The 57,458-nt window shown below is 70.7% G+C and carries 49 protein-coding genes and 2 pseudogenes; 37 read left to right on the top strand and 14 right to left on the bottom strand.

Translation table 11 applies throughout. The features are described from left to right. A pseudogene (locus ACWDSL_RS17950) lies at positions 1-458 on the bottom strand (hypothetical protein); the annotation flags it as partial. Continuing rightward, positions 455-1,438: an aldo/keto reductase gene (locus ACWDSL_RS17945; RefSeq protein WP_450486382.1), complete on the bottom strand. Its 984-nt coding sequence runs from the start codon at positions 1,436-1,438 to the stop codon at positions 455-457. The pseudogene ACWDSL_RS17950 and the gene ACWDSL_RS17945, both read right to left, overlap by 4 nt. A 127-nt stretch (positions 1,439-1,565) precedes the next feature. Here ACWDSL_RS17945 and ACWDSL_RS17940 point away from each other — a divergent pair, with 127 nt between their 5' ends. Both ACWDSL_RS17940 and ACWDSL_RS17935 read left to right on the top strand, forming a co-directional pair. Continuing rightward, complete coding sequence (locus tag ACWDSL_RS17940) at positions 1,566-2,615, top strand: LLM class F420-dependent oxidoreductase (protein WP_450486380.1); 1,050 nt, start codon at positions 1,566-1,568, stop codon at positions 2,613-2,615. Between the two features lie 283 nt (positions 2,616-2,898). Continuing rightward, positions 2,899-3,687, top strand: coding sequence for a ferritin-like domain-containing protein (locus ACWDSL_RS17935; RefSeq protein ID WP_450486378.1), 789 nt, complete (start codon positions 2,899-2,901; stop codon positions 3,685-3,687). 10 nt (positions 3,688-3,697) lie between these two features. Here ACWDSL_RS17935 and corA read toward each other — a convergent pair whose 3' ends face one another. Beyond that, the gene (gene corA / locus ACWDSL_RS17930) at positions 3,698-4,687 is read right to left on the bottom strand and encodes a magnesium/cobalt transporter CorA (protein ID WP_450486376.1); all 990 of its coding nucleotides are present in this window, start codon (positions 4,685-4,687) and stop codon (positions 3,698-3,700) included. A gap of 83 nt (positions 4,688-4,770) precedes the next feature. Between corA and ACWDSL_RS17925 the strand changes: the two genes are divergently transcribed. The 4 genes from ACWDSL_RS17925 to mshC all read left to right on the top strand — a co-directional run bounded on the left by ACWDSL_RS17925 (position 4,771) and on the right by mshC (position 8,438). Further along, entirely contained in the window at positions 4,771-5,502 is a 732-nt protein-coding gene (locus ACWDSL_RS17925) for a histidine phosphatase family protein (RefSeq protein WP_450486374.1), read from the top strand. A gap of 140 nt (positions 5,503-5,642) precedes the next feature. Further along, positions 5,643-6,230, top strand: a complete 588-nt coding sequence (locus ACWDSL_RS17920; RefSeq protein ID WP_450486372.1) for a DUF3090 domain-containing protein — start codon at positions 5,643-5,645, stop codon at positions 6,228-6,230. After that, the gene (locus ACWDSL_RS17915) at positions 6,197-7,075 is read left to right on the top strand and encodes an SCO1664 family protein (protein ID WP_450486370.1); all 879 of its coding nucleotides are present in this window, start codon (positions 6,197-6,199) and stop codon (positions 7,073-7,075) included. Before ACWDSL_RS17920 ends, ACWDSL_RS17915 begins: the two co-directional genes overlap by 34 nt. 133 nt (positions 7,076-7,208) lie before the next feature. Continuing rightward, positions 7,209-8,438: a cysteine--1-D-myo-inosityl 2-amino-2-deoxy-alpha-D-glucopyranoside ligase gene (gene mshC, locus ACWDSL_RS17910; RefSeq protein ID WP_450486368.1), complete on the top strand. Its 1,230-nt coding sequence runs from the start codon at positions 7,209-7,211 to the stop codon at positions 8,436-8,438. A 238-nt stretch (positions 8,439-8,676) separates the two neighbouring features. Here the strand turns inward: mshC and ACWDSL_RS17905 are convergent, their stop codons facing one another. Next, complete coding sequence (locus tag ACWDSL_RS17905; protein ID WP_450486367.1) at positions 8,677-9,825, bottom strand: PAC2 family protein; 1,149 nt, start codon at positions 9,823-9,825, stop codon at positions 8,677-8,679. Between the two features lie 326 nt (positions 9,826-10,151). Here ACWDSL_RS17905 and ACWDSL_RS17900 point away from each other — a divergent pair, with 326 nt between their 5' ends. The 7 genes from ACWDSL_RS17900 to ACWDSL_RS17870 all read left to right on the top strand — a co-directional run bounded on the left by ACWDSL_RS17900 (position 10,152) and on the right by ACWDSL_RS17870 (position 18,057). Then, complete coding sequence (locus ACWDSL_RS17900; protein ID WP_450486386.1) at positions 10,152-11,519, top strand: enolase C-terminal domain-like protein; 1,368 nt, start codon at positions 10,152-10,154, stop codon at positions 11,517-11,519. After that, a complete protein-coding gene (locus tag ACWDSL_RS17895) occupies positions 11,516-12,301 on the top strand; it encodes an SDR family NAD(P)-dependent oxidoreductase (RefSeq protein ID WP_450486365.1) in 786 nt (261 codons plus the stop codon). The genes ACWDSL_RS17900 and ACWDSL_RS17895 overlap by 4 nt, the downstream gene beginning before the upstream one ends. Before the next feature lie 83 nt (positions 12,302-12,384). Further along, positions 12,385-13,419 carry a sugar ABC transporter substrate-binding protein gene (locus ACWDSL_RS17890; protein WP_450486363.1) on the top strand — a complete coding sequence of 345 codons (1,035 nt, stop codon included), beginning with the start codon at positions 12,385-12,387 and terminating at the stop codon, positions 13,417-13,419. Between the two features lie 2 nt (positions 13,420-13,421). Beyond that, complete coding sequence (locus tag ACWDSL_RS17885) at positions 13,422-15,071, top strand: sugar ABC transporter ATP-binding protein (RefSeq protein ID WP_450486361.1); 1,650 nt, start codon at positions 13,422-13,424, stop codon at positions 15,069-15,071. Then, positions 15,068-16,123 (top strand): ABC transporter permease, encoded by a 1,056-nt coding sequence (locus tag ACWDSL_RS17880; RefSeq protein WP_450486359.1) that lies wholly within the window; start codon positions 15,068-15,070, stop codon positions 16,121-16,123. The genes ACWDSL_RS17885 and ACWDSL_RS17880 overlap by 4 nt, the downstream gene beginning before the upstream one ends. 19 nt (positions 16,124-16,142) lie before the next feature. After that, positions 16,143-17,144, top strand: a complete 1,002-nt coding sequence (locus tag ACWDSL_RS17875) for an aldo/keto reductase (protein ID WP_450486357.1) — start codon at positions 16,143-16,145, stop codon at positions 17,142-17,144. Between the two features lie 64 nt (positions 17,145-17,208). Continuing rightward, positions 17,209-18,057 carry an amidohydrolase family protein gene (locus tag ACWDSL_RS17870; RefSeq protein WP_450486355.1) on the top strand — a complete coding sequence of 283 codons (849 nt, stop codon included), beginning with the start codon at positions 17,209-17,211 and terminating at the stop codon, positions 18,055-18,057. Between the two features lie 78 nt (positions 18,058-18,135). On the opposite strand, the gene ACWDSL_RS17865 is transcribed toward ACWDSL_RS17870, so the two are convergent. The 6 genes from ACWDSL_RS17865 to ACWDSL_RS17840 all read right to left on the bottom strand — a co-directional run bounded on the left by ACWDSL_RS17865 (position 18,136) and on the right by ACWDSL_RS17840 (position 24,849). After that, entirely contained in the window at positions 18,136-18,807 is a 672-nt protein-coding gene (locus ACWDSL_RS17865; RefSeq protein ID WP_014181029.1) for a FadR/GntR family transcriptional regulator, read from the bottom strand. Positions 18,808-18,977: 170 nt separating this feature from the next. Further along, positions 18,978-19,448, bottom strand: coding sequence for a hypothetical protein (locus tag ACWDSL_RS17860; protein WP_450486353.1), 471 nt, complete (start codon positions 19,446-19,448; stop codon positions 18,978-18,980). Positions 19,449-19,835: 387 nt separating this feature from the next. Continuing rightward, the gene (locus ACWDSL_RS17855) at positions 19,836-21,449 is read right to left on the bottom strand and encodes an FAD-dependent oxidoreductase (RefSeq protein ID WP_450486351.1); all 1,614 of its coding nucleotides are present in this window, start codon (positions 21,447-21,449) and stop codon (positions 19,836-19,838) included. A 3-nt stretch (positions 21,450-21,452) separates the two neighbouring features. Continuing rightward, the gene (glpK, locus tag ACWDSL_RS17850) at positions 21,453-22,979 is read right to left on the bottom strand and encodes a glycerol kinase GlpK (protein WP_450486349.1); all 1,527 of its coding nucleotides are present in this window, start codon (positions 22,977-22,979) and stop codon (positions 21,453-21,455) included. A gap of 48 nt (positions 22,980-23,027) precedes the next feature. Next, entirely contained in the window at positions 23,028-23,822 is a 795-nt protein-coding gene (locus ACWDSL_RS17845; RefSeq protein WP_450486347.1) for an MIP/aquaporin family protein, read from the bottom strand. Positions 23,823-24,084: 262 nt separating this feature from the next. Continuing rightward, positions 24,085-24,849 (bottom strand): IclR family transcriptional regulator, encoded by a 765-nt coding sequence (locus tag ACWDSL_RS17840; protein ID WP_450486345.1) that lies wholly within the window; start codon positions 24,847-24,849, stop codon positions 24,085-24,087. 261 nt (positions 24,850-25,110) lie between these two features. Between ACWDSL_RS17840 and metH the strand changes: the two genes are divergently transcribed. The 3 genes from metH to ACWDSL_RS17825 all read left to right on the top strand — a co-directional run bounded on the left by metH (position 25,111) and on the right by ACWDSL_RS17825 (position 31,504). Beyond that, positions 25,111-28,653, top strand: coding sequence for a methionine synthase (gene metH / locus ACWDSL_RS17835; protein ID WP_450486343.1), 3,543 nt, complete (start codon positions 25,111-25,113; stop codon positions 28,651-28,653). Positions 28,654-28,856: 203 nt separating this feature from the next. Continuing rightward, positions 28,857-29,558 carry an HAD family hydrolase gene (locus tag ACWDSL_RS17830; RefSeq protein ID WP_385626591.1) on the top strand — a complete coding sequence of 234 codons (702 nt, stop codon included), beginning with the start codon at positions 28,857-28,859 and terminating at the stop codon, positions 29,556-29,558. 341 nt (positions 29,559-29,899) lie between these two features. Continuing rightward, positions 29,900-31,504: an ABC transporter substrate-binding protein gene (locus tag ACWDSL_RS17825; protein WP_450486340.1), complete on the top strand. Its 1,605-nt coding sequence runs from the start codon at positions 29,900-29,902 to the stop codon at positions 31,502-31,504. 177 nt (positions 31,505-31,681) lie between these two features. On the opposite strand, the gene ACWDSL_RS17820 is transcribed toward ACWDSL_RS17825, so the two are convergent. Together ACWDSL_RS17820 and ACWDSL_RS17815 are read right to left on the bottom strand one after the other, a co-directional pair. Beyond that, positions 31,682-32,353 carry a response regulator gene (locus ACWDSL_RS17820; protein WP_014181038.1) on the bottom strand — a complete coding sequence of 224 codons (672 nt, stop codon included), beginning with the start codon at positions 32,351-32,353 and terminating at the stop codon, positions 31,682-31,684. Positions 32,354-32,374: 21 nt separating this feature from the next. Next, the gene (locus tag ACWDSL_RS17815) at positions 32,375-33,301 is read right to left on the bottom strand and encodes a RecB family exonuclease (protein WP_450486338.1); all 927 of its coding nucleotides are present in this window, start codon (positions 33,299-33,301) and stop codon (positions 32,375-32,377) included. A gap of 69 nt (positions 33,302-33,370) precedes the next feature. On the opposite strand from ACWDSL_RS17815, the gene ACWDSL_RS17810 reads away from it, so the two are divergent. The 3 genes from ACWDSL_RS17810 to ACWDSL_RS17800 all read left to right on the top strand — a co-directional run bounded on the left by ACWDSL_RS17810 (position 33,371) and on the right by ACWDSL_RS17800 (position 36,499). Beyond that, positions 33,371-34,672, top strand: a complete 1,302-nt coding sequence (locus ACWDSL_RS17810) for a site-2 protease family protein (protein ID WP_370656707.1) — start codon at positions 33,371-33,373, stop codon at positions 34,670-34,672. Between the two features lie 83 nt (positions 34,673-34,755). Then, positions 34,756-35,697, top strand: coding sequence for a tRNA (adenine-N1)-methyltransferase (locus ACWDSL_RS17805; protein WP_450486336.1), 942 nt, complete (start codon positions 34,756-34,758; stop codon positions 35,695-35,697). A gap of 154 nt (positions 35,698-35,851) precedes the next feature. Next, positions 35,852-36,499 carry a hypothetical protein gene (locus ACWDSL_RS17800; RefSeq protein WP_450486334.1) on the top strand — a complete coding sequence of 216 codons (648 nt, stop codon included), beginning with the start codon at positions 35,852-35,854 and terminating at the stop codon, positions 36,497-36,499. 19 nt (positions 36,500-36,518) lie between these two features. Here ACWDSL_RS17800 and ACWDSL_RS17795 read toward each other — a convergent pair whose 3' ends face one another. Next, positions 36,519-36,809, bottom strand: coding sequence for a ferredoxin (locus ACWDSL_RS17795; protein ID WP_450486384.1), 291 nt, complete (start codon positions 36,807-36,809; stop codon positions 36,519-36,521). A gap of 255 nt (positions 36,810-37,064) precedes the next feature. Between ACWDSL_RS17795 and arc the strand changes: the two genes are divergently transcribed. The 6 genes from arc to prcA all read left to right on the top strand — a co-directional run bounded on the left by arc (position 37,065) and on the right by prcA (position 43,254). Further along, a complete protein-coding gene (arc, locus tag ACWDSL_RS17790; RefSeq protein WP_450486332.1) occupies positions 37,065-38,831 on the top strand; it encodes a proteasome ATPase in 1,767 nt (588 codons plus the stop codon). A gap of 289 nt (positions 38,832-39,120) precedes the next feature. Beyond that, complete coding sequence (gene dop, locus ACWDSL_RS17785; RefSeq protein ID WP_358645440.1) at positions 39,121-40,632, top strand: depupylase/deamidase Dop; 1,512 nt, start codon at positions 39,121-39,123, stop codon at positions 40,630-40,632. A gap of 136 nt (positions 40,633-40,768) precedes the next feature. Further along, a complete protein-coding gene (locus ACWDSL_RS17780; protein WP_014181047.1) occupies positions 40,769-40,987 on the top strand; it encodes a ubiquitin-like protein Pup in 219 nt (72 codons plus the stop codon). 192 nt (positions 40,988-41,179) lie between these two features. Continuing rightward, positions 41,180-41,623, top strand: a complete 444-nt coding sequence (locus tag ACWDSL_RS17775; RefSeq protein WP_450486329.1) for an endonuclease VII domain-containing protein — start codon at positions 41,180-41,182, stop codon at positions 41,621-41,623. After that, positions 41,575-42,420 carry a proteasome subunit beta gene (gene prcB, locus ACWDSL_RS17770; RefSeq protein ID WP_450486327.1) on the top strand — a complete coding sequence of 282 codons (846 nt, stop codon included), beginning with the start codon at positions 41,575-41,577 and terminating at the stop codon, positions 42,418-42,420. The genes ACWDSL_RS17775 and prcB overlap by 49 nt, the downstream gene beginning before the upstream one ends. A gap of 54 nt (positions 42,421-42,474) precedes the next feature. Next, the gene (gene prcA, locus ACWDSL_RS17765) at positions 42,475-43,254 is read left to right on the top strand and encodes a proteasome subunit alpha (RefSeq protein WP_450486325.1); all 780 of its coding nucleotides are present in this window, start codon (positions 42,475-42,477) and stop codon (positions 43,252-43,254) included. A 157-nt stretch (positions 43,255-43,411) separates the two neighbouring features. Here the strand turns inward: prcA and ACWDSL_RS17760 are convergent, their stop codons facing one another. Next, positions 43,412-44,389: a LacI family DNA-binding transcriptional regulator gene (locus ACWDSL_RS17760; protein ID WP_450486323.1), complete on the bottom strand. Its 978-nt coding sequence runs from the start codon at positions 44,387-44,389 to the stop codon at positions 43,412-43,414. Between the two features lie 774 nt (positions 44,390-45,163). Between ACWDSL_RS17760 and ACWDSL_RS17755 the strand changes: the two genes are divergently transcribed. From ACWDSL_RS17755 to ACWDSL_RS17700, 12 genes and pseudogenes are all read left to right on the top strand, one after another. Next, positions 45,164-46,459, top strand: coding sequence for an MFS transporter (locus ACWDSL_RS17755; protein ID WP_450486321.1), 1,296 nt, complete (start codon positions 45,164-45,166; stop codon positions 46,457-46,459). Between the two features lie 9 nt (positions 46,460-46,468). Further along, entirely contained in the window at positions 46,469-47,830 is a 1,362-nt protein-coding gene (gene pafA / locus ACWDSL_RS17750; protein WP_385626605.1) for a Pup--protein ligase, read from the top strand. Between the two features lie 120 nt (positions 47,831-47,950). Continuing rightward, positions 47,951-48,952, top strand: coding sequence for an FKBP-type peptidyl-prolyl cis-trans isomerase (locus tag ACWDSL_RS17745; protein WP_450486319.1), 1,002 nt, complete (start codon positions 47,951-47,953; stop codon positions 48,950-48,952). Positions 48,953-49,007: 55 nt separating this feature from the next. After that, positions 49,008-49,382 carry an FKBP-type peptidyl-prolyl cis-trans isomerase gene (locus ACWDSL_RS17740; protein WP_450486317.1) on the top strand — a complete coding sequence of 125 codons (375 nt, stop codon included), beginning with the start codon at positions 49,008-49,010 and terminating at the stop codon, positions 49,380-49,382. A gap of 152 nt (positions 49,383-49,534) precedes the next feature. Continuing rightward, positions 49,535-50,533: a helix-turn-helix transcriptional regulator gene (locus ACWDSL_RS17735; protein WP_450486315.1), complete on the top strand. Its 999-nt coding sequence runs from the start codon at positions 49,535-49,537 to the stop codon at positions 50,531-50,533. Positions 50,534-50,546: 13 nt separating this feature from the next. Beyond that, positions 50,547-51,506, top strand: a complete 960-nt coding sequence (locus ACWDSL_RS17730) for a helix-turn-helix transcriptional regulator (protein ID WP_450486313.1) — start codon at positions 50,547-50,549, stop codon at positions 51,504-51,506. After that, positions 51,496-51,762, top strand: coding sequence for a hypothetical protein (locus ACWDSL_RS17725; RefSeq protein WP_055414334.1), 267 nt, complete (start codon positions 51,496-51,498; stop codon positions 51,760-51,762). Before ACWDSL_RS17730 ends, ACWDSL_RS17725 begins: the two co-directional genes overlap by 11 nt. 10 nt (positions 51,763-51,772) lie before the next feature. After that, positions 51,773-51,970 (top strand): annotated as a pseudogene (locus ACWDSL_RS17720) (hypothetical protein); the annotation flags it as partial. 264 nt (positions 51,971-52,234) lie between these two features. Then, positions 52,235-52,537 (top strand): Sec-independent protein translocase subunit TatA, encoded by a 303-nt coding sequence (tatA, locus tag ACWDSL_RS17715; RefSeq protein WP_450486311.1) that lies wholly within the window; start codon positions 52,235-52,237, stop codon positions 52,535-52,537. Between the two features lie 122 nt (positions 52,538-52,659). Next, positions 52,660-53,568 carry a twin-arginine translocase subunit TatC gene (gene tatC / locus ACWDSL_RS17710; protein WP_450486309.1) on the top strand — a complete coding sequence of 303 codons (909 nt, stop codon included), beginning with the start codon at positions 52,660-52,662 and terminating at the stop codon, positions 53,566-53,568. Positions 53,569-53,630: 62 nt separating this feature from the next. Next, the gene (locus ACWDSL_RS17705) at positions 53,631-54,560 is read left to right on the top strand and encodes a diacylglycerol kinase (RefSeq protein WP_450486307.1); all 930 of its coding nucleotides are present in this window, start codon (positions 53,631-53,633) and stop codon (positions 54,558-54,560) included. A gap of 126 nt (positions 54,561-54,686) precedes the next feature. Further along, positions 54,687-57,458 (top strand): DEAD/DEAH box helicase (locus ACWDSL_RS17700; RefSeq protein WP_450486305.1); only part of this gene is annotated, 2,772 nt, incomplete at its 3' end.

The raw sequence follows: 57,458 nt of genomic DNA, 5'->3' as shown, positions 1-57,458 counted from the left end.
AGGCATCCGCCCGATCGTGGTCCTCCTCCGGCGGTGCCTGTTCCAGGATGATGTGGGCGTTGGTGGCCACCGGCTCCCTCGCCGCCCGCCGACGTCCGGTCGGCCGGGGCCCCGGCGCCCCCAGAAGAGGGTGCGTCCGCGCTGTCGCCCGGCGCCGCCGACCCGCTCCCCGAGCCGGAAGAGGCCGGGCCACCGGCCGCCGCGTCATCGCCCGCTGCCGACGGATCACCGGGGGCGAGCCCCGCGGCACCGCTTTCCGAAGGCCGGCCGGTCCGGTCCGCGGGGCTCACGGGCTCCCCGCTGTCGGCGCCGTCGCCGGTGTCCGTGTCGGCGCCGCCCTCAGCGCGCGGCGGGATGGCGGCGTCCGCGTCCGTATCCGTCCGCGCCGCGGGGGTGCTGGTGGTGGGCTCCTCCTGAGGTGCGGAGGCGGCCTCGCCGGCGAGGCGGTCGGTACTCACAGCGTGCTCCAGTCCTGATCGGGATAGCGGTGCACGGGCGCCGACACATCGTCGAGCGCCTGGCAGATTTCCTCCGGAAGACTAAGCGCCTCCACCGACAGGGCCGCCCTGAGCTGCTGCGCGTTCCGCGCGCCGACGATCGGCGCGGTGACGCCCGGGCGGTCGCGGACCCAGGCCAGCGCCACATGCAGCGGGGTGGTCGCCAGGCCGTCGGCCGCGGTGGAGATCGCCTCGACGATCCGGCTCGCCTCCTCGTCGAGATACGGGGCGACGAAGGCCGCCATCTGCTCGGAGGCGCCGCGCGAGTCGGCCGGGGTCGTGTGGCGGTACTTGCCGGTCAGCACCCCGCGGCCCAGCGGGGAGGAGGGCAGTATGCCCAGGCCCAGGTCCAGGGCGGCGGGCAGCACCTCCCGCTCGATTCCGCGCTGCAGCAGCGAATACTCCATCTGCGTGCTGGCGAGCCGGGTGTGCGTGCCGGACGAGGCGAGCTGCCAGGTGGCCGCCTTGGCGAGCTGCCAGCCGGAGAAGTTGGACACCCCCACATACCGCGCCCGCCCGCTGCTGACCGCGATGTCCAGCGCCTGAAGCGTCTCCTCGATCGGGGTGGCCGGATCGAAGGCGTGCACCTGCCACACATCGACATAGTCGGTGCCGAGCCGCGCGAGCGAGCCGTCGAGCGCGGCCAACAGATGGCCCCGCGAGCAGTCGAAGCGGCGGTCGGGGTCGGGGACGCTGCCCGCCTTGGTGGCGATCTGCAGATCGCGGCGCGGCACAAGGCCCTCCATCAGCCGGCCCAGAAGGTACTCGGCGCCGCCGTCCGCGTACACATCGGCGGTGTCCACGAGGGTCCCGCCCGCTTCCCAGAACGCCTTGAGCTGATCCGCGGCGTCGTGTTCTTCGGTGTCCCGCCCCCAGGTGAGCGTGCCGAGCCCGAGCCGGGATACGCGCAGGCCCGTGCGGCCGAGGTGCCTTAGCTCCATGAACGTTGAGATTACTGGCCGGAGATCAAACCGTGTCGGCCTGTGGATAACCCGGTCCTGACGTACCCGGACGCGGCGCGCTAGAGTCCGGGCAACAAGGACGTTACTGATCGGTAAGGGGTGCGGCATGAGGCTCGGAATCAATCTCGGCTACTGGGGCGCCGGGATGGACGCGGACAACCTCGCGGTCGCCCGGGAGGCCGACCGCCTCGGCTACGCGGTCTGCTGGGCCGCCGAGGCGTACGGCTCCGACGCCGCCACCGTGCTCAGCTGGGTGGCCGCACAGACCGAGCGCATCGACGTCGGGTCCGCCATCTTCCAGATCCCGGCCCGTACGCCCGCGATGACGGCGATGACCGCCGCGACCCTCGACTCGCTCTCCGGAGGCCGCTTCCGGCTCGGGCTCGGCGTCTCCGGGCCGCAGGTCTCCGAGGGCTGGTACGGCGTGCGGTTCGACAAGCCGCTGGCCCGCACCCGCGAGTATGTGGAGATCATCCGCAAGGCCATGTCGCGCGAGCGTCTGACGCACGAGGGCGAGAACTGGACCCTGCCGCTGCCCGGCGGCCCGGGCAAGCCCATCAAGCTCACCGTGCACCCGGTGCGCGAGCACATCCCGCTGTACATCGCGGCCATCGGCCCCAAGAACCTCGAGCAGACCGGTGAGATCGCCGACGGCGCGCTGCTCGTCTTCTTCTCGCCCGAGCACGCCGAGGCGACGACCCTGGGCGCGCTCCGCGCCGGCCGGGAGAAGGCGGGCAAGAGCATGGACGACTTCGACCTGGTGCCCACCGTCCCGATGGCGGTCGGCGAGGACATCGACGCCCTCGCCGATGTCTTCCGCCCCTACACCGCGCTGTACGTGGGCGGCATGGGCAGCGCGAAGCAGAACTTCTACAACAAACTGGCGCAGCGGATGGGGTACGAGAAGGAGGCCGCCGAGATCCAGGAGAAGTACCTGGCCGGCGACAAAGAGGGCGCGGCCGCGGCCATTCCGCGAGAGCTGATCGACTCCACCGCGCTGCTCGGCCCCGTCGAGCGCATCGCCGACCGTATGCAGGCGTACGCCGAGGCCGGGGTCACCACGCTGTCGCTGTCCCCCGCGGGCTTCAGCCTCGAAGAGCGGATCTCGGGGCTCCGTACGGGTGTCGAGGCGCTGGAGCGAGCGGGGCTGGCCTAGGAAGCAGCACCCCGGGCTAGGAAGCAGCCCCCCGGGCGTAGGAAGAGGCACCCCGGGCGTCCGGGAAGGCCTACGGCCGTGGTGGGGGCTCGGGGTGTCTTCCCCGCCACGGCCGTCACCCAGCACAACGCCTCGGCGTCCGCGCGGTTACGCGACCGCGCGGACGCCCGCGCGGTCCCTCGTCCGGCGGAGCCGGACGGCCCACCTGTTGCCGCCGCCGACGCAGGGCATTTGACTTCTTCTGCGCGGAAGTCGTGCGACGCCGGGCACGGAGGTGGCGGAGATGCTGTCGGCGAAAAGGCTGTTCCAGGAGATCATCGACAACGATGAATCCTTCCGGCTCTTCTGCTCCATCGCTGCCAGCGGCGAGGCCCAGGGCGGCTGGGAGAACGGAAGGATCGCCGCCCTGGTACCGGAGAGCCGGCGCGCCCTCGCCCCGAAGATCACCCGGCATGGCGCGGACGAGGACAAGCACGGCAGGATCTTCAACGCCCTGCTGCGCCGGCGCGGCCTCGAACCGGTCGAGGTCCCGCGCGAGACCGACTACACCATGCTGCTCGAAGCGCGAGGCATCGGCCTCGCCCACGACAAGCTGCGCCGCGACGAGCCGCTGACCGAGCACGACATCATCACCTACCTCGTCCACAGCCGGGTCACCGAGCAGCGGGCCTCTGCCCAGATGGCGATGTTGTGCCGGTACTTCGGGGACGATCCGCTCGTCGGCCGCGCGGTCAGGATGATCTCGAACGACGAGGACAACCACCTCGCCTATTGCCACGAGGAACTGCTGCGCCTTGCCGCCGCCGGGCACGGCCCGACCATCCAGCGGGCCCTCAAGGAGTGCGCACTCGTCGAAGCGCGGGTCCACCGCGATGTCAGCCTCGCCGTCATGGCCCATATGGGCCGCATCCTGGGCTGGTCGAGGGCCAGAGCCGGGCTGCTGGCGGCCGGCATCCACGCGCTGTATCTGTTCGAGTGGCTGGGCGGCTGGCGGCGCATGGTGACGCTGCGGATGCCGGAGCGGCGGGACGCACTCGGCGGGCGCGCGACGCCCGCTCCCGAATTCGCCTGACCCAGGCGCCTCACAGCCAGCCGCGTCGCCTGAAGAAGCGGTGCAGCCCGAAAACCACCCCGGCCATGAGCAGCAGCACCGCCGGATAGCCCCATGTCCACGACAGCTCGGGCATATGGTCGAAGTTCATGCCGTAGACCCCGGCGATCAGCGTGGGCACCGCGGCCATCGCTGCCCACGCCGAGATCTTCCGCATGTCGTCGTTCTGCCGCACGCCCATCTGCGCCAGATGCGCGGCCAGTATGTCCGACAGCAGCCGGTCCAGCCCCTCGACATGTTCGTTCACCCGGGTCAGATGGTCGCTGACATCACGGAAGAACGGCCGCGACCCCTCGTGGACGAACGACACCCCCGTCCCCGCGAGCCGTGCCATCGGCTCCGCCAGCGGCCCCGTGGCCCGCCGGAATTCGAGCACTTGGCGCTTGAAGCCGTAGATCCGGCCGGCCGTGTTCATCGCCGACCCGACCGGGCTGAACACCTCCGTCTCCAACTCGTCCAGGTCGAGACGGAGCGCGTCCGCGACATCCAGGTAGTGGTCCACGACCGCGTCGGACACCGCGTACATCACGGCCGTCGGTCCGTGCTGCAGCACCTCGGGCATCTTCTCCAGCCGCTCGCGCACCGCGCTCAGCGGATTGGCCTGGCCGTGCCGTACGGTCACCACGAAGGAGTCGCCGACGAACACCATCAGCTCGCCGGTGGTGACGGTGTCGGCCGTGTCGTCGTACTCGACCGGCTTCAGCACCAGGAACAGCGAGTCGTCGTAGACCTCGAGCTTGGGCCGCTGGTGGGCGCATAGCGCGTCCTCGACGGCCAGCGGGTGCAGCCCGAACTCGCTGGTGACCAGCTCGAACTCCTTCTCGGTCGGCTCGTGCAGGCCGATCCAGAGGAAGGAGTCACCCTCCGCTCGCGCCTGGTCGAGGGCGTCGGAGAAGTCGGCAGGCCCCTCGGTACGCCGCCCGTCTTGGTAGATGCCACAGTCCACGATCACGCGGGGCATTCTGCCCCGCTTGCGGCGAAAGCGCACGGGCGGTCTCCCGGGCGGGCCAGGGAGCGCTGTGCGGGGGCCGTAGGGTGGCAGCCATGCCCACGCTCATCCTCGTACGGCACGGCCGGTCCACCGCCAATACCGCAGGAGTCCTCGCGGGCTGGACGCCCGGCGTCGCACTCGACGAGCGCGGCACCGCCCAGGCCGCGGCTCTGCCCGGACGGCTCGCCGCGCTGCCGCTCGCCGCCGCCGTCACCAGCCCGCTGCAGCGCTGCCAGGAGACCCTGGCCCCGCTGCTCGCCGCCCGGCCGGAGGTGCCCCTGCACACCGACGAGCGGATCGGGGAGTGCCACTACGGCGACTGGTCCGGGCGCAAGCTGGCCGAGCTCGCCGACGAACCCCTGATGAGAGTCGTCCAGCAGCACCCGTCCGCCGCCGCGTTCCCGGGCGGCGAGTCCATGCGGTCGATGCAGGCGCGCGCGGTCGACGCGGTGCGCGACTGGAACGCCCGGATCGAGGAGGAGCACGGCGCCGACGCGGTGTATCTGATGTGCTCGCACGGCGACATCATCAAGGCGCTCGTCGCCGACGCCCTCGGCATGCATCTGGACCTCTTCCAGCGCATCTCGGTCGAGCCCTGTTCGGTCACCGCCGTCCGCTACACCCAGCTGCGCCCCTTCGTCGTGCGGCTGGGCGACACCGGCGACTTCGGCTCCCTCGCGCCCCTCGCGCCCCGTGAGGAGGGCGCGGACGAGGGCCCGGGCGAGAGCGCGGACGCGGGCCGGACCGGGGACGCGGAGGTGGGCGGCGGCGCGGGGGCACCGTGATCGCCGAGCGCAGTAGGGTGGTGCCGCGGAGCCGCCGGGCCGCGCACAGCCGTGGCCGGGCATACGTGCGTCCCAGCAGCCGACAGCCAAGACCCTGAAAACCACGTCGCAAACCACGCCGAACCAAATGGAGCAGGACGTTGTCCCGTCAGGTGTTCCTCTATGACCCGCCGGACCGTTTCGTCGCCGGCACGGTCGGGCTGCCCGGGCGCCGCACCTTTTTCCTGCAGGCGTCCGGGGGCGGCCGGACCACCAGCGTCGCGCTGGAGAAGACCCAGGTCGCCGCGCTCGCCGAGCGGATAGACGAGCTGCTGGACGAGGTGGTGCGGCGCACCGGTGGCAACGCCCCGGTGCCGGCCGTCGCGCCTCAGGAGCTCAGTGACACCGCGCCGCTGGAAGTCCCCGTGGAGGAGGAGTTCCGGGTCGGCACCATGGCGCTCGCCTGGGACGGCGAGGAACAGCGCATGATCGTGGAGGCGCAGGCCCTCGTCGAGCTGGAGGCCGAGTCCGAGGAAGACCTCGCGGAGGCCGAGGAGCGGCTGCTCCAGGACGAGGTCAACGGGCCGCCGATGCTTCGGGTGCGGCTCACCGGGCCTCAGGCGCGCGCGTTCGCCAAGCGCGCCCTGGAGGTCGTCAACGCCGGCCGGCCACCGTGCCCGCTGTGCAGTCTGCCGCTCGACCCGGAGGGACACGTATGTCCGCGCCAGAACGGATATCGCCGCGCGTGACGCCTCCGGAGCCCTCCGGGCCTTCGGGGCCCCCGGGGGCTCCCGAGCCGTCCGAGCTGTTGGCGCTGGGTGAGCTGACGGTGCGCGGCCGGGTCCGGGAGGCGTCCAACGCGGTGCTGTACTGCACCGTCGAGTACGAGGGCCACAGCGTCGCCTGCGTGTACAAGCCGGTGGCCGGGGAGCGCCCGCTGTGGGACTTCCCGGACGGCACGCTGGCCCAGCGCGAGGTCGCGGCGTACGAGCTCTCCGAGGCCACCGGCTGGGGCCTGGTGCCGCCGACGGTGCTGCGGGACGGGCCGTACGGGCAGGGCATGTGCCAGCTGTGGATCGAGGCGGCCGACGGCGAGGACGGCGACGGCGCGCCGGAACTGCTCGCGCTCGTGGACGGCGATGAGCCGGGCCCGGGGTGGAAGGCCGTCGCCTTCGCCGAGGTGGACGAGGGCCGCACCGCACTGCTGGTGCACGCCGACGACGAGCGGCTGCGCCGGCTGGCCGTCCTCGACGCCGTGATCAACAACGGCGACCGCAAAGGCGGCCATCTGCTGCCCACCGCCGACGGACAGATCTATGCGATTGATCACGGTGTGACCTTCAACGCGGACGACAAGCTGCGCACCTTGCTGTGGGGCTGGGCGGGCGAGCCGCTGTCCGACGAGGCGCTGACCGTACTGCGGCGGCTCGCGGACCGGCTGGCCGACGGCGATCCGCTCACCGCCCGGCTGGCCGAGCTGATCACCGAAGCCGAGATCGCGGCGCTGCGCGCCCGGATCGCGGCCCTGCTGCGGTCCGGGCGCCACCCCAAGCCCAGCGGACAGTGGCCCGCCATCCCCTGGCCCCCGGTCTGACGCGTCGTACCGGGCAGACGGCGTGGACACAGCAGACACAGCAGGTCACGGGCGATTCCGCAAGACCGCCTATCAAGCCAACTAGGCCCCATCCGGTTCGTATCCGGAAGCTGCGTCCGGTTACGCTCGACACATGTATGCCTGGCCCGCTTCCGAGGTGCCCGCCCTGCCTGGCAGAGGCCGCGACCTGAGGATCCACGACACCGCGACCGGGGGACCGCTCACCCTCGACCCCGGCCCCGTCGCCCGCATCTACGTCTGCGGGATCACCCCGTACGACGCCACCCACATGGGACATGCGGCGACCTACAACGCGTTTGACCTCGTACAACGCGTGTGGCTCGACACCAAGCGGCAGGTGCACTACGTCCAGAACGTCACCGATATCGACGACCCCCTACTTGAGCGCGCCGTGGCGAACGGCGACGACTGGACGGCCCTCGCGGAGCGCGAGACCACCCTGTTCCGCGAGGACATGACGGCGCTGCGGATGCTGCCGCCGCGCCACTACATCGGCGCCGTGGAGGCGATCCCGGGCATCGTGCCCCTCGTGGAGCGGCTGCGCGACGCGGGTGCCGCCTACGAGCTCGAGGGCGACATCTACTTCTCCGTCGAGTCGGACCCCTCCTTCGGCGGCGTATCCGGGCTCGACGCCGAGGCCATGCGGCTGCTGTCGGCCGAGCGCGGCGGCGACCCTGACCGCCCCGGCAAGAAGAACCCCCTGGACCCCATGCTGTGGCTGGCCGCCCGTCCGGGCGAGCCGAGTTGGGACGGCGCATCCCTGGGGCGCGGCCGCCCCGGCTGGCACATAGAGTGCGTGGCCATCGCGCTGGACCACCTCGGCATGGGCTTCGACATACAGGGCGGCGGCTCCGATCTCGCCTTCCCCCACCATGAGATGGGCGCCTCGCACGCCCAGGTGCTCACCGGGGAGCGGCCGTTCGCCAAGGCGTACGTCCACGCGGGCATGGTCGCCCTCGACGGCGAGAAGATGTCCAAGTCCAAGGGCAATCTCGTCTTCGTCTCCGCGCTGCGCCGCGACGGCGTGGACCCGGCGGCCATCCGCCTGGCGCTCCTCGCGCACCACTACCGCGAGGACTGGGAGTGGACCGCCGGCGTCCTCCAGGAGGCCCAGGAGCGCCTTGCCCGCTGGCGCGCCGCCGTCTCCCGCCCCGACGGCCCCCCGGCCGACGCCCTCCTGGACGAGATCCGCACCGCCCTCGCCAACGACCTCGACGCCCCGGCCGCGCTCGCCGCGGTCGACCGCTGGGCCTCGGCCCAGGCGTCCGAGGGCGGCACGGACGAGGGGGCGCCGGGTCTGGTGTCCCGCGCGGTGGACGCGCTGCTGGGCGTCGCGCTGTAGGAGAGCAACCTTGGGCCGTCGGCCCGGTGTCGCGCCCCGTACGGGCTGCGGGCACCGGGCCGACGGCCGTTGCTTGCCTTTTTGTACGCCCATGGCGCCATGCGGTGGCTACTGGGGTCCGGGGGAAGGCCCTTGGCGGCACCCGTAGCGGCATTGATCTGCGGCTCGGCCCGGAGGCTCGGCCTGAGCCTCCGGGTCCGGCCCGGGGCGGCCCGGCTCGGCCCGGGCCAGGGCGCGCTCAGTCGTCCTGGTCGCCGTCCGGGCGCTCGCTGCCGCCGCTCTGCTCGCCGCCGCTCTCGTCGCCTTCGCCGTTCTCGCCGTTCTCGTCCCGCTCCTCCGCCGTGTCGTCCTTCGCCGAAGGTCTCCGCGGCCGCGCGGAGCCGGAGCCGGTGCCCGAGCCCGAGCTGGTGCCGGCGCTGGGGCCGGCCCCAGCACCCGGGGCCGAGGAGTCGCGCAGATACGAGCCGGTGCCGCCTGCGCCGCCCTCGCGTCCGTCCGCGATCCCGCCGCCCGCATCCGTCGCATGGCCGCCCGGGCCCGGCTGGCCGTCCCGGCGCCGCAGATAGCGCTCGAATTCGCGGGCGATCGCCTCGCCCGAAGCCTCCGGCAGCTCCGCCGTGTCGCGGGCCTCCTCCAGGGACTGGACGTACTCCGCGACCTCGCTGTCCTCCGCGGCGAGTTGATCGACCCCAAGCTGCCAGGCGCGCGCGTCCTCCGTCAGCTCGCCGAGCGGGATGCGCACGCCGATCAGGTCCTCGAGGCGGTTGAGCAGGGCCAGGGTGGCCTTGGGGTTCGGCGGCTGCGAGACGTAGTGCGGCACGGCCGCCCACAGGCTGACCGCTGGGACTCCGGCGTGGGTGCACGCCTCCTGGAGGATGCCGACGATGCCCGTAGGCCCCTCGTAGCGCGACTCCTCCAGGTCGAGGCTGCGGGCCAGATCCGGGTCGGAGGTGACGCCGCTGACCGGCACCGGCCGGGTGTGCGGGGTGTCGCCGAGCAGCGCGCCGAGGACCACGACCATCTCGACGCCCAACTCATGGGCATAACCGAGGATCTCGTTGCAGAACGACCGCCAGCGCATGCTCGGTTCGATGCCGCGCACCAGCACCAGGTCGCGCGGCTTGTCGCCGCCGCCCGCGCGGACCACCGAGAGCCGGGTGGTCGGCCAGGTGACCTTGCGGATCCCGCCTTCGAGCGCCACGGTCGGCCGGTTGACCTGGAAGTCGTAGTAGTCCTCGGCGTCGAGCGCGGCGAAGACCTCGCCCTTCCATTCCCGATCCAGGTGCCCCACCGCGGTGGAGGCGGCGTCTCCGGCGTCGTTCCAGCCCTCGAAGGCACAGATCATGACCGGGTCGATCAGCTCGGGAACCCCCTCAAGCTCGATCACCCAGCGCCTCCTTCCGACCGGGGCGTACGGGTCCGTACCGCCTCCGGCTGCAGTTCCATTCGCATCGTCCCAAGCCTACGGCGTCCGGGGGTCCCCGCCGCAGCCCCCATGTGGGGGTGGGGAAGAGCAAGGGACAGAGGCGAGCCAGAGGGCGAGGCAGGGGGAGTAGCGGAGCGGCGAGCAGAGATTCATCCGATCTGTTCCCCGGCCGCTCTGAGGAAATTTCGTGCACCCCTCTGGACGGACGAGCCCATACGGCGCTATACATCGGATCACCGCGAAACGTCCGATGTTCTATCGCGCCGTACAGGGAGTCCCCATTGAGATTGCGCCCGACCGTCACCGAGATCGAGGTCCATGACGTCCGGTTTCCCACCTCGGAACAGCTTGACGGCTCGGACGCCATGAACCCCGACCCCGACTACTCGGCGGCGTACGTCGTGCTGCGCACGGACGCGACGGAGGGCGCGGAGGGGGACGCGGCCGACGAGACCGGTGGCGCCCCGGCCGAGGGGCACGGGTTCGTCTTCACGATCGGCCGTGGCAACGATGTCACCGCGGCCGCGATCCGCTCGCTGCGCCCCCATGTCGTGGGCCGCCCCGCCCCGCTGACCGCCGCCGACCTCGGCGCCCTCTACCGGGATCTGACACACGATTCGCAGCTGCGCTGGCTCGGCCCCGAGAAGGGCGTGATGCATATGGCGGCCGGCGCGGTGGTCAACGCCGCCTGGGACCTCGCCGCCCGGCAGGCGGGCAAGCCGCTGTGGCAGTTCCTCGCCGATATGCCGCCCGAAGACCTCGTCGAGCTGGTCGACTTCCGCTATCTCACCGACGCCCTCACCCCCGAGGAGGCGCTGGAGATCCTGCGCGCCGCCGAGCCGGGCCGCGCCGAGCGGGCCGCCCAGCTGCGCGAACGGGGCTATCCCGCCTACACCACCTCCCCGGGCTGGCTCGGCTACTCCGACGAGAAAATGATCAAGCTCGCGCAGGAGGCCGTCGCCGACGGCTTCGGACAGATCAAGCTCAAGGTCGGCGGCGACCTCGACGAGGACCTGCGGCGGATGCGGCTGGCCCGCGAGGCCGTCGGCCCCGAGGTGCGGATCGCGGCCGACGCCAACCAGCGCTGGGATGTGGCCGAGGCGCTGCGCTGGATGCGCGCCCTGGCGCCGTACGAGCCGCACTGGATCGAGGAGCCCACCAGCCCCGACGACGTCCTCGGGCACGCCGCCATCCGCAGCGGACAGCCCGTCAAGGTCGCCACCGGCGAACATGTCGCCAACCGCGTCGTGTTCAAGCAGCTGCTGCAGGCCGGCGCCGTGGACTTCGTACAGATCGACGCGGCGCGGGTGGCCGGCGTCAACGAGAACCTGGCGATCATGCTGCTCGCCGCCAAGTTCGGCGTGCCGGTCTGCCCGCACGCCGGCGGGGTGGGCCTGTGCGAACTCGTCCAGCATCTGGCCATGTTCGACTTCGTCGCGGTCTCGGGCAGCTGGGAGGACCGGGCCATCGAGTACGTCGACCACCTCCACGAGCACTTCGCCGACCCGGCCGTCGTCGAGGGCGGCCGCTATCTCGCCCCGGCCGCGCCCGGCTTCTCCGCCCGGATGCACCCCGAGTCCATCGCCGCCTACCGCTACCCGGACGGGCCCGAGTGGCAGGCCCGGAACGCCGCACAACAGGAGGGAACGTCGTGAACCAGGCCCACCCGACCGGCGACTTCGAGGGACTGGCCGCACTGGTCACCGGCGGCGCCTCCGGTATCGGCGCCGCGATCGCCACCCTGCTGCGCGACCGCGGCGCGCGGGTCGCGGTGCTCGACCGCGACCCGGCCGGCGCCCCCGCCGGCACCCTGGCGGTGAAGGCCGACGTCACTTCGGACGAGGCGATACGGAGCGGCGTCGCCGAGGCCGTGGCCGAGTTCGGGGCGCTGCACACCGTCGTGGGCAACGCCGGGATCGGCGCCATCGGCACAGTCGAGGACAACGCCGACGACGAGTGGCACCGGGTGCTGGACGTCAACGTCCTGGGCCTGGTCCGGACCGCCCGCGCCGCGCTGCCCCATCTGCGCGCCGCCGCGGCCGAGCGGCCCGGCAGCGTCTCCATCACCCACACCTGCTCGATCGCGGCGACCGCGGGGCTGCCGCAGCGCGCCGCCTACAGCGCCAGCAAGGGCGCGGTGCTCGCGCTGACCCTGGCCATGGCCGCCGACCACATACGCGAGGGCATCCGCGTCAACTGCGTCAACCCCGGCACCGTCGACACCCCCTGGGTCGGCCGGCTGCTCGGCCGGGCCGACGACCCGGCGGCCGAGCGCACCGCCCTGGAATCCCGTCAGCCGACCGGACGGCTGGTGGCCGCCGACGAGGTGGCGGCGGCCGTCGCGTATCTGGCCAGCCCCGCCGCCGCGGCCGTCACCGGCACCGCGCTGCCCGTCGACGGGGGGATGCAGGGCCTGCGCCTGCGCCCCGCCACCTGACGGACCCGGGGCGTACGCCCCCCAGCACGACCCCCACAGCACTGGAGCACAGAGCCGCACCATTCGATCAAGGACGGGACTCGATGACGAGACTCCGCACGACCGGCACCGTCGCCTGTGCCGTGCTGCTCGCCGCCGCCGCTCTCGCGGGCTGCAACCGCGAGAGCAACGGCGCCGGTGGTGGCAAGGTCGGCATCGACATGCCGCGCACCGACACGGACTTCTGGAACTCCTATCAGCAGTACCTCGAGAAGGGCATCGACGACGGCACGGTCAACGCGCTGCCGCTGTCCAACTCGCAGAACGACATCGCCAAGCTCGTCGCCAACGTCCAGGCCTTCACCGACCAGGGCGCCAAGGCGATCATCATGGCCCCCCAGGACACCGGCGCGATCTCCTCCACCCTGGACCATCTCAAGGAGAAGAAGATCCCCGTCGTCAGCGTGGACACCCGCCCGGACGCGGGCGAGGTCTACATGGTCGTACGGGCCGACAACCGAGCCTACGGCACCAACGCCTGCGAGTACCTGGGCAAGCAACTGGGCGGCAAGGGCCGGGTCGCCGAGCTGCAGGGCGACCTCAGCTCCATCAACGGCCGCGACCGCTCCGAGGCGTTTGCCTCCTGCATGAAGGAGAAGTTCCCGGGCATCACGGTGCACGAGCTGCCCACCGACTGGAAGGGCGACGTCGCCTCCGCCAAGCTGCAGAGCCTGCTGGCCCAGCACAAGGATCTCGACGGCATCTATATGCAGGCCGGCGGCGCCTTCCTGCAGCCCACGCTCGCGCTGCTTGAGCAGAAGAAGCTGCTCAAGCCCGCCGGGTCCGACGGGCACATCACGATCATCTCCAACGACGGCATCCCGGAGGAGCTGGACGCGATCCGCTCCGGGAAGATCGACGCCACCCTCTCCCAGCCCGCCGACCTGTACGCCAAGTACGCGCTGGAATACGCCAAGGCGGCTCTGGACGGCAAGAAGTTCAAACCTGGCAAGACCGACCACGACTCCGAGATCGTCAAGATCAAGAACGGCCTGGAGGACCAGCTCCCGGCGCCGCTGGTCACCAAGGAGAACGTCGACGACAAGAAGCTGTGGGCCAACCAGCTCGAGAAGAAGTAGCCATGGCCGTCGCTGACCAGCCCGCCGCCGCTGACCAGCCAACCTCCGCGGAGCCCAGCGTCGTACGGGCGGAGCGCATCGTCAAACGGTTCGGGCCGACCCTGGCCCTGGACCGCGCGCAGCTGGCCGTACGGCCGGGGGAGGCCCATGCGCTGGTCGGGCGCAACGGGGCGGGGAAGTCCACGCTGGTGTCCGTGCTGACCGGCATGGAACGCCCCGACGAGGGCACCGTCACCTTCTCGGACGAGCCCGCCCCCGGCTACGGCGACACCGCCGCCTGGCAGCGCAAGGTGGCCTGCGTCTACCAGAAGTCCATGGTGGTGCCCGACCTGACGGTCGCCGAAAACCTCTACCTCGGCCGCTTCCAGGGCGCCTCGCGGATCCGCTGGCGCGCGCTGCGCCAGGACGCCCGGGCCCTGCTGGCCGAGTACGGGGTGGACGTCGACCCGCAGACCCGCGCCAAGGACCTCACCGTCGAGCAGGGGCAGTTCGTCGAGATCGCCAGGGCGCTGTCCTTCGGCGCCCGTCTGATCATCCTCGACGAGCCCACCGCGCAGCTCGACGCGGGCGGCATCGAACGGCTCTTCAGCAAACTGCGCGAACTGCGCCGCCAGGGCGTCGCCTTCCTGTTTATCTCGCACCATCTGCAGGAGGTCTACGAACTCTGCGACACCGTCACCGTCTTCCGCGACGCCCGGCATGTGGTGACCGCCCCGGTCGCCGAGCTGCCCAAGGACGAGCTGGTCGCGGCGATGACCGGGGACGCCGAGGCCGGGCCGCCCAAGGGGGTGCGGGGCGCGGTGCCCGCGGCCGTACCGCGCGAAGAGGCCGGCCCGGGCGCGGAGCCGGTGCTGCGCACCGAAGGGCTGTCCCGCACGGGCGAGTTCGACCCACTCGACCTGGTGGTGCGGCCGGGCGAGGTGGTGGGCCTGGCCGGGGCGACGGCCAGCGGCAACACCGCGGTCGGCGAGACCCTGGTGGGGCTGCGCAAACAGGACGGCGGGCAGGTGGTGGTGCGCGGCCGCGCCGTGCGCCCCGGGAGCGTGCCGCACGCCATCGACGCGGGCATCGGGTACGTGCCCGAGGACCGGCACCGCCAGGGCCTGGTCCTGGGCCGCAGCGTCGCCGAGAACGCCACGCTGACGGTGACCGACCAACTCGGGCCCTTCGGGACGGTGCTGCCCTCCCGGACCCGGGCCTTCGCCGGCCGCATGATCGCCTCGCTCGACATCAAGACCTCGGGCCCCGGGCAGGTCGTCTCCGGCCTCTCGGGCGGCAACCAGCAGAAGGTCGTCATCGCGCGGGCGCTGGCGCGCGAGCCGAGCGTCCTGGTGGCCATCCGCCCCACCGCGGGCGTGGACGTGAAGTCCAAGGACGCGCTGCTTGGCGTCGTACGGGAGGTGGCGGCGGCCGGCAGCGGCGCGCTCATCGTCTCCGACGAACTGGACGACCTGCGGGTCTGCGACCGCGTTCTGGCGTTCTTCCACGGGCGCGTCGTGGCCGAGTTCGGCAGCGACTGGAGCGACCGCGGGCTGGTCGCCGCGATGGAGGGGATGGCGGGACCGGAAACGGAACCCGGCGCGGAAAAAGCAGGTATAGCAACAGAAGGCAGAAACGGCGCATTCAAGGGGAAAGAGGGAAGCCAGTCATGACCGATACCACACGGCAGCGCCCCGCCGACGTGGTGGCGGCCGGCGAAGCGACGGCGGCGACAGCGGCGGGACGGGCGCGGCCGAAGATCGACATCGCCGGCTGGCGGGATCTGTCGCTGGTCCCGGTGATCTTCGTGCTGGGCGTGATCGGCTTCATCGTCTCGCCCGCCTTCCTCACCCAGGACAATCTGATCGGCGTCGTCCAGCAGTCCACCGAGCTGGGGCTGCTGGTGCTGGGCGAGGCGCTGATCCTGATCTGCGGGCGGATGGACCTCTCCCTGGAGTCGACCATCGCCGTCGCGCCCGTGATCGCCCTGTGGCTGGTGCTGCCCGCCCACGGCGCCCGGTTCGAGGGCCTGGGCCTGCTGCCCACCTGGACCGCGATCCCGCTGTGCCTGGCCGTCGGCGCCGCGATCGGGGCTGCCAACGGCTTCCTCATCCTCAAACTGCGCGTCAACGGGTTCATCGCCACCCTCGGCATGCTCACCATGCTGCGCGGCCTCCAGGTCGGCGTCGCCGAGGGCCAGTCGATCATCAACGTCCCCGAGTCCTTCCGCTACCTGGGCAAGGCCCAATGGATGGGCGCCCCGGCGGCCGTGTGGATCTGCCTGGGTCTTTACGCGATCGGCGGCCTGGCGCTGGGCTATCTGCGGCACGGGCGCGCGCTGTACGCGATCGGCGGCAACCCGGAGGCCGCCCGCGCGGCGGGCATCCGGGTCGACCGGATCACCTGGATCGTGCTGTCCGTCGGCGGGCTGCTCGCCGCCTTCGCCGGCATCCTCTTCACCGGCCACTACGGCTCGGTGGCCGCCACCCAGGGCAACGGCTGGATCTTCCAGGTGTTCGCCGCCGCGGTCATCGGAGGCATCAGCCTCAAGGGCGGCCGCGGCACGCTCTTCGGGGCGCTCACGGGTGTGCTTACGCTGCAGTTGGTGGTCAATGTGATGACGCTCGGCGGCGTACCGCCCCTGTGGAACCAGTTCATCAACGGCTCGATCATCATCGTCGCGCTCATCATCTCCCGCTACGCCAGCGGCGAGAAGCAGGACTGACCAGAAGGACGGATGACCCATGGCGCAGCCACCAGAGGGGCCGCGTGAGCTCGGGCGCACGGGCGTGTACGTACCGGCGCTCGGGCTCGGCTGCGCGCCCCTGGGCAATCTGTACACGGCCATGCCCGACGAGCGCGCCCTGGCCACCGTCCAGGCCGCATTCGAGGCCGGATGCACCTATATGGACACCGCGCCGCACTATGGGGTCGGCCTGTCGGAGGAGCGCCTCGGCCGCGCGCTGACGGGCCGCGACCGCGCCTCGTACACCGTGTCCACCAAGGTGGGGCGCGCCCTGCGGCCCCGGAAGCCCGGGGAGCCGGTCGACGCCCAGGGCTTTGTGGACACCCCGGACCGCGTCCGCGAGCGGCGGCTGACCCGGGACGGGATCCGCGCCACTCTGGAGTCCTCGCTGGACCGTCTCGGCCTGGAGAGCGTGGACATCGTCTACCTCCACGATGTGGAAAACCACATCCGCGAGGTCTATGAGACGGCCTTCCCGGCCCTGGCCGAGCTGCGCGACCAGAAGCGCGTACGTGCCATCGGCTTCGGCATGAACCACAGCGATGTGCTCGCCCGGTTCGTGGCCGACCTCGATGTCGACGTGGTGCTGTGCGCCGGCCGCTGGACCCTCCTGGAGCGCACCGCCTACGACGACCTGCTGCCGGTGTGCGAGCGGCGCGGCACCTCTGTGGTGGTCGGCGGCGTCTACAACTCCGGGCTGCTCGCCGACCCGAGCCCGGACGCGCACTACAACTACGAGCGGACGCCCGCCGACATGCTGGAGCGCGCCCGGCAACTGGCCGCGGTCTGCGGCGAGTTCGGCGTACCGCTGCGGGCGGCGGCCCTGCGCTTCCCCTTCGGCCACCCGGCCGTGGCCGCGGCGGTCGTCGGCTGCGCCTCGCCGGAGGAGGTGCGGGACAACGCCGAAATGTTCGGCCACGACATCCCGGACGAGCTGTGGCCGGCCCTGGTGGACCGGGGCCTGCTCGACGAGGATGTCCCCCTGCCGATCGCTCGCTGAGCCCACGCCGACCGACCGCCTGTTGTTTGGCCGACCCGCCGCCGATCCCGAGGAGCGCCCCTCCGTGCCGCGCATCGACGCCCACCACCACCTGTGGGACCTGGACCGCCGTGAACAGCCGTGGATGGACGGCCCCTGGGCCGACCCGATCCGCCGTACGTTCACCCTCGAGGACCTGGAGCCGCACCTCGCCGCGCACGGCGTCGACGCGACCGTCGTCGTCCAGTCCAGCTCCTCGCACGAGGAGACGCTGGAACTCCTCGCCACGGCCGGGGCGTCCGACCGTGTCGCGGGCGTCGTGGGCTGGGCCGACCTCACCGACCCCGGCCTGCCCGATGTGCTCGCGGCCCTGCGCGCCGCGCCCGGCGGCGACCGCCTCGTCGGCCTGCGCCACCAGGTGCAGGACGAGCCGGACCAGCGGTGGCTGGACCGCCCCGACGTCCGCAGGGGGCTGACCCGGTTGGCCGGGGCGGACCTCGTCTACGACCTGCTGGTCACCCCGCGCGAGCTGCCCGCGGCCATCGACGCCGTCCGCGACCTGCCCGAGGTGCGCTTCGTCCTCGACCACGCGGCCAAGCCGCCCGTCGCGAGCGGCGCCCGCGACCCGTGGGACCGGCAACTGGCCGCGCTGGCGGCCCTGCCGAACGTCGTCTGCAAGCTCTCCGGCCTGGTGACCGAGGCCGCCTGGGACGGCTGGCAGCCGGAGCAGGTGCTGCCCTACGCCTGGCATGTGCTGGACGCCTTCGGCCCCGACCGGGTGCTCTTCGGGTCCGACTGGCCGGTGTGCACCCTGGCCGCGTCCTACGACCAGGTGGCCGACCTGGCCGGCCGCGCCACGCTCCGCCTCACGGAGGCGGAGCGGGCGGCGGTGTTCGGGGGCGCGGCGGTCCGTGCGTACGGCCTGAAGGCATAGCACCGCGTACGCGGCGCCTGGACGTCCAGGCGCCGCGTACGGCCTGGATACCCAGGCGCGTACGGCCCGAACGTCCCGTCACAGCGTCGAGCGCAGCCACTGCTCCACGCTCGCGACATGCACCGTCGCCCAGGACCGCGCCGCCTCCGCGTCGCGGTCCCGCAGCGCGCCCAGGATCGCCCGGTGCTCGTGCAGCGTGCGGCTGACCGCGTCCTCCTGGGTCAGCCCGCGCCAGACGCGGGCGCGGGTGGTGGGCCCGGACAGGCCGTCCAGCAGCGAGCACAGCACCGAGTTGCCGGAGGCCTGGACGATGCCCCGGTGGAACTCCAGGTCGCAGGCGACCAGCTCCTCCACCGACGGCTCCGGCCCGAGCGCGTCCAGCTGCGCGGCCAGCGCGTCCAGCGTGGCGTCGCTGATCCGGGCGCAGGCCTGTGCGGTGGCCGCGGGCTCCAGGATGCGCCGGACCGCGAGGAATTCCAGCACCGTGTCGTCGCGGTGGAAGTCGACGACGAAGCTCAGCGCCTCCAGCAGCAGCTGCGGGTCCAGACTGGTGACATACGTACCGTCGCCCTGGCGCACGTCCAGGATCCGGATCAGCGACAGGGCGCGCACCGCCTCGCGCAGCGAATTGCGGGACAGGCCCAGCTCGGCGGCGAGTTCACTCTCTTTAGGAAGCCGGTCACCCGGGCGCAGCGCACCCGAGACGATCATGCCTTTGATCTTTTCGATCGCCTCGTCGGTGACCGCCATCATGGACCTCCCCGGTTCAGACATCCGATGTCTGCCCCCATTATGGCGCCTGACGTCGGCTGCTCGTCGACGAGGGCAGCATGGCACGCCGAACGGACCGGCGTCCCCTGCCGGGGTGGACGCCGGTCCGCTGGCGATCACATGGGGTGCCTGGGACGCGCTGTACGCGATCAGAAGGTGAACGGACCCGGCGACTGGGCCGAGGTGGCGGTGCAGTTCACCGTGATGAGACCGAAGATCACCAGCTTCAGCGACTTGGCCTCGAGCTTGTCGCCGGCGGCGACCGTGCCCTTGAGCGGACCGGTGGTCACGTCGGCCCCGGTCTTGATGGCCGGGTTGGAGTTGCCGGTGAATGTCGTGGTTCCGGAGCCGTTCTTGGACAGGGTCAGCGTCGAGTTGACCGAGCCCGCCGGAACGTCGATGGGTGCCTTGATGGCGCCCGAGGACAGGGTGATGGTCGCGGAGGTCCCGCTCTGCGTGGCCGTGAGGGTGGCCAGGCCGGAGCCGTAGGTTCCGCACTCGGCCGTCAGGGTCGCGGTGGTCGGGGTGACCGCGTTGGCCCCCGGCGCCAGTGCGAGCGCGCCCATGGCCATTCCCGCTGCTCCCAGTGCCGTGCCGATCCCGAGTTTCATGCGTCTCATGGGACTGCCTTCCGGTGTGGGGGAAGTGCCTGCCTAGCCGCGTCAGTGCATGGTGCTTGGTGACTTGTTGCGTGGAGCGGCGCACGCGAGACACGGCGGGATCCCGGGCGCGCCCGAGGGCGCGTCGCTGCGTACGTGTGCGCGGTGCGGGGGGTGAGATCGCGCGGGGCTGCGGCTCGGGCCTCGCACAGACCGCCACCAGTCCTGACTTGCCGTCAGGCGGGGCGCTGTTATTGATGCGCGCGCCATCGAAGAACGCAAGAGCGATTCATTGATTTTTTACTGACGAGTCAGTTGGCGCAGCGGCCGAGGGGGAGGCTCCACAGCGGAGCCTCCCCCTCGGGAGTACGGGCGTACGGGCTACGGGCGACGTACGGGCCGGGCCCGTCAGACCGCGCGGTGGTCCAGCAGCTTCTGGACCCGGGCGCGCACCTCGTCGCCGTCCAGTCCGCGGATCGTCAAGGTGGTGCGGCGGCGCAGCACATCGTCCGCCGTCTGCGCCCACTCGTGGTCGCGGGCGTAGACGACCTGGGCCCAGATCTCCGGCGCGTCCGGGTGGATCCGCTCACCGAGCGCCGGGTCCTCGTTGGCCAGCCGCGCGATGTCGAAGGAGAGCGAACCGTAGTGCGTCGCCAGGTGGCGCGCGGTGTCCGCGGCCATCCGCGGGCCGGGGGTGCCGCCGTCCACCAGCAGCCGGTGCGCGACCGCGTGCGGGTTGGCCAGGCCCGGCAGCGGGACGTGCTTGGGCAGCTGGGATATGGGCTCCATATCGTCCGCGAGCGGGTGGCCGGGCAGCTGCGCGAGCTTGTTCATCACGGTGCGGCCGATGTGGCGGAAGGTGGTCCACTTGCCGCCCGCGATGGAGAGCATCCCACCGCGCCCCTCGGTGACGACCGTCTCCCGCTTGGCCTTGGCGGTGTCCCCGGGGCCGCCGGGCAGCACCCGGAGACCGGCGAAGGAGTAGGTGATCAGGTCGCGGGACAGCTGCTGGTCCCGGATGGAGAAGGCGGCCTCGTCGAGTATCTGGGTGATGTCCTGCTCGTTCACCCGGACATCGGCCGGGTCGCCCTCGTACGCCTCGTCGGTGGTGCCGAGCAGCAGCATGTCCTCCCAGGGGAGGGCGAAGGTGATGCGGTACTTGTCGATCGGGGTCGCCAGCGCCGCCCGCCACGGCGCGGTGCGCTTGAGGACCAGGTGCGCGCCCTTGGAGAGCCGGATGGACGGGGCCGCGTTCGGGTCCTCCATCCTGCGCAGGTGGTCCACCCACGGACCGGTGGCGTTCAGCACCAGCCGGGCGTTCACCCCGAACTCGGTCCCGTCCAGGCGGTCCCGGAGCTCCGCGCCGGTGACCCGGCCGTCGGTCTTCCGCAGCCCCACCACCTCGGCGTGGTTGAGCACGGTCGCGCCCGCCTCGACGGCAGCCCGCACCGTCATCAGGGCCATACGGCTGTCGTTCATCTGGCCGTCGCCGTACACCGCGACCGCCTTGAGGCCCTCGGTGCGCAGCTCGGGGACGTCCCGTACGGCCTTGTCGGCGCTGATCACATGGCCGACGCCGTCCCGGAAGGCGGAGAGGGCCGAGTACGCGAACACGCCCGCGCCGAGCTTGGCCGCGCCGTGCGGGCCGCCCTTGTAGACCGGCAGGTAGAAGGTGAGCGGATTCGCCAGGTGGGGGGCGACGCTGCGGGAGACCGCGCGCCGCTCGAAGTGGTTCTCGGCGACCAGCTTGACCGCGCCGGTCTGCAGATAGCGCAGCCCGCCGTGGAGCAGCTTGGAGGAGGCCGAGGAGGTGGCGCCGGCGAAGTCGCCGGCGTCCACCATGGCCACCCGCAGTCCCGACTGCGCCGCGTGCCAGGCAGTGGTGATGCCCAGAATGCCGCCGCCGATCACCAGGAGGTCGTGCGTTGCCTTGGACAGCTGTTCCCGGGTTTCGGCGCGGCTCGGAAGAGAGCCGGCAGCCGGGTGCGTCCCGAGGGCCGGGACGCTCTGCAGGGTGGTCATTGCTTACTCCTCGTCTTCGATCCAGCCCATGGTCCGCTCAACGGCCTTGAGCCAGTTCTTGTACTCGCGGTCGCGGACATCCGCGTCCATGCGGGGGGTCCACTCGGCGGCGCGGCGCCAGTTGGCGCGCAGCGCCTCGGTGTCCGGCCAGAAGCCGACGGCCAGACCGGCGGCGTAGGCGGCGCCGAGGCAGGTGGTCTCGGCGACCATCGGCCGCACCACGGGCGCGTCCAGGGCGTTGGAGAGCGTCTGCATCAGCAGGTTGTTGGAGGTCATACCGCCGTCGACCTTGAGCGCGGTGAGCTCGACGCCGGAGTCCTTGGTCATCGCGTCGACGATCTCGCGGGTCTGCCAGGCGGTGGCCTCGAGCACGGCGCGCGCGATGTGGGCCTTGGTGACATAGCGGGTCAGACCCGCGATGACGCCACGCGCGTCATCGCGCCAGTAGGGCGCGAACAGACCGGAGAAGGCCGGTACGAAGTAGGCGCCGCCGTTGTCCTCGACCGAGCTGGCCAGGGTCTCGATCTCGGCCGCGCTGTTGATCAGCCCCATCTGGTCGCGCATCCACTGCACCAGCGAACCGGTGACGGCGATCGAGCCCTCGAGGGCGTAGACCGGCTTCTGGTCGCCGATGCGGTAGCCGACGGTGGTCAGCAGGCCGTTGTACGAGTTGACGGGCTTGCCACCGGTGTTCATCAGCAGGAACGTTCCGGTGCCGTAGGTCGACTTGGCCTCGCCCTCGGAGAAGCAGGTCTGGCCGAAGAGGGCGGCCTGCTGGTCACCGAGCGCGGAGGCCACCGGCACGCCCGCGAGGACGCCCTCGGCGGTGGTCCCGTACACCTCGGCGGAGGAGCGGATCTCGGGCAGCACGGCCGCCGGGATCTCCATCGAGGACAGGATGCGCTCGTCCCAGTCGAGGGTCTGGAGGTTCATCAGCAGCGTGCGGGAGGCGTTGGTGACGTCGGTGACGTGCACGCCTCCGTTGGTGCCGCCGGTGAGGTTCCAGATCACCCAGGAGTCCATGGTGCCGAAGAGGATCTCGCCGGCCTCCGCGCGCTCACGCAGCCCCTCGACGTTGTCGAGCAGCCAGCGGATCTTCGGGCCCGCGAAGTACGAGGCGAGCGGCAGACCGGTCTCCCGGCGGAACCGGTCCTGGCCGACGTTGCGGCCGAGCTCCCGGCACAGGGCGTCGGTGCGGGTGTCCTGCCAGACGATGGCGTTGTGCACCGGCTCGCCGGTGTTCTTGTCCCACAGCAGCGTGGTCTCACGCTGGTTGGTGATGCCGATCGCCTTCACATCGGCGGAGGTGATGCCGGCCTTGCTGATGGCCCCGGCGACGACTTCCCGGACGTTCTCCCAGATCTCGGTCGCGTTGTGTTCGACCCAGCCGGGCTTGGGGAAGATCTGCTCGTGCTCCTTCTGATCGACCGAGACGATGCGGCCGTCCCGGTCGAAGACGATGCAACGGCTCGAGGTGGTGCCCTGGTCGATCGCTGCGATGAACGGACCGGTGGAGTGGGTGTCGGTCATGGTGTGCGGCTCTCCTGCGCGTCAAGAGGGGGTGGAATGGGGTTAGGGCTAGGCGAAGGCGATCTCGTAGATGCCGCCGGCGATGGCGCCGCCGATGAGCGGGCCGACGACGGGGATCCAGGCGTAGCCCCAGTCCGAGCCGCCCTTGTTGGGCAGCGGCAGGAGGGCGTGGGCGATACGGGGACCGAGGTCACGGGCCGGGTTGATGGCGTAGCCGGTCGGTCCGCCGAGCGAGAGGCCGATGCCGACCACGACCAGCGAGGTGATCAGCACGCCGATGACGCCCAGGCCGTGGCCGTCCCCGTTCAGACCCTGGGTGAGGATGGCCAGCACCAGCACGGTCGTGGCGATGATCTCGGTGGCCAGGTTCTGCACCGTGTTGCGGATCTCGGGGCCGGTGGAGAAGATGCCGAGCACCGGGCCGGCGTCGGACTTCGCCTGGGCGGAGGCCTTGGCCGTGTCCTGGGCGCCGGGGCCGCCGACGATCTCGCGGTCGGTCAGATGGGCCTGGAAGTGGCCCAGGTAGGCGACCCACACCAAGGTGGCCCCGATGATGGCGCCGGTCATCTGACCGAGCACATAGATCGGCACATCACTCCACTCGGTGCCGCCCTCGATCGCGAGGCCCAGCGTCACAGCGGGATTGAGATGCGCCCCGGACAGGGGGGCCGAGATATACGCGCCGGTCAGTACGGCGAAGCCCCACCCGAAGGTGATGGCCAGCCATCCCGCGCCGAACGCCTTGGAGCGCTTCAAGACAACGCCGGCGACGACGCCACCGCCGAGCAGGATGAGTACGGCGGTACCGATGGTCTCGCCAATGAAGATGTCGGAGCTGGACACCCGCGACTCCTTTGTCCTTCGTCCAGATGGACACCGGGAAGCGCCGTACCACGGGAATCAACCGATGGTCCGCGCCCCCTCGGTGAGGGCTGGTCGGCCCGCGGCGAGTCACACCTTAGCGAATATTGTCGTCAGATGTTCGACAATGCCGACCGATGAACGGCAGTTTTCTGCACGGTGAAGGCTGAGGTCAAGGGGCGTGTGACTGAAAACTCGTACCGGGGTGAGCCGGGGTGAACCGACCGATACCGGCCGGTAACTCTCAGAAGCGACTGGCGCCCAAATCACGGGAAACGGACCGTGCGCAGTCCCGCACCGCGGCGATCAGATCGGAGCGCAGCTCGCCCTCCTTGCACACCCGCTCCACCGCTCCGGCGACACCCACCGCGCCCACCGGCATCCGCCGCCGGTTGTGGATCGGGGCGGCGATCGACGCCACGCCCTCCCAGGTCTCCTCCACGTCCGAACCCCAGCCGCGCGCCCGGGTCAGGTCCAGGACGGACTCGAAGCCCGCCATGGAGGTCACCGTGCGGGGCGTGAACGCCTCGCGCTCGGCCTCCGCCGCCTCGCTGTGCGCCACCGGGTCGTACGCGGCCAGCACCTTGCCCAGCGCCGTGGAGTGCAGCGGCTGCATCGCGCCGACCTCCAGCACCTGGCGGCTGTCGTCCGGGCGGAAGACATGGTGGACGATCAGCACGCCCTGCTGGTGCAGCACGCCCAGATACACGCTCTCCCCGCTGGAACGCGCCAGGTCGTCGGTCCACACCAGGGCGCGGGCGCGCAGCTCATGCACGTCCAGATAGCTGTTGCCCAGGCGCAGCAGCTCGGCGCCCAGCTGATAGCGGCCCGACGCCTCGTCCTGCTCGACGAAGCCCTCCTGCTGGAGCGTGCGCAAAATGCCGTGCGCGGTGCCCTTGGCCAGCCCCAGCGACGAGGCGATGTCCGACAGGCCCAGACGGCGCTCGCCCCCGGCGAGCAGACGCAGCATCGCGGCAGCCCGCTCGAGCGACTGGATGGTCCGTGCCATCGCGCACCCCTCCTGACACTACGGTTCGACAATGCTGAACACTATCGGTCCATGTCGACCCCGTGGTACAGCGGGAAAAGGGTAAACGATCACAGACCCTCCGCGGACACCGCCGCCCCACCGTCCATCCCGCCCCGTACGAGCTGTCCCGTCACGTGGAACACCACTCGCCGAAAGCTCCCCGGCGGCTACTCTGGCTTGGTGCGCCCTCCGCCGAGGAGGGTGCAAAGCCGACAGCCGTCGCATCCAGGGAGCTCACCCATGGCCTCGCATACGCCTACGTCCGCAGCCACCGACCCCGCCGACCGGGTCCGCGCACTCCGCGAGGCCCTCGCCACCCGCGTGGTGGTCGCCGACGGCGCGATGGGGACGATGCTCCAGGCCCAGGACCCCACCCTCGAGGACTTCCAGCAGCTCGAGGGGTGCAACGAAATCCTCAACATCACCCGCCCCGATATCGTCCGCTCGGTCCACACCGAGTACTTCGAGGTCGGCGTCGACTGCGTGGAGACCAACACCTTCGGCGCCAACCACGCCGCGCTGGGGGAGTACGAGATCTCCGACCGGGTCCACGAGCTGTCCGAGGCCGGCGCCCGGGTCGCCCGCGAGGTCGCCGACGGATTCGCGGCGGACGGCCGCCCCCGCTGGGTGCTCGGCTCCATGGGCCCCGGCACCAAGCTGCCGACGCTGGGCCACGCCCCGTACACCGTGCTGCGCGACGCCTACCAGGCGAACGCCGAGGGCCTGATCGCCGGCGGCGCCGACGCCCTGCTGGTGGAGACCACCCAGGACCTACTGCAGACCAAGGCCGCGGTCCTCGGCGCCCGCCGCGCCCTGGACGCCTTGGGCTCCGACGCCCCGGTGATCTGCTCGGTCACGGTGGAGACCACCGGCACCATGCTGCTCGGCTCGGAGATCGGCGCCGCGCTCACCGCGCTGGAGCCGCTGGGCATCGACATGATCGGCCTGAACTGCGCGACCGGCCCGGCCGAGATGAGCGAGCACCTGCGCTATCTGGCCCGCCACTCCCGTATCCCGCTGTCCTGTATGCCGAACGCCGGCCTGCCGGTGCTGGGCAAGGACGGGGCGCACTACCCCCTCACCCCGGGCGAGCTGGCCGACGCCCAGGAGACGTTTGTGCGCGAGTACGGGATGTCGCTGGTCGGCGGCTGCTGCGGCACCACGCCCGAGCATCTGCGCCAGGTCGTGGAGCGGGTCCGCGAGCTGACCCCCACCGAGCGCACCCCGCGCCCCGAGCCCGGCGCCGCCTCCCTCTACCAGACCGTGCCGTTCCGCCAGGACACCTCGTATCTGGCGATCGGCGAGCGGACCAACGCCAACGGCTCGAAGAAGTTCCGCGAGGCCATGCTGGAAGGCCGCTGGGACGACTGCGTGGAGATGGCCCGCGAGCAGATCCGCGAGGGCGCCCACCTGCTCGACCTGTGCGTGGACTACGTCGGCCGGGACGGCGTCGCCGACATGGAGGAACTGGCCGGCCGCTTCGCCACCGCCTCCACCCTCCCCATCGTGCTGGACTCCACCGAGGTCGACGTCCTCCGCGCCGGCCTGGAGAAGCTGGGCGGCCGCGCGGTCATCAACTCCGTCAACTACGAGGACGGCGACGGCCCCGACTCGCGCTTCGCCAAGGTCACCCGGCTGGCCCAGGAGCACGGCGCCGCGCTGATCGCGCTGACCATCGACGAGGAGGGCCAGGCCCGCACCCCGCAGAAGAAGGTCGAGATCGCCCAGCGGCTGATCGCCGATCTGACCGGCAACTGGGGCATCCACGAGTCGGACATCCTCATCGACACCCTGACCTTCACCATCTGCACCGGCCAGGAGGAGTCCCGCAAGGACGGCGTCGCCACCATCGAGGCGATCCGCGAGCTCAAGCGCCGCCACCCGGAGGTGCAGACCACGCTGGGCCTGTCGAACATCTCCTTCGGCCTCAACCCGGCCGCCCGTATCCTGCTCAACTCCGTCTTCCTCGACGAATGCGTCAAGGCAGGCCTCGACTCGGCGATCGTGCACGCCTCCAAGATCCTGCCGATCGCCCGCTTCGACGAGGAGCAGGTCACCACCGCCCTCGACCTGATCTACGACCGCCGATCGCCCCAGCAGGGGGACAAACCGGCTTACGACCCGCTGCAGAAGCTGATGGCGCTGTTCGAGGGCGCCACCGCCAAGTCCCTCAAGGCCGGCAAGGCCGAGGAGCTGGCCGCCCTGCCGCTGGAGGAGCGCCTCAAGCGCCGCATCATCGACGGCGAGCGCAACGGCCTGGAGGCCGACCTGGACGAGGCCCTGCAAGAGCGGCCCGCCCTGGACATCGTCAACGAAACCCTGCTGGACGGCATGAAGGTCGTCGGCGAACTCTTCGGCTCCGGGCAGATGCAGCTGCCGTTCGTCCTCCAGTCCGCCGAGGTGATGAAGACCGCGGTGGCCCATCTGGAGCCGCAGATGGAGAAGTCCGAGGACAGCGAGGCGGGCAAGGGCACCATCGTGCTCGCCACGGTCCGCGGCGACGTCCACGACATCGGCAAGAACCTCGTCGACATCATCCTCTCCAACAACGGCTACAACGTGGTCAACCTGGGCATCAAGCAGCCGGTCTCGGCCATCCTGGACGCCGCGCAGGAGCACCGCGCCGATGTGATCGGAATGTCCGGGCTGCTGGTGAAGTCCACGGTGATCATGAAGGAGAACCTGGAGGAGCTGAACCAGCGCAAGCTGGCCGCCGAATACCCCGTCATCCTCGGCGGGGCGGCGCTGACCCGGGCGTATGTCGAACAGGACCTGCACGAGATCTACGAGGGCGAGGTCCGCTACGCCCGCGACGCCTTCGAGGGCCTGCGGCTGATGGACGCGCTGGTCGCCGTCAAGCGCGGCGTACCGGGCGCGACCCTGCCCGAGCTCAAGCAGCGCCGGGTCCGGGGGCGCGCGGCGGCGGCCGTCGAGGTGGCGGAGCCGGATGAGGGTCCGATCCGCTCCGACGTGGCCACCGACAACCCGGTGCCCACCCCGCCCTTCTGGGGCAGCCGCGTGGTCAAGGGCATCCAGCAGGCGGACTACGCGTCCTGGCTGGACGAGGGCGCGCTGTTCAAGGGCCAGTGGGGCCTCAAGCAGGCCCGTACCGGCGAGGGGCCGAGCTACGAGGAGCTGGCGGAGACCGAAGGCCGGCCGCGGCTGCGGGGCTGGCTCGACAAGCTGCACACCGAGAACCTGCTGGAGGCGGCCGTCGTCTACGGCTACTACCGGTGTGTGTCCAAGGGCGACGACCTGGTCCTGCTGGGCGAGGACGGCAGCGAGCTGACCCGCTTCACCTTCCCGCGCCAGCGGCGCGGCCGGCGGCTGTGCCTGGCGGATTTCTTCCGCCCGGAGGAGTCCGGCGAAACCGATGTGGTCGGGCTGCAGGTCGTCACCGTCGGCTCGAAGATCGGCGAGGCCACCGCCGAGCTGTTCGCCGCCGACTCCTACCGCGACTACCTCGAGCTCCACGGGCTGTCCGTGCAGCTGGCGGAGGCGCTTGCCGAGTACTGGCACGCCCGCGTCCGCGCCGAGCTGGGCTTCGCGGCCGAGGACCCCGCGGACGTCACCGACATGTTCGACCTCAAATACCGCGGCGCGCGCTTCTCACTGGGCTACGGGGCCTGCCCCGACCTGGAGGACCGCGCGAAGATCGCCGACCTGCTGCGCCCGGAGCGGATCGGGGTCAAGCTCTCGGAGGAGTTCCAGCTGCACCCCGAGCAGTCCACCGACGCGATCGTCATCCACCACCCGGAAGCCAAATACTTCAACGCACGGTGACGGACCCGTCGCACTCCGCGGCGTTCGGCGGGAAGCCGTCGGGCGCCGCGCGGCGGGCCGTCGTACACTGGTCGATCCGGTAGAGGCCGGTCGTCTTCCGCATCGTGAGAACCGCGAAAACCGCGAAACCAGCGAAAACCGCGAGAGTCGCGAGAACCGCGGAAGACGGCCGGCCTCCGTGCCCCTCTCCCGGAGGTGATCGGATGACCAGCAGCATCCCCGCCGTCGACCCGCGTACGGCCGAAGGCTCCGCCCTGCAAGCCGTCCTGCTCGACATGGACGGCACCCTGGTCGACACCGAGGGCATCTGGTGGGACACGGAGGTCTCCATCTTCGCCGAGCTCGGCCATGCGCTCGCCGAGGAGTACCGCGAGGTGGTCGTCGGCGGCCCTATGACCCGCAGCGCCTCCTTCCTGATCCAGGCCACCGGCGCGGACATCGCGCTCGCCGAGCTGACCGGGCTGCTGAACAGCCGCTTCACCGAGCTGATCGACGGCACCGTGCCGCTGCTCCCGGGCGCCCGCAGGCTGCTCACCGAGCTGGTTGCGCACGGCGTGCCCACCGCGCTGGTCTCGGCCTCCCACCGGCGGGTGATGGAGTCGGTGCTGCGCTCGATCGGCCCGGAGCACTTCGCGCTCACGGTCGCGGGCGACGACATCGGCCGGACCAAGCCGCACCCGGACCCGTATCTCTTCGCCGCCGCGGGACTGGGCGCGGACCCGGCGCGCTGTGTGGTGGTGGAGGACACGGTGACCGGCGTGACGGCGGCCGAGGCGGCCGGATGCCAGGTGGTGGCCGTGCCGTCGCTGGTGATGATCGAGCCTGCCGTGGGGCGTACGGTCGTCGGCTCGCTGGAAGAAGTCGACGTCCCGTTTTTGCGCACTCTGATCACTGGAATGCACTGATCGCGCACCGAGCGTATTTCGGTTAAGGACAGGCAGGGAAATGGACTGTCCTAATTCCGCTTGCCCGGTGGCATGACGGAAGAAGTGATGTTTCTCACCGCACCCGCCGTCGACAGGGTGACGAGGGGTCTGCTTCGAGTCCCGTCTGGTCCGATTTGTGCGGACCCATGTGTCCGGATTGATGGCATGTCAGTAGAAACGTGATGGCGTCCGGATATCGGTGAACCGTTACATGTTATCGGGGCGTGATAACGCCTCAACTTCGTTGTGTTCCAGTAGGGCTGGCGCCGCGGACTAATCTCTTCGCGAGTAGTTGATCGATCGCAGGGAGACTCCCGAGAATGAACCGTAAGTCGCTGGTGCTGCCGGTCCTGGCGGGACTGATGACCTCCACGCTCGCCGCGTGCGGCGGTACCGACGGCGCAGGGTCGGACGACGGGGCGATCGTCGTGGGGAGCACCGACCGCATCGAGGCCTCGAAAGCTGCGACCGCGCCGCTCGACCCGGCCCAGGCGTATGACTTCGCCTCCTGGAGCGTGCTGCACAGCACCTTCCAGACGCTGATGAGACTGCCCCGCTCCGGCACCGACCCCATCCCCGACGCCGCCGAGCAGTGCGGCTTCCAGGACCGGCAGAGCGAGCAGTACCGCTGCAAGCTGCGCAAGGGGCTGAAGTTCTCCAACGGCCACGATCTGACCTCCGCCGATGTGAAGTTCTCGCTGGAGCGGGTGCTGCGGATCAAGGACCAGAGCGGGGTGTGGTCCCTGCTGTCCAACGTGGACAAGGTGGAGACCCCCAACGACCGCGAGGTCGTCATCCACCTCTCCAGCCCGGACGCCACGTTCCCGTCCAAGCTCACCACGCCCGCCGCGGCGATCCTCGACAGCGAGGTCTACAAGAAGGACGCGGTGCGCAAGGGCTTCGACATCGTGGGCTCCGGCCCTTACACGGCGAAGACCGAGGTGGAGAACAACCGGCTGACGAAGGTGGTCTTCACCAAGAACTCCGAGTACCAGGGCGATATCCAGCCGCGCAGCGACAAGCTCGAGATGCGCTTCTTCGATGACGCCAAGACCCTGGAGTCGGCCCTGACCAAGGGCGATGTCGACGTCGTCAACCGCGGCTTCTCGCCCGAGCAGATCGAGCGGATGGACACCACCGGTATCAAGGGCATCCAGCTCCAGGAGACCTCCGGCCAGGGCATCCGCTACCTCGTCTTCGACACCTCGGCCCCGGTGGTGAAGAACAAGGCCGTCCGCCAGGCCATCGCGAACATCGTGGACCGCCAGGCGCTGGTGCGCGATGTGTACAAGCGGACCGCCGAACCGCTGTACTCGATGGTCCCCAACAACATCTCCTCGCACACCAACTCGTTCCACAACGAGTACGGCGACCCGAACGTCGGCGCCGCGCGCGATCTGTTGCAGCAGGCCGGCATCGACACCCCGGTGCAGCTGACGCTGGCCTACACCACTGACCACTACGGCCCCGAGACGGCCCTGGAGTTCAAGAAACTCCAGTCCCAGCTGAACGCCAGCGGGCTGTTCTCGGTCAGGATCAAGGGCGTCAAGTGGACCGAGTTCCGCCCGGCCGTCGTCAAGCGGGAGTACGCCGTCTACGGCATGGGCTGGCTGCCCGACTTCCCGGACGCGGACACCTACGTCGCGCCGTTCCTCACCAAGGACAACTGGCTCAACTCCCCGTACCACAACAAGACCATCGAGGACGAGCTGATCCCCAGGACCCGGCAGGAGGCCCAGCGGGCCCTCGCGGTCAAGGATCTCCAGAAGATCCAGAACCTCGTCGCGGGCGATGTGCCGTATCTGCCGCTGTGGCAGGGCAAGCAGTACGTGGCCTCCCGCGACGGCGTCGTGGGGACCGAGTACCTGCTCGACGCCTCGAGCATGCTCCAGCTGTGGGAGCTCGGCCGCACCAGCGACGGCTGAGCCGGCTCGGACCCGGGTAGCAGCGCCGAGGGCCGTATCCCGCACCGCCAGGAGGCGGCAGGGGATACGGCCCTCGGCCTTGTCCTACGGCCCTCGGCCTTGTCTTACGTACGTCAGTGCGCCTCGGCGCCTCGGCGTGCGCAGACGCGCCTTGAAGCGAAGCGGAGGGCTTGCGCGCTACTGCGCGCCGGGGCGCACCAGCCCGCTCTCATACGCGTAGACGGCCGCCTGCACCCGGTCGCGCAGCCCCAGCTTCGTCAGCACATGCCCCACATGGGTCTTCACCGTCGTCTCGCTGACGAACAGATCCGCCGCGATCTCCGCGTTGGACAGCCCCTTGGCGACCAGCTTCAGGACCTCCACCTCGCGCTCGGTGAGGGTGTGCAGGGTGTCCGGCACCGGCTCCTCGCCGGACGGCAGATGCCCGGCGTACTTGTCGAGCAGCCGCCGGGTGATGCTCGGCGCCAGCATCGCCTCGCCCGCCGCCACCACCCGGATCGCCTGCACCAGCTCATGGGCGGGCGCGTCCTTGAGCAGAAAGCCGCTGGCCCCCGCGCGCAGCGCCTCCACCACATACTCGTCCAGGTCGAAGGTGGTCAGGACCAGCACCTTGGCAGGACCGTCCCGGCCCGGGCCGGTGATCTGCCGGGTCGCCTCCACACCGTCCATCCGCGGCATGCGGATGTCCATCAGCACCACATCCGGCTGCAGCGCCCGCACCTGGTCCAGGGCCTGCAGACCGTCCCCCGCCTCGCCGACGACCGCGAGATCCTGCTCCGCCTCGAGAATCATCCGGAAGCCGGTGCGCAGCAGCGGCTGGTCGTCGACCAGTAGGACGCGGATAGCCACAGGTTCTCCTTCGCTGGACCGCTAGACCTGCCCCATTCTGCCGGACTGCGCGGGCACGGTGGCCGCCGGATAAGGCGGGGGAGTCCCACCGAATTCCGGGCAATGCGCCTGGTGGTCGCACCAGCCGCACAGCTTGGTCTGGCGCGGCAGGAAGACGCCGGTCTCCATCGCCTCCGAGATCGCCTCCCACAGGGCCCGCACCTTGCGCTCCACGGCCAGCAGATCCGACTCGTCCGGGTCGTACGTCAGCACATCCCCGCTGCCCAGATAGACCAGCTGCAGCCGGCGCGGCACCGCCCCCCGCAGCCGCCACAGCACCAAGGCGTAGAACTTCATCTGGAACAGCGCCCCCGCCGCGTACTGCGGGGCGGGCGCCTTGCCGGTCTTGTAGTCGACGATCCGCACCTCGCCGCTCGGCGCGACGTCCACCCGGTCGATATAGCCGCGCAGCGTCAGCCCGCTGTCCAGCTTCGTCTCCACATACAGCTCCCGCTCGGCGGGCTCAAGACGCGTCGGGTCCTCCAGCGAGAACCACTGCTCGACCAGCCGCTCGGCATCCGCCAGCCACTGCTCCAGCCGCTCCGGCTGCTCCGCGCCGTCCTCCGTACGGAACAGCTCCGTCAGCTCCGGCCGCGCCTTCAGCAGCCGCTCCCACTCGCCCGGCACCATCGAGCGGGCACGCGAGGCGGTGCGCTCCACGGCCGGGGCATCGAACAGACGCTCGAGTACCGCGTGCACCACCGTGCCCCGGGTCGCGGCGGCGCTCGGCTTCTCCGGCAGTTTGTCGATCACTCGGAAGCGGTACAGCAACGGACACTGCATGAAGTCCGCCGCGCGCGACGGCGACAAGGACGGCTTCGACCGCGACGCGGCCGGCGGCACAGCGGAGGACCGACCGGACTGCGGCGTCCGATCGGCCCGTTCGGCCTTCCCGGTGGAGGTTCCCATGGCGCAGACCCTACGGCCCGCCACCGACAGCCGGACGCATACCATCGACGTCCGAGGTCCTCGCACTGCATGATCGTGGGGACCATACCGAAGAAGGGGTGCGAACCACGCATCCGACGAGGGGACACCGTGGAAAACAGCGGGCAGCGGCAGTCCGACAGCGGGGGATCGGACCGGACGACCGAGCCCGAGGGCGAGAAGCCACAGCGCCCCCGTGAGACGGGCGGCGGCTTCCTGATGGGCCGGCCGTTCGGTGTGCCCGTGTACGTCTCGCCCAGCTGGTTCCTGGTCGCCGCGCTCATCACCTGGGTCTTCGGCGGCCAACTGGAGCGGGTGCTGCCGGAACTGGGCGCCGCGCGCTACATCGTCTCGCTCTTCTTCGCGGTGGCCTTCTACGCCTCCGTGCTGGTCCACGAGCTCGCCCACACCGTCGCGGCGCTGCGCTTCAAGCTCCCGGTACGCCGGATCCAGCTCCAGTTCTTCGGGGGCGTCTCGGAGATCGAGAAGGAGTCCGAGACACCCGGCCGGGAGTTCGTCCTGGCCTTCGTCGGCCCGCTGCTCTCCCTGATCCTCTCCGGCCTGTTCTACCTGGGCATGCTGCTCGTGGAGCCGGACACGGTGGTCGGGGTGCTGCTGGCCGGGCTGATGATCTCCAACCTCATCGTGGCCGCCTTCAACCTGCTTCCCGGCCTCCCCCTGGACGGCGGCCGGATGCTGCGGGCCGTCGTCTGGAAGATCAGCGGCAAGCCCATGACGGGCACCATCGCCGCGGCCTGGACCGGCCGGGCGCTCGCGGTCGCGGTGCTGGTGGGCCTGCCGCTGGCCACCCAGACCGGCGGGTTCGGCAACGAGGCCGAGGGCTTCGGCAGCGTCGACTCGCTGACCGACGCGCTGCTCGCCGCCATACTCGCCGCGATCATCTGGACCGGCGCCGGCAACAGCCTGCGCATGGCCCGGCTGCGTGAGCGCCTTCCGGACCTGCGGGCCCGTACGCTCACCCGACGAGCCGTCCCGGTCGCGGCCGACACCCCCCTCTCGGAGGCGCTGCGCCGCGCGAACGAGGCCGGGGCGCGCGCCCTCGTCGTGGTCGACGGCCAGGGCGCACCCACCGCCGTGGTGCGCGAGGCGGCCATCGTCGGGGTCCCCGAGCACCGTCGTCCCTGGGTCGCCGTCAGCGGCCTCGCCCAGGACCTCAAGGAGGGCATGCGGGTCTCCGCCGAGCTCACCGGCGAGGAACTGCTGGACACCCTGCGTGCCACCCCGGCCACCGAGTACCTGGTGGTCGAGGACACCGGGGAGATCTACGGCGTCCTGTCGACGGCCGACGTCGAGCGCGCCTTCGTGGCGGCCATGGCGCGGACGCCTTCCTGAGTCCTACCGGATTGAGCCTTACCGGAATGGGCCTTACCGGACCGGCGGTCGGCGCGTCCCCGCAGGCCCGGTAGGCTGGCCACATGTCCGAACCGACCGGTGCCGCCCGCCGTCGCGGGCCCTTCCAGGTCGGGGACCAGGTCCAGCTCACCGACCCCAAGGGACGCCACTACACCTTCACGCTCGAGGCCGGGAAGAACTTCCACACCCACAAGGGTTCCTTCCCCCACGACGAGCTGATCGGTGCCCCTGAGGGAACCGTCGTGCGTACCACGGGAAACGTCGCGTACCTCGCGCTGCGTCCCCTGCTCCCCGACTATGTCCTGTCCATGCCACGCGGTGCCGCCGTGGTCTACCCCAAGGACGCGGGGCAGATCCTGGCGATGGCCGACATCTTCCCCGGCGCGCGCGTCGTCGAGGCGGGCGTCGGCTCGGGGTCGCTCAGCACCTTCCTGCTGCGTGCCATCGGCGACCAGGGCATGCTGCACTCCTACGAGCGCCGGGCCGACTTCGCCGAGATCGCCCAGCAGAACGTCGAGCGCTACTTCGGCGCCCCGCACCCCGCCTGGCGGCTCACCGTCGGCGACCTCCAGGACAACCTCTCCGACGCCGACGTCGACCGCGTCATCCTGGACATGCTGGCCCCCTGGGAGTGCCTGGGCCCCGTCTCCAAGGCGCTCGTCCCCGGCGGCATCCTGTGCGCGTACGTCGCCACCACCACGCAGCTGGCCCGCACCGTCGAGGCCATCCGCGAGCACGGCACCTTCAACGAGCCCGCGGCCTGGGAGACCATGGTCCGCACCTGGCACGTCGAAGGCCTTGCGGTGCGCCCCGACCACCGCATGATCGGCCACACCGGCTTCCTGCTCACCGCCCGCCGCCTCGCGGACGGCGTGGAGCCCCCGCTGCGCCGCCGCAGGCCCGCCAAGGGCGCCTACGGCGAGGACTACGCGGGCTGGGGCAACGGCGGCGGGGCGGCCGCGGGCGCGGACAGCGCCACAAACGGCTCCGCCGACCGCGGTTGACCCAAGCCCGTACGAGCACACCCCGCACCAACACCTGGGCGCGGCCACCGACTTCCGCCGGGATTTGCGCGCGGAGGCGGTGGCCGCGCGCTGTGAGATGTGGCACGATGCGGGGCACCCCCTGACGCCACCGCTCTCACAGGAGTCACGCCGCGTGCTGCCTCTGGGCCCGGACCTCCCGCACACCCACCCCCGGCCGGTGCATTGGCTCGCGACAGCGGCCGCCCTCGCCGTCGTCGTCGCCGGGGCCGCGGTGCTCCAGCCCTCCGACGCCAAGGCCACGACGGACACCTCCACGGCCTCCGTGCCGGGGTCGGGCGCCCCGGTGGTCAAGGCCCCGGACCCCACCGCCGCGGACTACCCCGTGGACTGCGGCCCGGCAAAACTGGACGTCACGGACCGCGCCTCGGGCGATCTGGACGGTGACGGGCGGCCGGAGACGGTGGCCGTGGTGCGCTGCCACTCCGAGACCGGCACCCCGCCCAGCGGCATGTATGTGCTGGCCCAGCCGGACAGCAAGAACAGCGAGGGCGGCGACGGCAGCGGGACGGCCGGCAAGGGCGGCAAGGGGAGCGGCAGTGGCCCGGCGAGGCCGCGGATCGTCGCCACCTTCCTGGATCCCAAGGAAGGGATGAGCATCAAGGATTTCGCGCTGCGCGGAACCAAGGTTTCGGCCACTCTGCTCGGCTACTCATCGGAGCAGGTGGCGCGCTGCTGTCCGGACCTTCAGCGCAAAGTCAATTGGCGGTGGAAGGACGGCAAGTTCGTCCTCAAGGCCCTGCCGGTTCCGGGCAGTGTCTGATCGATCACTGTCTGATCGATCACTCGGCGTCGGGCCCGTACACCTCGACCCGGTCGGACACTCGCCGTACATGGATGCACTCACCGGGACACTCCTTGACGGAGTCCACGATCTCGGTGAGCAGGGGCAGCGGGACGCGTGTCGTCGCGCCCTGGTCCTGCAGCAATTCGTCGTCGGCGCTCTTGACGTAAGCTAGACCGTCGATGTCGAGTTCGAAGATCTCGGGTGCGTACTGGGCACAGATCCCGTCGCCCGTGCACAGATCCTGGTCGATCCAGACCTCAAGGTCACCGAGCTCCTCGTTCCGCACAGTCACGATCTGCCGTCCCCTGATACATGATTCAACATTGACTAAATAGCGCCAGCCTTGGCGGGTGTTGACCACCTCGACGATACAACCGGTCGCTTTCCGATGTTGTTGGGTGGGTATTCACCTGGCGTGAGGGAGTGCGCAAGGGTGAAGATCGGACACACGCCGACCGGGTTTGTGATCTAGGGGTTTCAACCCGCACCGGCCCAGGTAGGGTCAGGAAGCGTCCAGCTCCCCTTGGAGGAGGTGAGGACCGTGGCAGCCCACGACGACGACATCAACCGCGGCATCCGGCCCGGGCGGGGGTCTGATGACCCAGCCGGCCAGGTTGCCTATCTCGAGCAGGAAATCGCCGTCCTGCGACGTAAGCTCGCCGACTCTCCGCGGCACACGAGGATTCTCGAAGAGCGGATCGTCGAGCTGCAGACAAACCTGGCGGGCGTGTCCGCGCAGAACGAGCGGCTCGCCAACACGCTCCGTGAGGCCCGCGACCAGATCGTGGCCCTCAAGGAGGAGGTCGACCGGCTCGCCCAGCCGCCGGCCGGCTTCGGAGTGTTTCTGCAGGCGAACGAGGACGGCACGGCCGATATCTTCACCGGAGGCCGGAAACTCCGGGTGAACGTCAGCCCGAGCGTCGATCTCGAGGACCTCAGGCGCGGCCAGGAGGTCATGCTCAACGAGGCGCTCAATGTGGTCGAGGCCATGGCGTACGAGCGCGCCGGGGACATCGTCACCCTCAAGGAAATCCTTGAGGACGGCGAGCGCGCCCTGGTGATCGGGCACACCGACGAGGAGCGCGTGGTTCGGCTCGCCGAGCCGCTGCTGGACATCACCATCCGCCCCGGCGACGCCCTGCTGCTCGAGCCCCGCTCCGGCTACGTGTACGAGGTCGTACCCAAGAGCGAGGTCGAAGAGCTCGTCCTCGAAGAGGTCCCGGACATCGACTACACCAAGATCGGCGGCCTGGGCAACCAGATCGAGCTGATCAGGGACGCGGTCGAGCTCCCGTACCTCTACCCCGACCTGTTCAAGGAGCATGAACTGCGGCCGCCCAAGGGTGTGCTGCTGTACGGCCCGCCCGGCTGCGGTAAGACGCTGATCGCCAAGGCCGTGGCCAACTCCCTTGCCAAGAAGGTCGCCGAGGTGACCGGGAAGCCCGCGGGGAAGAGCTTCTTCCTCAACATCAAGGGCCCCGAGCTGCTGAACAAGTACGTCGGCGAGACGGAGCGGCACATCCGGCTGGTCTTCCAGCGGGCGCGGGAGAAGGCCAGCGACGGCACGCCCGTCATCGTCTTCTTCGACGAGATGGACTCCCTCTTCCGGACCCGCGGCTCCGGTGTCAGCTCGGACGTGGAGAACACCATCGTCCCCCAGCTGCTCTCCGAGATCGACGGCGTCGAGGGCCTGGAAAATGTGATCGTCATCGGCGCCTCCAACCGCGAGGACATGATCGACCCGGCGATCCTGCGCCCCGGCCGCCTCGATGTGAAGATCAAGATCGAGCGTCCGGACGCCGAGGCCGCGAAGGACATCTTCTCGAAGTACCTGACGCAGACCCTGCCGATCCACACGGACGACCTCGCCGAGCACGGCGGGTCCCCCAAGGCCGCCGTCGGCGGCATGATCCAGTCGGTCGTCGAGCAGATGTACACCGAGTCCGAGGAGAACCGCTTCCTCGAGGTCACCTACGCCAACGGCGACAAGGAAGTCCTCTACTTCAAGGACTTCAACTCCGGCGCCATGATCCAGAACATCGTGGACCGGGCCAAGAAGATGGCCATCAAGGACTTCCTGGACCACAACCAGAAGGGCCTGAGGGTCTCCCATCTGCTCGCCGCCTGCGTGGACGAGTTCAAGGAGAACGAGGACCTGCCGAACACCACGAACCCCGACGACTGGGCCCGCATCTCCGGCAAGAAGGGCGAGCGGATCGTCTACATCCGCACCCTGGTCACCGGAAAGCAGGGCGCGGACACGGGACGCTCCATCGACACGGTGGCGAACACCGGTCAGTACCTGTAACACCGCGGTCCGGCTGCGGATGTCCTGGACGGGGCATCCGTAGCCGGATGCGCTTTTCGGACCGTGATTTCGGATGTGTATATCGGACCCGTCAGCACAGCGCGCGGGCACCTACGAGCCGGACCGGAGCAATGACTGAAATGATCGCCTCAGGGCCGAGCAGCGGCTCTAGGCTCTCCGGTACCGCGGCAGCGCGGTGCGGGGGATCGGGGGCCGCGCACGGACCGGAAGCACAGCGGTACTTGAGCGCCGAACCCGCCCGGGGACGGCGCCGGGCAAGGAGGGCCGCATGACCGTACGGCGAGTAATGGGGATCGAGACGGAGTACGGGATCTCCGTCCCGGGCCACCCGAACGCCAATGCCATGCTCACCTCATCCCAGGTGGTCAACGCGTACGCGGCGGCGATGCACCGGGCGCGCCGCGCCCGCTGGGACTTCGAGGAGGAGAACCCGCTGCGGGACGCCCGCGGCTTCGACCTCGCACGCGAGTCCGCGGACGCCAGCCAGCTCACGGACGAGGACATCGGCCTGGCCAATGTGATCCTCACCAATGGGGCGCGGCTCTACGTCGACCACGCACACCCCGAGTACTCCGCCCCCGAGGTGACCAACCCCAGGGACGCGGTGCTCTGGGACAAGGCGGGCGAGCGCATCATGGCCGAGGCCGCCCTGCGCGCCGGCCAGCTGCCCGGAGCCCAGCCGATCCACCTCTACAAGAACAACACCGACAACAAGGGCGCCTCCTACGGCACGCATGAGAACTACCTGATGAAGCGGGAGACCGCCTTCTCGGACATCGTGCGCCACCTCACCCCCTTCTTCGTCTCCCGGCAGGTCGTCACCGGCGCCGGCCGGGTGGGCCTGGGCCAGGACGGCCATGAACACGGGTTCCAGATCAGTCAGCGGGCCGACTACTTCGAGGTCGAGGTGGGCCTGGAGACCACCCTCAAGCGCCCCATCATCAACACCCGCGACGAGCCGCACGCCGACGCCGAGAAGTACCGGCGACTGCATGTGATCATCGGCGACGCCAACCTCTCCGAGATCTCGACCTACCTCAAGCTCGGCACCACCTCCCTGGTGCTGTCGATGATCGAGGACGGCTTCATCGCCGTGGACCTCGCCGTGGACCAGCCCGTACGCACCCTGCACCAGGTCTCCCACGACCCGACGCTGCGCCGCCTGGTCACGCTGCGCAGCGGCCGCACACTCACCGCGGTGCAGCTCCAGATGGAGTACTTCGAGCTGGCCCGCAAGTACGTCGAGGACCGCTTCGGCGCCGACGCCGATGAACAGACCCGGGATGTACTCACCCGCTGGGAGGACGTCCTGAACCGGCTGGAGCGGGACCCGATGAGTCTGTCCGGCGAGCTGGACTGGGTCGCCAAGCGCGAGCTCATGGAGGGCTACCGGCGCCGTGACGGCCTCGAGTGGGACGCCGCCCGGCTCCATCTGGTGGATCTCCAGTACGCCGATGTGCGCCCTGAGAAGGGCCTGTACAACCGTCTGGCGGCCCGCGGCAAGATGAAGCGGCTGCTGGACGAGGACGAAGTGTCCCGGGCCCGGAGCAAGCCGCCGGAGGACACCAGGGCCTACTTCCGCGGCCGCTGCCTGGAGCAGTACGCCGACGACGTGGCCGCCGCCTCCTGGGACTCGGTGATCTTCGATCTGCCGGGCCGGGACTCCCTCCAGCGGGTCCCGACGCTGGAACCACTGCGCGGCACCAGAAACCACGTCAAGGCGCTCCTGGACCGCTGCCGCACCGCCGAGGAGCTGGTCCGGGTGCTCTCGGGGGGCTGAAATGGGCCGCGGCCGGGAATCATCGAGGTGGCCTCGGTGCGTTGTAACAACTGCGAGGCCGATGTCGGACCCGGCTTGTAGGGTCTGATCTTGACCGATCGAATCAAGCTGGGGCGAACCGAGCGGGGTGAGGGATATGGCGACAAAGGACACCGGCGGCGGACAGCAGAAGGCGTCGCGCACGACCGAGGAGGTCGAGGAGCAGGCGCAGGACGCGCAGGCGGCGGAGGATCTCAAGGAGCGGCACGAGAAGCTGTCGGATGACGTGGACGACGTTCTGGACGAGATCGACGACGTGCTCGAGGCCAATGCCGAGGATTTCGTGAGGTCATTCGTTCAGAAGGGCGGGCAGTAGGCCGCTTTTGCCTTCGATTCGAAGGTCGAACGGGGTGGGTGAGTGGTAGCTGGTCAGGGCGTGAAACGCTGCGCGCGGTGCGGCGAGGTCAAGCCGCGCGCGGCGTTCGCGCTGAAGCGGAGCAACCTTGACGGCCTGCAGCACCGCTGTCGTGACTGTGCCGCTGAGTCCGATAGACGGCGTCAGGAGGCCATGGGAAGAACGTTCCCGACGCCTGGGGCGGTCCAAGAGGATCACAAGCACTGCCATGGGTGCGGAAAGGTGAAGCCGCGCTCCGAATGGCATCGCAAGCAGTCCTCCGCTGACGGCTTGGCATCAAGGTGCCGGTCCTGTCGTGCGGTCGACAACCGTGTAGGACGCCTAATGCGCCAGTACGGCATCACCGAAGCCGAGCGTGACGAGATGGTCGCCTCTCAGATGGGGCTCTGTGTGATTTGCCTGAAGGCTCCGGCCGCACATGTGGATCACTGCCATGAGAAGGGTAGGGTCCGTGGCGTACTGTGCTTCAGCTGCAACGCGGCACTGGGGCAGTTCAAGGATCGGCCCGACGTGATAAGGCGGGCTGCGACATACCTGGAAGGAAACGCGTGGAAGCCAACACTCGTAGCACCGGGCGTCTACCAGCTGCCTTCCTGACGCCTGGCTCCTCATCCTTCATGGACTTCCTCGGCGACCACTCGCCCGACCTGCTCCCGGGGAACCGCCCGCTCCCCCCGGTGCAGGGCGCTATCGAGGCCCCCCACGGCACGACGATCGTCGGGGCGACCTTCCCCGGCGGCGTGGTGCTCGCCGGTGACCGCCGCGCGACGATGGGCAACCTCATCTCCCAGCGCGACGTCGAGAAGGTTTTCCCCGCCGACGAGTACTCGGCCGTCGGTATCGCGGGCACGCTCGGCTTCGCCGTGGAGATGGTCAAGCTCTTCCAGCTGGAGCTGGAGCACTTCGAGAAGGTCGAAGGCACCACCCTCTCCCTGGAGGGCAAGGCCAACCGGCTGTCGACCATGATCCGCGGCAATCTGAGCATGGCCATGCAGGGTCTGGCCGTCGTCCCGATCTTCGCGGGCTGGGACGTCGACCGTGAGAAGGGCCGCATCTTCTCCTACGACGTGACCGGCGGACGCTCCGAGGAGCACGGCTTCGCCGCCACCGGCTCCGGCTCGCTCTTCGCCCGCGGCGCGCTCAAGAAGCTGTACCGCGAGGATCTGACCGAATCCGACACCGCCACCGCCGTCGTCCAGGCGCTGTACGACGCCGCCGACGAGGACTCCGCGACCGGCGGCCCCGACCTTGGGCGGCGCATCTACCCCATCGTCACGGTGATCACCGAGGACGGCTTCAAGAGGCTCACCGAGGCGGAGGTCTCCGAGATCGCCCGCGCCATCCACGAGCGGCGGCTCGAGGAGCCGGACGGCCCGCGGGCCTCGCTGCTCTGAGGGGACGGTTGACCCGGAATGCTTTCGCCACTGACAGGAAGGGACGGATAGCCGGTGACGACGCCGTTCTATGTATCGCCTCAGCAGGCCATGGCCGACCGCGCCGAGTACGCCCGCAAGGGCATCGCGCGCGGCCGCAGCGTGGTCGTGCTGCAGTATGCCGACGGCATCCTTTTCGTCGCGGAGAACCCGTCCCGCGCGCTGCACAAGGTCAGCGAGATCTACGACCGGATCGCCTTCGCGGCGGTCGGCAAGTACAACGAGTTCGAGAATCTGCGCATCGGCGGTGTCCGCTACGCCGATCTGCGCGGCTACACGTACGACCGCGACGATGTGACCGCCCGCGGCCTCGCCAATGTCTACGCCCAGACGCTCGGCACCATCTTCTCCAGTGCCGCGGAGAAGCCCTATGAGGTCGAGCTGATCGTCGCCGAGGTCGGGGACGGCCCCGAGGACGACCAGATCTACCGGCTGCCGCACGACGGCTCCATCGTCGACGAGCACGGCTCGGTCGCGGTGGGTGGCAACGCCGACCAGATCAGCAGCTATCTCGACCAGCGCCACGTGGACGGCATGACCCTTGCCGAGGCGCTGAAACTGGCCGTCGAGTCCCTCGCCCGGGACAGCAACGGCGGCGAGCGCAGCCTCACCGCCGAGCAGCTCGAGGTCGCGCTGCTGGACCGGACGCGACCGCAGCAGCGGAAGTTCAAGCGGATGCTGGGCAGCCAGCTGACCCGCCTCCTGGAGAGCGCCACGGCCGAGGCCGAATCCGAGGCCGAGGGGGATTCCGAGGCCGAGACGCCAGCCGAGGAGTCCTCCGAGACGGAGGAGTAACCCTCCCCGACACCTCACCCGCCATGGCGCGCCCCGGCTCCGGCCGAGGCGCGCCGAGGCGTTTGCGGCCCCAGCAGCCGGCCTCGGGCATACCGGCCGACGGTGGCTGGGGGAGTGGCCAGGTCGGCGTGCGGGCAATTCCTGGCTGGTGGCGGGGCTAGCGTGGTGGCGGGGCGCTGGAGCCGCGGGGGACGAGTTCCACCGGGAGTGATGTGTCGCGGGCCGGCTCGCCGGCCAGGACCGCCATCAGGGCCCGCATACCGGCCGCGCCGACCGCCTCCGCCGGCAGCCGTACCGTCGTCAGCTCCGGGTCGACCGCCGTCGCCAGCGCGAGGTCGTCGAAGCCGGTGACCGAGACGTCGTCCGGCACCCGCAACCCCAGTCGCCGGGCGGCCTTGCAGGCGCCGGCCGCCAGGATGTCGTCGTCGCATACGAGCGCCGTGGGGCGGGGGCCGGGGCGGGTGAGTGCCCGTTCGGCCGCGCGGCGGCCCTCGTCGACCGTCAGGGGGGCCGCCTCGGTGTGCAGGGAGGCGCCCGGGACCGCGCCCACAGCCGCCGCCAGGGCCCGTGCGCGGATCCGGAAGGTCCAGGTGTCCACGGCCGCCGCGACATGGGCGATACGGCGGTGTCCCAGGCCCAGGAGGTGCCCGGCGGCCTGTCGCATGCCGTCGGCGATGTCGAGGTTGACCGTGGCCGCCGCGGCGGTCTCATCGGGGGAGCTGTCGAGCATCACCAGCGGGAGCCCTCCGCCGCGCACCGCGGCCAGCGCGTCCGCCGCCATCGAGGAGGCGATCACGCCGTCGAGCGAGGCGCGCGCCGAGTCGAAGGGGTCGCGCGCCGGGCCTACGCCCTCCGGGGACGGGTAGAGCACCACCCCGAAGCCGCCCTCGGCGGCCACGCGCGCGGCGCCGGTGTACACGCGGGCGAAGAACTCCGTGGTGAGCGCCGGGACGACGAGCAGCGCGGTCCTGGTCCGGCCGAGGCGGAGGCTGCGCGCCGCGAGGTTCGGGCGGTAGCCGAGTTCACGCGCGGCGGCGCGCACCGCCGCCGCGGTGCGTTCCGACACGCGTCCGGCCCACTTGTCGCCCAGGACCAGTGAAACGGTCGCCTGCGACACGCCCGCGACCCGCGCCACGTCCCGACTGGTCGCCCGAGCCCCGACCGCACGCCGCCCCCCGCGCCCCCCGCCCGGTCCCTGGCCGGCACCGGTCTCGCGCGCCGCCCGCCCACCCACGTGGCCCAAGCCGCCTGCGCCCGGTTCCCGGCTGGCGCCCGTCTCACGTGCCGTACGCCCACCCACGTGGCTCGAGCTGCCTGCGCCCGGTTCCCGGCTGGCGCCCGTCTCGCGCGCCGTCCGGCCGCCGACGTGGCCCGGGCCGCCCGAGCCGCCCGCGCCGTCCATGCCGCCCGGGCCGTCCGTGTGCCCTGGTCCCGGCACCCGGCCGGCGCCCGTCTTACGAGCTGCTCGCCCACCCACGTCGCCCCCTCCGTGCCCCGCGGTTGGTTCCCGGTCTACACCCGACTCGCGCGTCGTCCGCCCGCCTGCGTGGCCCGAGACGCCCCCGCGCCCCGCGCCATCCACGTCGCCCGCGTGGTCCCGGCCCGGCGCCCCGCCGCTTGCGTCGGCGTCGGCCTCGGTCTCCGCCGGGCCGTGGCTCCCCAGGGCGGCCGGACCCGCAAGCGCGCCCGGGCCCCCACCCCGCGCGCCGGGAGCGCGCGCCCCGTCGCCATTCGCGCTCGCCGCCATCGCCTTCCCCTCGCCATGGTCATCACGGTCGGTCGCCCACCGTGAGGTGGACCGCGGTCGGCAGCCATGGTACGTATAACGGCGGACGTTATACGTAAAACCTCGGGCGGACTCGCCCGGGGGAGCACGCGAACCGGAAACCCCGAACAGAAAGGGCAGGCGATGGCCGCCGGCTACAGGGACCTGCTGCGCAGCAAACACGCGGCCCGCCTCCTCATCGGCACGCTCGTCGGCCGGCTGCCGAACGCCACCGCCGCCCTCGCCGTCGTGCTCTTCACGCGTGCCGAGGGCGGCAGCTACGCCCTGGCCGGTGTGCTGTCCGCGGTCTACGGCGTGGGCAACGCGGTCGGCCAGCCGCTGCTCGGCCGGGCCGTGGACCATTACGGGCAGCCGCGGGTGATGCTGCCCGCGGCGGTGGCGTCCGCGGTCGCCATGGCCGTGTTCGCCGTGGTCGGGCTCGATCCGCTGCCCGTCGCGTACGCCGCGATGCTGGCTGCCGGTCTGTTCACCCCGCCCCTGGAGGGCGGGCTGCGGGCGCTGTGGCCGGGGGTGCTCGGGCGGGAGGAGTGGGTGCATGCGGCGTATGCGCTGGACGCTGTCGCGCAGGAGGTGATCTTCTCCGTCGGGCCGCTGTTGGTGACCGCCCTGGTGGCGCTGTGGTCGGAGGCGGTGGCGCTGCTGGTGATCAATGTGATCGGGGTCGCGGGCGCGCTGTCGGTCGTGGTCTCGCCGCCCTCCCGCCAGTGGCGTTCGGCGCCGCGCGAGGCGCACTGGCTGGGCGCGCTGCGCTCGCGGGGGCTGCTGGTGCTGCTCGGCACGTTCTTCTTCGTCGGCATCGCTCTCGGCTCGATCGGCGTGGCGGCCGTCGGTTACGCGGACGAGCACGGCGGCGGCATGGTGTCCAGCTATCTGCTCTCCGCGCTGGGCGTCGGCGCGCTGGTGGGCGGTCTCGCGTACGGGGCGCGGCCCTGGGCCGGCCCGCCGGAGCGGCGGCTGCGGGTCCTGGTGGCCGCGCTGGCGCTCGGCTATCTGCCGCTGGTCCTGGTGCCCGGGGTGGCCGCGATGACGGCCCTCGCCGGGCTCTCCGGTCTCTTCCTGGCTCCCGCGCTCGCCTGCGTCTTCGTGGTCGTCGACCGGCACGCCCCGCGCGGCACGGTGACCGAGGCGTTCTCCTGGCTGGTGACCACCTTCGTGGTCGGGAACGCCGCGGGAACGGCCGCCGCGGGGCCGGTGATGGAGCATGGCGGGGTGGCGGCGGGCTTCGCCGTTCCGGGGGCCGCCGGGGCGGTGGCGCTGGCCGTGTTGCTGGCCACCGCGCGCTTCCTCACCGGCACGCCGGGCGGTACACCTACCGGTACGCCAACCGGCACACCAGGAGGGACGTCGAGTGAACCTCAGGCGGAAAATGATCGCAACCGTGCCGTCGAACCCGGTTTCAGAGCAGGCCATCAGGCGTAATGTTCAGGCATGGACCGCCGCATTTTCGGGCTGGAGAACGAGTACGGCGTCACGTGCACATTCAGGGGACAGCGCCGGTTGTCTCCTGACGAAGTGGCGCGCTACCTCTTCCGCCGTGTCGTCTCCTGGGGCCGCAGCAGCAATGTCTTCCTGCGCAACGGCGCCCGCCTCTATCTCGACGTGGGCTCGCACCCGGAATACGCAACTCCCGAGTGTGACAACGTGACCGAGTTGGTCACCCACGACAAGGCAGGCGAGCGCATTCTCGAAGGTCTGCTCGTGGACGCCGAGCGCCGCCTGCACGAGGAGGGAATCGCGGGCGACGTCTATCTCTTCAAGAACAACACCGACTCGGCGGGGAACTCATACGGCTGTCACGAGAACTATCTGGTGGCCCGCCATGGCGAGTTCTCCCGCCTCGCCGACATTCTCATCCCCTTCCTGGTGACCCGGCAGCTGCTGTGCGGCGCCGGCAAGGTGCTGCAGACGCCGCGCGGCGCGGTCTACTGCGTCAGTCAGCGCGCCGAGCACATCTGGGAGGGCGTCAGCTCCGCGACCACCCGCTCCCGGCCGATCATCAACACCCGCGACGAGCCGCACGCCGACGCCGAGCGCTATCGCAGGCTGCACGTCATCGTGGGCGACTCCAACATGTCCGAGACGACCATGCTGCTCAAGGTCGGCGCCACCGATCTGGTGCTGCGCATGATCGAGGCGGGCACGGTGATGCGCGATCTGACCCTGGAGAACCCCATTCGGGCCATCCGTGAGGTCAGCCATGACATCACCGGACAGCGCAAGGTACGGCTGGCCAGCGGGCGCGAGGCGTCCGCCCTCGAGGTCCAGCAGGAGTACTACGAAAAGGCGGTCGACTTCTGCGAGCGCCGCGGTATCCGCACCGGCACCGTCGAGCGCGTCCTCGAACTGTGGGGCCGCACTCTGGACGCGATCCGCACCGAAGAGCTGGACCGGATCGACACCGAGATCGACTGGGTGATGAAATACCGGCTGATCGAGCGGTACCGGGCGAAGAACAACATCACCATGTCCCATCCGCGGGTCGCCCAGATAGACCTCGCGTATCACGACATCCACCGCCGCCGAGGGCTGTACTACCTCCTGGAGAAGCGGGGTCAGGCGGCCCGGGTGTGCAACGACTTGAAGATTTTCGAGGGCAAGTCGGTGCCGCCGCAGACCACCCGTGCCCGGCTGCGCGGTGATTTCATCCGCCGCGCCCAGGAGCAGCGCCGCGACTTCACCGTCGACTGGGTGCACCTCAAACTCAATGATCAGGCGCAGCGTACGGTGCTGTGCAAGGACCCGTTCCGCTCGGTGGACGACCGTGTGGAGAAGCTGATCGCCGGAATGTGACGACGGCGCCCGGACGGCCCATGTCCGGCGCGGGGCCCCGTACGTTTCGCGTACGGGGCCTCCGGCACGTCGTAGAGTGGCGCGCATTGCCCCCGCAGGATCTACCCAACGAGGACTTTCGTGCGCCGACGTTCCGTACTTCTTGCCGTGCCCGCCGGCTTGCTCACCGCCGCGGGCTGCGGCACTGAGAAATCAGGATCCGAAAAGTCGTCCAAGGCCTCGCCGTCGCCGGAGACCAGCAGCCCGAAGGCCGCGGAGCCCACCGGCAAGATCGTGAGCGGGCCGGTGCCGGCCATCACCGGCGGTACGAAGTTCGGTGAGAAGCCGAAGGTCGCCAAGGGCACGGGTACGCCGTCCTCGGACCTGGCCGTCAAGACGGTCATCAAGGGCGACGGGGCCGAGGTGGCCTCGGGCGACTATCTCCAGGTGCACTATCTCGGCCAGATCTGGAACACGGCCAAGGTCTTCGACAACTCCTACGACCGGGGGCAGCCCGCCGTCTTCCCGATCGGCGTCGGCCAGGTCATCCCGGGCTGGGACAAGGGGCTGGTGGGCAAGCAGGTCGGCAGCCGGGTGGAGCTGGCCATCCCGCCGGCCCTCGGTTACGGCGAGAAGGGCCAGCCGCAGGCCGGGATCAAGGGGACGGACACGCTGGTGTTCGTCGTCGACATCAAGGACGCCTTCAACGGCAAGAGCTCGGCCAAGGGCGACGAGGTGGCGCAGAGCAACCCCGATCTGCCCAAGGTCGGCACCGGGACCGACGGCAAGGCGCCGTCCATCGACGTCCCCAAGAAGGCCGCGCCCAAGAAGCTCGTCTCCGCCTATGTCATCGAGGGCGACGGGCCGAAGGTCAAGGCCACCGATTCCCTGCTCGTCCAGTACAAGGGCGTGCTGTGGGACGGCGGCAAGCAGTTCGATGCGACCTATAAGAAGGGCCAGCTGGCGCAGTTCTCGCTGCAGCAGGTCGTCAAGGGCTGGGCGCAGGGGCTGACCGGCAAGAAGGTCGGCAGCCGGGTGCTGATCGTCATTCCGCCGGACCTCGGCTACGGAAAGCAGGCCCAGCAGGGCATCCCCGCCAACTCCACTCTGGTCTTCTCCGTCGACATCCTGGCCGTTCTGTAAGACGGCGGTTCTGCAAGACTGGGCAGGTTGCCCACCACGTAAGAGGAGCAAGTTCGTGAGCATCGACAAGCCCGAGGTCGACTTCCCGGGCGGCGAGCCGCCGAAGGACCTGGAGATCAAGGACATCTGGGAGGGCGACGGCCCCGTCGCCAAGGCCGGAGCCACCGTCTCCGTCCACTACGTCGGCGTCGCCTTCAGCACCGGCGAGGAGTTCGACGCGAGCTGGAACCGCGGCACCCCGCTGCAGTTCCAGCTCGGTGCCGGCCAGGTCATCTCCGGCTGGGACCAGGGGGTGCAGGGCATGAAGGTCGGCGGCCGCCGCCAGCTGATCATCCCGCCGCACCTGGCCTACGGCGACCGGGGCGCCGGTGGCGGCCGGATCAAGGCGGGCGAGACGCTGATCTTCGTATGCGACCTGGTCGCCGCCTGAGGCAGGTGCGCCCAGGGCTCGCGGGTGAGCGTTGACCCCGTGGCCCGAGCGCCCTCGTGGGGCCCCTGCCGCCCGGCAGGGGCCCTCGGCTTTTGTCCCGCGTCCCGGTAGCGGTACGGTCACGGTCGGAAGGTCACAAAGAAGGGGCGTCGATGGCGATTGCCAAGGCCGAGCGGCTGATGAATCTGGCGCTGTGCCTGTTGGGAACCCGGCGCCCGTTGACGAAGCGCGAGTTGCGCGAATCCATAGAGGCATACATCGAGGCGGCCGCGGCTGCTTCGGCCGCCAACTCGGCCTCCGGCTCGGGCGGCGACGACGCGTTCAATCGCATGTTCGAGCGGGACAAGGACGATCTGCGTGAACTCGGCCTGATCATCGAGACCGTGGAGAGCGTCGACGGCGAAATCGGCTATCTCGCCCGCCGCGACAGCAACCGCCTCCCCCCGATCACCCTGGACGCCGAGGAGGCCGCGGCCCTCGGCCTGGCCGCGAAGGTCTGGCAGCAGGCCCGGCTCGCGGGCGCCGCCAGCGGCGCGCTGCAGAAGCTGCGCGCCGCCGGGATGCCGCTGGCCGAGGACCCGTACGACACCCAGCCGGCCGGCGCCCTGGAACCGCGGATCCCGGTCCATGAGGCCGCCTTCGAGCCGCTGATGCTCGCCTGCCGCGACCGCCGCCCCGTCATGTTCGACTACCGCAAGTCGAACGCCGCCCGCCCCGAGCAGCGCCATGTCGAGCCGTGGGCGCTGGAGTGCTGGCGCGGCCACTGGTATCTGGCCGGATGGGACCGTGAGCGTACGGCGGAGCGGGTCTTCCGGCTCTCCCGGATCACCGGCAAGGTGCGTCTGCGGGCCGGCGCCTACGCCGCCGAGGTGCCCGACCACGTCACCGTGCGTGAGACCGTGGAGCGGTGGTCGGGGGAGACCGCCACCCGTACCGCCCGGATCAAACTGCGCTCCGGCCACGGCTACCCGCTGCGGGCCAGGGCGCTGCACGCCAACCCGCTGGGCGACGGCTGGGACGAGCTGGAGGTCCCGTACGGACACGGGCTCGACGCCTGGCTGGTGGAGTTCGGCCCGGACGTGGTCGTCCTGGCGCCCGACGAACTGCGGGCCGATGTCATCGACCGGCTGCGCGCTGTGGCCAAGGGCTGAGGGGGGATTCCACATGGCCGGAAACGCCATTGACCAGACCCGCCGGATGCTGTCCCTGGTGACGTATCTGCGCGAGCGCCCCGGCGCCCATATCGCCGATGTCGCCCGCGCCTTCGGCATCACCGAGGACGAGCTGATCTCGGACCTGGACGTACTGCCGCTGTGCGGCACCAGCTTCCGCGGCGGTGACCTGCTGGACATCGACACCGACGGCGAGCGCATCTGGTGGCACAACCCCGACGATGTCGCCGAGCCGCTGCGGCTCGCCGCCGACGAGGCCACCGCGCTGCTGGTCGCCGCCCGCGCCGTGGCCACCCTCCCCGGGCTGCGCGAGGGCGACCGGGACGCCTTGCTGCGGGCCACCGCCAAGCTGGAGGCGGCCGCCGGTGAGGCGGCCGGGGCCAGCTCGCGGCTGTCGGTCACCTTCGAGTCCGAGGGCGGGGTCTTCGCCGAGGTCGACCGGGCCATCGCCGAGCGCCGCCGGCTGTGGCTGCGCTACTACTCGCCCGCGCGGGACGAGCTCACCGAGCGCGAGGTCGACCCGATCCGGCTGTTCGTTGTCGGCCGTACGTATATGGAGGCGTGGTGCCGGCTCTCCGAGGCGCGGCGCACCTTCCGTCTTGACCGGGTCGCGGAGATCAAGCTGCTCGACGCGCCCGCCGACCCGCCGCCGATCGAGCTTCGCGATCTGTCGGACCTGTCCGCCGGGCTGGTGCAGACCGGCGCCGAGGACCCCGAGGTGGTCGTCGAGGTCGGCCCCGGCGGGCGCTGGGTCGCCGAGTACTACCCGCACGACAGCGCGGAGGAGCTGCCCGACGGCGGCCTCAGGATCACGCTGCGCACCCCCGACCCCGGCTCGCTGCGCCGCCTGGCGCTGCGGCTGGGCAGGGACGGCAGGATCGTCTCCCCGCGGGGGCTGGCGGACAGCGCGCGGGACGCGGCGCAGCGGGCGCTCGCGGCCTATGGTGAGTGAAGGGACACGCACAGTGACCGCTGGGGGGAATCCCACCTCGGTGATCTTCAAGGCAGCCTGCCCGGACTGCCGTGGCCGGTTCGAGCTGGCGGCCACCGCCTTGCGGCTGGCGATCGGGGGGAGTGACCGCACCACGTTCTACTCCTTCACCTGCCCCGACTGCGGATCGGCGGTGCGCAAACCGGCGGGGGAGCGGATCGTGGAGCTGCTCACCGGCGGCGGGGTGAGCACGTTGCGGCTGCACTCCAAGGTCTAGGCTCTGGCGCATGCTCTGGCCGATGCTCGCCCTCGCTCTCGCCGTCACCGGAATCGCGGTGCTCGCCGTGCCCGCCGTACGGGTCTTCGTCGAAGTGCGGCGGCTGGCCCGGCAGGTGGGGGAGAGCTCGCGGCGGATCACCCGGGCTGCCGAGGACCTGGAACGGGCCACGGCCCCGCTGGGCGGCCAGGTGGACGCGCTGCGCCGCGGGCGGGACGACGCAATGTCATCGGACGACGTACTTTCGTCAGAAGCGGCGGCTGACCGAGGTCAGGGACTGACGCACGGGTCAGCGGGGTAGGCTGCTTGGCGCAGTTGTGACGGCGGCGCCGTGGAAGCAACGGGGAGTATGCATGGGCATTGCCCAGGGTTTACTCCTGCGGGTTACGATCGCTGCCAGCACTAGCACGCCAGTCCGATCCCATACGGCAGGCATGAAAGTTACGCCGCCCCGGCGAGAAGGTAGTCGCACATGCTCGGCAATCTGAGGCCCACCGAGATCGTTCTGATCCTCGTTGTCATCCTGCTGCTCTTCGGCGCCAAGAAGCTCCCGGACATGGCTCGGTCCCTCGGCAAGTCGGCCCGCATCCTCAAGAGCGAGGCCAAGGCCATGAAGAAGGACGACGAGGCGGCGAAGCCCGCCGAAGCGCAGGCGTCCGCGTCGGCGCCCGCCGACCCCGCCCCGCAGGCCGCGCCGCGGACCATCCAGGCGGCCCCCGGCGATGTGACCAGCTCCCGCCCGGTCACCGAGCCGAACCGTACCGCCCAGAGCTGACGGAGCCGACGCAAGCCGAGAGTGCCGCCGCGGCTCGCTGAGCCCGCGACGGCCTTCGCACGAGACGAGGACGTGGGTTGCTCAAGTCTGCCCGCAAACAGCAGAAGGACCCTGAGGGGCGGATGCCTCTCGCGGAGCATCTGCGTGAGCTGCGCAACCGACTGCTGAAGGCGGTCGTCGCGATCATCGTGGTCACGGTCGTCGCGCTGATCTACTACAAGCAGATCGCGGAGTTCCTGACCGGCCCGGTGATGGACAGCGTCGGCTGCAAGAAGGGTGAGCCCGTCGGCGGCGGCGCCGACCCCAAGCCCTGCGCGCAGATCACCGCCAACGGTCTTCTCGCCCCCTTCACGATCATGCTGAAGGTGAGCCTGATGACCGGCGTCGTCATCTCCAGCCCGGTCTGGCTCTACCAGCTGTGGGCCTTCCTCGCGCCCGGTCTGCACAACCACGAGAAGAAGTACGCGATCGGCTTCGTGGCCGCGGGCGCGCCGCTGTTCCTGGCAGGCGCCTGGCTCGCCTACGCCGTGCTGCCCACCACGGCCGGGGCCCTGGTCGGCCTCACCCCTGAGGAATGGACCAACCTGTTCCCCGCGGACGAGTTCTTCGACATCGTCACGCGCATGGTGATCGTCTTCGGCCTCGCCTTCGAACTCCCGCTGCTGCTGGTGCTGCTGAACTTCGGCGGGGTGATCACCGGCCGCCGGATGCTCGGCTGGTGGCGGGGCATGGTCGTCGGCATCACCGTCTTCGCCGCCATCGCCACACCCACCGGCGACCCGCTGACCATGTCACTGCTCGCCGCGCCCATCGTGGTGCTGTACTTCGGCGCCACGGGCATCTGCCTGTTCAACGACCGCCGGCGCCGCCGCGGCAACCCGGACTCCGGGCTGAGCGACGACGAGGCCTCCGACCTCGATCTGACCCCCGCGCCCGTCGGTGACATCGAGCAGGTGTCCCCGACGCCCCGCCCTGACGATCCGGACGACCCGGGCCCGACGCGGCGCAACGGCTACGACGACATCACCTGAGCCGACCGGACCGGTGCCGGTGCTGGTGCCGACATCGGTACGGGCACCGGTAGGGTCCGCGGGTGACCTGCGACATCACCCTTCTCGTCAACCCGACGGCGGGCCGTGGACGCGGCGCCCGCGCCGCCCGGCCCGCCGCCGAGACCCTGCGGGGCCACGGATTCACCGTGCGGACCGCGGCGGGCGCCGACGCCGCGGAGGCCCTGCTGCGGGCCCGTGAGGCGGTGACGGACGGCACCGGCGCGCTGGTGGCCGTCGGGGGCGACGGCATGGTCTCGCTCGCCCTCCAGGCGGTCGCCGGTACGGGCACCCCGCTGGGGGTGATCGCCGTCGGCGGCGGCAACGACTTCGCCCGGGCCACCGGCCTGCCGATACAGGACCCGGGCGCCGCGGCCCGGCTCATCGCCGCGTCGCTCAAGGGCGACGGCGGCCGCGAGGTCGACCTGGGGCGGGTGGGCGGCCTGGGGCAGGTGGGCGACGTCTGGTTCGGCACCGTCCTCGCCTCCGGCTTCGACTCCCGGGTCAACGAGCGCGGCAACCGGATGCGCCGGCCGCGCGGCCGGCTCCGCTACGACCTGGCCATGCTCGCCGAACTGGCGGCCCTGAAGCCCGTCCGCTACCGGATGAGCCTCGACGGCGGGCCGCAGCGCGAGGTCGAGGCCACCTTGATCGCCGTCGGCAACGCCACCTCGTACGGCGGCGGCATGCGGATCTGCGCGGGCGCGCTCCTCGATGACGGGCTCTTCGACATCACGGTCGTCGGCCCGTGCAGCCGCACCACGCTGCTGACGGTCTTCCCCCGCGTCTACCGCGGCACCCACCTCGGCCACCGGGTGGTCACTACCCACCGGGCCGCCTCGGTGTCCCTGGCAGCCGACGGCCTGACCGCGTACGCGGACGGCGAGCGCCTGGGGCCGCTGCCGCTCACCGCCACGGCGGTCCCCGGCGCCGTACGGCTGCTGGGGACGCCCGGGCCGGGCACGGGCGCCTGAACCGGGGCCGGCTCCGGGCCGCCTCGGTACCCCTGCTGCCCCGAGCGCGGTGTCCCTGCCGCCCGTCCCGATCGGTGAGAAAGATCGCGTGCGTTGTCAGAGGCGGCCGGTAGTCTCGTACGTACGATGACCGACGAGCTAACTCCCGCCGAGCGCTACACCGCGGCCCGTCTGCGGGCGGCCGAGGAGGCCACCGCGCTGGCCCCCTTCCGCGAGATGTACGACTTCGATCTTGACCCGTTCCAGATCGAGGCGTGCAAGGCCCTGGAGGCCGGGAAGGGCGTGCTGGTCGCCGCCCCCACCGGTTCGGGCAAGACCATCGTGGGCGAGTTCGCCGTCCACCTGGCGCTCACCCAGGGCCGCAAGTGTTTCTACACCACGCCCATCAAGGCGCTGTCGAACCAGAAGTACACCGACCTCGTCAAGCGCTACGGCGCCGACCGCGTCGGCCTGCTCACCGGCGACAACAGCATCAACTCCGAGGCCCCGGTGGTCGTCATGACCACCGAGGTGCTGCGGAACATGCTGTATGCGGGCTCCCAGTCGCTGCTGGGGCTCGGCTATGTGGTGATGGACGAAGTCCATTACCTCTCCGACCGGTTCCGCGGCGCCGTCTGGGAAGAGGTCATCATCCACCTCCCCGAGTCGGTCACGCTGGTGTCGCTGTCCGCCACCGTGTCCAACGCGGAGGAGTTCGGCGACTGGCTCGACACGGTCCGCGGCGACACCGAAGTGATCGTCTCCGAGCACCGTCCCGTCCCGCTGTGGCAGCACGTGCTGGCCGGGCGCCGGATGTACGACCTCTTCGAGGAGAAGAGCGGGCAGGGGGACGGCCAGGTCGGCCGCCGGGAGGTCAACCCCGATCTGGTCCGGCTGGCCCGGATGGAGAACACCCGCCCCAGCTTCGGCCGCGACAAGCGCCGCGGGCGGAACAATATGCGCGAGGCCGACCGGGAGCGCGAGCGCCGTCAGCGCAGCCGGATCTGGACCCCCGGCAGGCCCGAAGTCATCGAGCGACTCGATGCCGAGGGGCTGCTGCCCGCGATCACCTTCATCTTCAGCCGGGCCGGCTGCGAGGCGGCCGTACAGCAGTGTCTGTACGCCGGGTTGCGGCTCAACGACGAGGCGGCGCGCGCCCGGGTGCGCTCCATCGTCGAGGAGCGCACGTCGGGCATACCGGACGAAGACCTGCATGTACTGGGCTATTTCGAATGGCTGGAGGGCCTGGAGCGGGGCATCGCCGCCCATCACGCGGGGATGCTGCCGACGTTCAAGGAGGTCGTGGAGGAGCTGTTCGTCCGCGGGCTGGTCAAGGCGGTGTTCGCCACCGAGACCCTGGCGCTCGGCATCAACATGCCCGCCCGTTCCGTGGTGTTGGAGAAGCTCGTCAAGTGGAACGGTGAGCAGCACGCCGACATCACCCCCGGCGAGTACACCCAGCTGACCGGCCGGGCCGGCCGGCGCGGTATCGACGTCGAGGGCCACGCCGTGGTGCTGTGGCAGCGCGCGATGGACCCGGCCGCCCTCGCGGGCCTGGCCGGCACCCGTACGTATCCGCTGCGCTCGTCCTTCAAGCCCTCGTACAACATGGCCGTCAATCTGGTCTCGCAGTTCGGGCGGCACCGCTCCCGCGAGCTGCTGGAGACCTCCTTCGCGCAGTTCCAGGCCGACAAGGCGGTCGTCGGCATCTCCCGGCAGGTGCAGCGCAACGAGGAGGGCCTGCACGGCTATCGCGCCTCCATGACCTGCCACCTGGGCGATTTCGACGAGTACGCGCGGCTGCGCCGCGATCTGAAGGACCGCGAGACCGAACTGGCCAAGCAGGGCGTGGCGCAGCGGCGCGTGGCCGCCGCCGACGCGCTGGAGAAGCTGCGCCCCGGCGATGTCATCCACGTCCCGACCGGCAAGTACGCCGGGCTGGCGCTGGTGCTCGACCCCGGGCTGCCGGCCGGGCGTACGGGCGGCCGCCGCGGCCTGGAGTACCACGACGGGCCGCGTCCGCTCGTGCTCACCGTCGAGCGGCAGGTCAAGCGGCTGGCCGCGATCGACTTCCCGGTGCCGGTCGAGCCGTTGGAGCGGATGCGGATTCCCCGGTCCTTCAACCCGCGCAGCCCGCAGTCGCGTAGGGACCTGGCGTCCGCGCTGCGTACCAAGGCGGGCCACCACGAGATGCGCCGCCACCGCAAGGAGCGCTCGGCCGCGGCCGACGACACCGAGATCGCCCGGCTGCGCGCCACCCTCCGGGCCCACCCCTGCCACGGCTGCGACGAGCGCGAGGACCACGCCCGCTGGGCCGAGCGCTACCACCGGCTGCTGCGCGACACCCGCCAGTTGGAGCGGCGGATCGAGGGGCGTACGAACACCATCGCGCGCACCTTCGACCGGATCTGCGCCCTGCTGTCCGAGCTCGGCTATCTGAGCGGCGAGGAGGTCACCGACGACGGCAAGCGGCTCGCCCGGCTCTACGGCGAGCTCGACCTGCTCGCCAGCGAGTGCCTGCGCGAGGGCGTATGGGAGGGGCTGGCCCCCGCCGAGCTCGCGGCCTGTGCCTCCGCCCTGGTCTACGAGGCGCGGGCGGCGGATGACGCGATGCCGCCCAAGCTGCCCGCGGGTCGGGCCAAGGGGGCGCTGGGCGAGATGGTCCGCATCTGGGGCCGGCTGGACGCCCTGGAGGACGACCACAGGATCAAGCAGGCGGAGGGGGTCGGCCAGCGCGAGCCCGATCTGGGCTTCGCCTGGGCCGCGTACCGCTGGGCCTCCGGACACGGCCTGGACGAGCTGTTGCGCGAAGTCGACATGCCCGCGGGCGACTTCGTGCGCTGGTGCAAGCAGGTGATCGACGTGCTGGGCCAGATCGCCGTGGCCGCCCCGGCGGGCGGCACGGTGGCGCGCGCCGCC

The organism is Streptomyces sp. NPDC000941 (assembly GCF_053599555.1).
Note: the sequence above shows the minus strand (reverse complement) of the source record. Positions and strands in the feature narration are given on the sequence as shown.

Bases quoted from the DNA above. Each gene is read 5' to 3' on its own strand.
- ACWDSL_RS17945 (WP_450486382.1), bottom strand. From the start codon at position 1,438: ATGGAGCTAAGGCACCTCGGCCGCACGGGCCTGCGCGTATCCCGGCTC.
- ACWDSL_RS17940 (WP_450486380.1), top strand. From the start codon at position 1,566: ATGAGGCTCGGAATCAATCTCGGCTACTGGGGCGCCGGGATGGACGCG.
- ACWDSL_RS17935 (WP_450486378.1), top strand. From the start codon at position 2,899: ATGCTGTCGGCGAAAAGGCTGTTCCAGGAGATCATCGACAACGATGAA.
- corA (WP_450486376.1), bottom strand. From the start codon at position 4,687: ATGCCCCGCGTGATCGTGGACTGTGGCATCTACCAAGACGGGCGGCGT.
- ACWDSL_RS17925 (WP_450486374.1), top strand. From the start codon at position 4,771: ATGCCCACGCTCATCCTCGTACGGCACGGCCGGTCCACCGCCAATACC.
- ACWDSL_RS17915 (WP_450486370.1), top strand. From the start codon at position 6,197: ATGTCCGCGCCAGAACGGATATCGCCGCGCGTGACGCCTCCGGAGCCC.
- mshC (WP_450486368.1), top strand. From the start codon at position 7,209: ATGTATGCCTGGCCCGCTTCCGAGGTGCCCGCCCTGCCTGGCAGAGGC.
- ACWDSL_RS17890 (WP_450486363.1), top strand. From the start codon at position 12,385: ATGACGAGACTCCGCACGACCGGCACCGTCGCCTGTGCCGTGCTGCTC.
- ACWDSL_RS17885 (WP_450486361.1), top strand. From the start codon at position 13,422: ATGGCCGTCGCTGACCAGCCCGCCGCCGCTGACCAGCCAACCTCCGCG.
- ACWDSL_RS17880 (WP_450486359.1), top strand. From the start codon at position 15,068: ATGACCGATACCACACGGCAGCGCCCCGCCGACGTGGTGGCGGCCGGC.
- ACWDSL_RS17875 (WP_450486357.1), top strand. From the start codon at position 16,143: ATGGCGCAGCCACCAGAGGGGCCGCGTGAGCTCGGGCGCACGGGCGTG.
- ACWDSL_RS17865 (WP_014181029.1), bottom strand. From the start codon at position 18,807: ATGGCGGTCACCGACGAGGCGATCGAAAAGATCAAAGGCATGATCGTC.
- ACWDSL_RS17860 (WP_450486353.1), bottom strand. From the start codon at position 19,448: ATGAGACGCATGAAACTCGGGATCGGCACGGCACTGGGAGCAGCGGGA.
- ACWDSL_RS17855 (WP_450486351.1), bottom strand. From the start codon at position 21,449: ATGACCACCCTGCAGAGCGTCCCGGCCCTCGGGACGCACCCGGCTGCC.
- glpK (WP_450486349.1), bottom strand. From the start codon at position 22,979: ATGACCGACACCCACTCCACCGGTCCGTTCATCGCAGCGATCGACCAG.
- ACWDSL_RS17840 (WP_450486345.1), bottom strand. From the start codon at position 24,849: ATGGCACGGACCATCCAGTCGCTCGAGCGGGCTGCCGCGATGCTGCGT.
- metH (WP_450486343.1), top strand. From the start codon at position 25,111: ATGGCCTCGCATACGCCTACGTCCGCAGCCACCGACCCCGCCGACCGG.
- ACWDSL_RS17830 (WP_385626591.1), top strand. From the start codon at position 28,857: ATGACCAGCAGCATCCCCGCCGTCGACCCGCGTACGGCCGAAGGCTCC.
- ACWDSL_RS17825 (WP_450486340.1), top strand. From the start codon at position 29,900: ATGAACCGTAAGTCGCTGGTGCTGCCGGTCCTGGCGGGACTGATGACC.
- ACWDSL_RS17815 (WP_450486338.1), bottom strand. From the start codon at position 33,301: ATGGGAACCTCCACCGGGAAGGCCGAACGGGCCGATCGGACGCCGCAG.
- ACWDSL_RS17810 (WP_370656707.1), top strand. From the start codon at position 33,371: ATGATCGTGGGGACCATACCGAAGAAGGGGTGCGAACCACGCATCCGA.
- ACWDSL_RS17805 (WP_450486336.1), top strand. From the start codon at position 34,756: ATGTCCGAACCGACCGGTGCCGCCCGCCGTCGCGGGCCCTTCCAGGTC.
- dop (WP_358645440.1), top strand. From the start codon at position 39,121: ATGACCGTACGGCGAGTAATGGGGATCGAGACGGAGTACGGGATCTCC.
- ACWDSL_RS17780 (WP_014181047.1), top strand. From the start codon at position 40,769: ATGGCGACAAAGGACACCGGCGGCGGACAGCAGAAGGCGTCGCGCACG.
- ACWDSL_RS17775 (WP_450486329.1), top strand. From the start codon at position 41,180: ATGGGAAGAACGTTCCCGACGCCTGGGGCGGTCCAAGAGGATCACAAG.
- ACWDSL_RS17755 (WP_450486321.1), top strand. From the start codon at position 45,164: ATGGCCGCCGGCTACAGGGACCTGCTGCGCAGCAAACACGCGGCCCGC.
- pafA (WP_385626605.1), top strand. From the start codon at position 46,469: ATGGACCGCCGCATTTTCGGGCTGGAGAACGAGTACGGCGTCACGTGC.
- ACWDSL_RS17735 (WP_450486315.1), top strand. From the start codon at position 49,535: ATGGCGATTGCCAAGGCCGAGCGGCTGATGAATCTGGCGCTGTGCCTG.
- ACWDSL_RS17730 (WP_450486313.1), top strand. From the start codon at position 50,547: ATGGCCGGAAACGCCATTGACCAGACCCGCCGGATGCTGTCCCTGGTG.
- ACWDSL_RS17725 (WP_055414334.1), top strand. From the start codon at position 51,496: ATGGTGAGTGAAGGGACACGCACAGTGACCGCTGGGGGGAATCCCACC.
- tatA (WP_450486311.1), top strand. From the start codon at position 52,235: ATGCTCGGCAATCTGAGGCCCACCGAGATCGTTCTGATCCTCGTTGTC.
- tatC (WP_450486309.1), top strand. From the start codon at position 52,660: ATGCCTCTCGCGGAGCATCTGCGTGAGCTGCGCAACCGACTGCTGAAG.